38 protein-coding genes are annotated in these 43117 nt (G+C 73.2%); 6 read left to right on the plus strand and 32 right to left on the minus strand.

Going from position 1 to position 43117, the window contains the following annotated elements:
• From QJS33_RS22140 to QJS33_RS22155, 4 genes are all read right to left on the minus strand, one after another.
• The coding region (locus QJS33_RS22140) for an RAMP superfamily CRISPR-associated protein (protein WP_372339697.1) at window positions 1-539 on the minus strand (539 nt) is incomplete at its 3' end.
• Window positions 536-2341, minus strand: coding sequence for a hypothetical protein (locus tag QJS33_RS22145; RefSeq protein WP_306369964.1), 1806 nt, complete (start codon window positions 2339-2341; stop codon window positions 536-538). The genes QJS33_RS22145 and QJS33_RS22140, both read right to left, overlap by 4 nt.
• Window positions 2338-3003, minus strand: a complete 666-nt coding sequence (locus tag QJS33_RS22150; RefSeq protein WP_306369965.1) for a hypothetical protein — start codon at window positions 3001-3003, stop codon at window positions 2338-2340. The genes QJS33_RS22145 and QJS33_RS22150 overlap by 4 nt, the downstream gene beginning before the upstream one ends.
• On the minus strand, window positions 3000-4811 hold the full coding sequence (locus tag QJS33_RS22155; RefSeq protein ID WP_372339698.1) for a hypothetical protein: 1812 nt from the start codon (window positions 4809-4811) through the stop codon (window positions 3000-3002). Before QJS33_RS22155 ends, QJS33_RS22150 begins: the two co-directional genes overlap by 4 nt.
• 258 nt (window positions 4812-5069) lie before the next feature.
• Here QJS33_RS22155 and QJS33_RS22160 point away from each other — a divergent pair, with 258 nt between their 5' ends.
• Window positions 5070-5234 (plus strand): hypothetical protein, encoded by a 165-nt coding sequence (locus QJS33_RS22160; protein ID WP_306369966.1) that lies wholly within the window; start codon window positions 5070-5072, stop codon window positions 5232-5234.
• 249 nt (window positions 5235-5483) lie between these two features.
• Here QJS33_RS22160 and cas6 read toward each other — a convergent pair whose 3' ends face one another.
• Both cas6 and QJS33_RS22170 read right to left on the minus strand, forming a co-directional pair.
• Window positions 5484-6440 carry a CRISPR system precrRNA processing endoribonuclease RAMP protein Cas6 gene (cas6, locus tag QJS33_RS22165; RefSeq protein ID WP_306369967.1) on the minus strand — a complete coding sequence of 319 codons (957 nt, stop codon included), beginning with the start codon at window positions 6438-6440 and terminating at the stop codon, window positions 5484-5486.
• A 74-nt stretch (window positions 6441-6514) separates the two neighbouring features.
• Entirely contained in the window at window positions 6515-7045 is a 531-nt protein-coding gene (locus QJS33_RS22170) for a DUF1697 domain-containing protein (RefSeq protein WP_306369968.1), read from the minus strand.
• Between the two features lie 83 nt (window positions 7046-7128).
• Here QJS33_RS22170 and QJS33_RS22175 point away from each other — a divergent pair, with 83 nt between their 5' ends.
• Window positions 7129-8136: a hypothetical protein gene (locus QJS33_RS22175; protein ID WP_306369969.1), complete on the plus strand. Its 1008-nt coding sequence runs from the start codon at window positions 7129-7131 to the stop codon at window positions 8134-8136.
• Between the two features lie 72 nt (window positions 8137-8208).
• On the opposite strand, the gene QJS33_RS22180 is transcribed toward QJS33_RS22175, so the two are convergent.
• Together QJS33_RS22180 and QJS33_RS22185 are read right to left on the minus strand one after the other, a co-directional pair.
• Window positions 8209-9969, minus strand: coding sequence for a cation acetate symporter (locus QJS33_RS22180; protein ID WP_306369970.1), 1761 nt, complete (start codon window positions 9967-9969; stop codon window positions 8209-8211).
• The gene (locus QJS33_RS22185; protein WP_306369971.1) at window positions 9966-10304 is read right to left on the minus strand and encodes a DUF485 domain-containing protein; all 339 of its coding nucleotides are present in this window, start codon (window positions 10302-10304) and stop codon (window positions 9966-9968) included. Before QJS33_RS22185 ends, QJS33_RS22180 begins: the two co-directional genes overlap by 4 nt.
• Window positions 10305-10923: 619 nt before the next feature.
• Here QJS33_RS22185 and QJS33_RS22190 point away from each other — a divergent pair.
• Window positions 10924-11178 carry a hypothetical protein gene (locus tag QJS33_RS22190; RefSeq protein WP_306369972.1) on the plus strand — a complete coding sequence of 85 codons (255 nt, stop codon included), beginning with the start codon at window positions 10924-10926 and terminating at the stop codon, window positions 11176-11178.
• Between the two features lie 165 nt (window positions 11179-11343).
• Here the strand turns inward: QJS33_RS22190 and QJS33_RS22195 are convergent, their stop codons facing one another.
• The 8 genes from QJS33_RS22195 to QJS33_RS22230 all read right to left on the minus strand — a co-directional run bounded on the left by QJS33_RS22195 (window position 11344) and on the right by QJS33_RS22230 (window position 20373).
• Window positions 11344-12435 carry a GNAT family N-acetyltransferase gene (locus QJS33_RS22195; protein ID WP_306369973.1) on the minus strand — a complete coding sequence of 364 codons (1092 nt, stop codon included), beginning with the start codon at window positions 12433-12435 and terminating at the stop codon, window positions 11344-11346.
• Between the two features lie 156 nt (window positions 12436-12591).
• Window positions 12592-13797: an imidazolonepropionase gene (gene hutI, locus QJS33_RS22200; RefSeq protein ID WP_306369974.1), complete on the minus strand. Its 1206-nt coding sequence runs from the start codon at window positions 13795-13797 to the stop codon at window positions 12592-12594.
• Complete coding sequence (locus QJS33_RS22205) at window positions 13794-15146, minus strand: formimidoylglutamate deiminase (RefSeq protein WP_306369975.1); 1353 nt, start codon at window positions 15144-15146, stop codon at window positions 13794-13796. The genes hutI and QJS33_RS22205 overlap by 4 nt, the downstream gene beginning before the upstream one ends.
• On the minus strand, window positions 15143-16348 hold the full coding sequence (locus tag QJS33_RS22210) for an allantoate amidohydrolase (protein WP_372339699.1): 1206 nt from the start codon (window positions 16346-16348) through the stop codon (window positions 15143-15145). The genes QJS33_RS22205 and QJS33_RS22210 overlap by 4 nt, the downstream gene beginning before the upstream one ends.
• A 52-nt stretch (window positions 16349-16400) precedes the next feature.
• Window positions 16401-18059, minus strand: coding sequence for a urocanate hydratase (gene hutU, locus QJS33_RS22215; protein WP_306369977.1), 1659 nt, complete (start codon window positions 18057-18059; stop codon window positions 16401-16403).
• 23 nt (window positions 18060-18082) lie between these two features.
• Window positions 18083-19630, minus strand: coding sequence for a histidine ammonia-lyase (gene hutH, locus QJS33_RS22220; RefSeq protein ID WP_306369978.1), 1548 nt, complete (start codon window positions 19628-19630; stop codon window positions 18083-18085).
• Window positions 19631-19720: 90 nt separating this feature from the next.
• Window positions 19721-20122, minus strand: a complete 402-nt coding sequence (locus tag QJS33_RS22225) for a type II toxin-antitoxin system VapC family toxin (RefSeq protein WP_306369979.1) — start codon at window positions 20120-20122, stop codon at window positions 19721-19723.
• On the minus strand, window positions 20119-20373 hold the full coding sequence (locus QJS33_RS22230; protein ID WP_306369980.1) for a hypothetical protein: 255 nt from the start codon (window positions 20371-20373) through the stop codon (window positions 20119-20121). The genes QJS33_RS22225 and QJS33_RS22230 overlap by 4 nt, the downstream gene beginning before the upstream one ends.
• A 94-nt stretch (window positions 20374-20467) precedes the next feature.
• Here QJS33_RS22230 and QJS33_RS22235 point away from each other — a divergent pair, with 94 nt between their 5' ends.
• Window positions 20468-21226, plus strand: coding sequence for an IclR family transcriptional regulator (locus QJS33_RS22235; protein WP_306369981.1), 759 nt, complete (start codon window positions 20468-20470; stop codon window positions 21224-21226).
• Here QJS33_RS22235 and QJS33_RS22240 read toward each other — a convergent pair.
• Window positions 21223-21906: a hypothetical protein gene (locus QJS33_RS22240; RefSeq protein WP_306369982.1), complete on the minus strand. Its 684-nt coding sequence runs from the start codon at window positions 21904-21906 to the stop codon at window positions 21223-21225. The genes QJS33_RS22235 and QJS33_RS22240 overlap by 4 nt on opposite strands.
• Before the next feature lie 146 nt (window positions 21907-22052).
• On the opposite strand from QJS33_RS22240, the gene QJS33_RS22245 reads away from it, so the two are divergent.
• Entirely contained in the window at window positions 22053-22325 is a 273-nt protein-coding gene (locus QJS33_RS22245; protein ID WP_306369983.1) for a hypothetical protein, read from the plus strand.
• A gap of 271 nt (window positions 22326-22596) precedes the next feature.
• Here the strand turns inward: QJS33_RS22245 and QJS33_RS22250 are convergent, their stop codons facing one another.
• The 9 genes from QJS33_RS22250 to uvrC all read right to left on the minus strand — a co-directional run bounded on the left by QJS33_RS22250 (window position 22597) and on the right by uvrC (window position 32885).
• Window positions 22597-22968: an RNA polymerase-binding protein RbpA gene (locus tag QJS33_RS22250; RefSeq protein ID WP_073381179.1), complete on the minus strand. Its 372-nt coding sequence runs from the start codon at window positions 22966-22968 to the stop codon at window positions 22597-22599.
• A gap of 81 nt (window positions 22969-23049) precedes the next feature.
• Entirely contained in the window at window positions 23050-23286 is a 237-nt protein-coding gene (gene secG / locus QJS33_RS22255; protein WP_306369984.1) for a preprotein translocase subunit SecG, read from the minus strand.
• Between the two features lie 540 nt (window positions 23287-23826).
• Complete coding sequence (tpiA, locus tag QJS33_RS22260; RefSeq protein ID WP_306369985.1) at window positions 23827-24606, minus strand: triose-phosphate isomerase; 780 nt, start codon at window positions 24604-24606, stop codon at window positions 23827-23829.
• Window positions 24607-24642: 36 nt separating this feature from the next.
• Window positions 24643-25827: a phosphoglycerate kinase gene (gene pgk / locus QJS33_RS22265; RefSeq protein ID WP_306369986.1), complete on the minus strand. Its 1185-nt coding sequence runs from the start codon at window positions 25825-25827 to the stop codon at window positions 24643-24645.
• Between the two features lie 145 nt (window positions 25828-25972).
• Window positions 25973-26977 carry a type I glyceraldehyde-3-phosphate dehydrogenase gene (gene gap / locus QJS33_RS22270; RefSeq protein ID WP_306369987.1) on the minus strand — a complete coding sequence of 335 codons (1005 nt, stop codon included), beginning with the start codon at window positions 26975-26977 and terminating at the stop codon, window positions 25973-25975.
• A 330-nt stretch (window positions 26978-27307) separates the two neighbouring features.
• A complete protein-coding gene (gene whiA, locus QJS33_RS22275; protein WP_220560016.1) occupies window positions 27308-28288 on the minus strand; it encodes a DNA-binding protein WhiA in 981 nt (326 codons plus the stop codon).
• Between the two features lie 496 nt (window positions 28289-28784).
• Window positions 28785-29759 carry a uridine diphosphate-N-acetylglucosamine-binding protein YvcK gene (yvcK, locus tag QJS33_RS22280; RefSeq protein WP_306369988.1) on the minus strand — a complete coding sequence of 325 codons (975 nt, stop codon included), beginning with the start codon at window positions 29757-29759 and terminating at the stop codon, window positions 28785-28787.
• A 214-nt stretch (window positions 29760-29973) separates the two neighbouring features.
• Window positions 29974-30858 (minus strand): RNase adapter RapZ, encoded by an 885-nt coding sequence (gene rapZ / locus QJS33_RS22285; protein ID WP_306369989.1) that lies wholly within the window; start codon window positions 30856-30858, stop codon window positions 29974-29976.
• On the minus strand, window positions 30855-32885 hold the full coding sequence (gene uvrC, locus QJS33_RS22290) for an excinuclease ABC subunit UvrC (RefSeq protein ID WP_306369990.1): 2031 nt from the start codon (window positions 32883-32885) through the stop codon (window positions 30855-30857). The genes rapZ and uvrC overlap by 4 nt, the downstream gene beginning before the upstream one ends.
• A gap of 183 nt (window positions 32886-33068) precedes the next feature.
• On the opposite strand from uvrC, the gene QJS33_RS22295 reads away from it, so the two are divergent.
• Window positions 33069-34208 (plus strand): mechanosensitive ion channel family protein, encoded by a 1140-nt coding sequence (locus tag QJS33_RS22295; protein WP_306369991.1) that lies wholly within the window; start codon window positions 33069-33071, stop codon window positions 34206-34208.
• 73 nt (window positions 34209-34281) lie between these two features.
• Here the strand turns inward: QJS33_RS22295 and QJS33_RS22300 are convergent, their stop codons facing one another.
• The 6 genes from QJS33_RS22300 to QJS33_RS22325 form a co-directional block, all read right to left on the minus strand.
• Window positions 34282-34680, minus strand: coding sequence for a Rieske (2Fe-2S) protein (locus QJS33_RS22300; RefSeq protein WP_306369998.1), 399 nt, complete (start codon window positions 34678-34680; stop codon window positions 34282-34284).
• A 237-nt stretch (window positions 34681-34917) separates the two neighbouring features.
• Window positions 34918-37752, minus strand: a complete 2835-nt coding sequence (uvrA, locus tag QJS33_RS22305) for an excinuclease ABC subunit UvrA (protein ID WP_306369992.1) — start codon at window positions 37750-37752, stop codon at window positions 34918-34920.
• 358 nt (window positions 37753-38110) lie between these two features.
• The gene (locus QJS33_RS22310; RefSeq protein ID WP_306369993.1) at window positions 38111-39139 is read right to left on the minus strand and encodes a TerC family protein; all 1029 of its coding nucleotides are present in this window, start codon (window positions 39137-39139) and stop codon (window positions 38111-38113) included.
• Window positions 39140-39518: 379 nt separating this feature from the next.
• Window positions 39519-40601, minus strand: a complete 1083-nt coding sequence (locus tag QJS33_RS22315; protein ID WP_306369994.1) for a glycosyltransferase family 4 protein — start codon at window positions 40599-40601, stop codon at window positions 39519-39521.
• Window positions 40598-42220, minus strand: a complete 1623-nt coding sequence (murJ, locus tag QJS33_RS22320; RefSeq protein ID WP_306369995.1) for a murein biosynthesis integral membrane protein MurJ — start codon at window positions 42218-42220, stop codon at window positions 40598-40600. Before murJ ends, QJS33_RS22315 begins: the two co-directional genes overlap by 4 nt.
• Window positions 42221-42230: 10 nt before the next feature.
• The gene (locus QJS33_RS22325) at window positions 42231-42965 is read right to left on the minus strand and encodes a hypothetical protein (protein WP_306369996.1); all 735 of its coding nucleotides are present in this window, start codon (window positions 42963-42965) and stop codon (window positions 42231-42233) included.
• Window positions 42966-43117 lie beyond the last annotated feature (152 nt).

Genomic DNA, 43117 nt, shown 5'->3' on the forward strand with positions numbered 1-43117 from the left:
CCGCCCACCCGGGCGCCCGCCCCGCCGACCCCCTCGGCGGCCAGCGCCAGCAGCGTCAGCAACCGGGCCTCGTCGGCGGGCGCGGGCACCCGCAGCCGCAGGTGGACGACGAACACCGTGCCCGCCGGGAGCACCTCCCACTGCCACAGCAGACCGGGCCGGACCGTCCCGGCGGCGGGGTCCACCCGGGTGCCGGTACGCACCGCGATCCCCCAACCCTCCGGCAGGTACGCGAAAGCGTCGTCGACCTCCAGCGCGCTGGCCCGGGGCGCCGTCCCGTCGCCCTCGGCGGCCCCGAACAGCTCGCCGACCCGGCCGGGATCGCCCACCCGCCCGGCCAGGGCGTGCCGCAGCAGCCCGGCCAGGGTGGTGGCGCGCAGCCGGGGCGCGCCGGTGCGCGGCTCCCGGTCCAGGTGCAGGTCCACGTCACTCTGGGCGGCGTGGCGGGGCACCGCCTGGGCGGCGCCGACGTGGGTGTCGGAGAGCAGGCACCAACGACCGGTGACCTCCCACAGCACCCCGGGTCCGACGGTGCTCACCGGCGACCTCCCTGGACGTGCGCCGTGTCGCGGGCGCGCAGCACCCGAGCGGTCTCGGTCAGCCAGGAGGACACCAGCGCCAGGCACAGCCGGGCGGCGTTCCGGCTCTCCCAGTCGCGGGCGCGCGGCGAGAGTCCGGCCGGGTCGTCGCGCGGCGGCAACCCGTCGGGCAGGGACAGGTCCACCGCGGCGATGGCGGCCGCGTAGGCGGGGCTGTGCGCGGGCCGGGGGCGGTTGGCGTCCCACCAGCCGGCCGCGGCCGCTCCCCCGCCGATCCCGGAGAGCCACCCGCGCACCGGGATCGGCGGGCTGCCGGGCGGCACCACCCGGGCCCGGGCCAACGCCCGCAGGGCCCGGTCGTGCAGGGTCTTGGGGGAGCCGCCTCCGGAACGCTCCCCGGTCAGGACCCCGGACAGCTCGTCCAGGGCGGTGTCCGCGCCGTGGTGCGGGTGGGTGATCGTCTCCCGCAGCCGCCCGATCAGACTGGGGGTGAGGGGTTCCAGGCGGCGGGCGGACCGGCGGGCCAGCATCCGGGCGTGGTCGCGGACCGGTCCGGCGGCGGCGTTCCACAGCAGTTCGTCGTACAGGACGGCCAACCCCGGATCGCCCCACTCCAGGGGGCCCTGCGCGGGGACGACGCCGCCGTCGGGCAGGGCGACGGTCCCGTCGGGCCGCCCCACCAGGGGCACCGCCTCGGGCGCGGGCGGCAGCAGGCCCCGCGGGGGCGGGTCCAGCAGCACGAACTGGCCGTGGCCGTCGGTCACACGGTCGCCCAACGGGTCGGCCTCGATCGCCCGGACCAGGGACTCGGGCAGGGCGCGGTCCAGCCGCAGCCGCACCACCGCGCCGGGGGCGGCCGCCCGCCGCTGGGCCATCGGCCCGTGGTAGCCGCGGTGGTAGGCACCGACCACGGTCGACTCCACATGGGAGGCGATCACCCGCACGTCGGCCCCCGGCAGGTGCCGGGCCAGGAGTGCGCGGGCCTCCCCGGCCAGAGCGCCGGGGGCGTACTGGCCGTGCGCGCCCACCACCAGTGCCGGGGACAGCAGCAGCAGGTCGAAGGGTTCCCCGGCCGCCCAGGAGCGCCGTCCCGCCGGGACGGCCCGGTCCGGGGAGAGCGGGGTATCGGGGTCCACCGGGGTCACGCGCACCCCGCCGTGCGCGCGGGTGCCGCCCGAGCCCAGGGTGAGCGTGCCCCGCGCGGCGTCCAGCACCCCGATGACGCGCTCCGCGAGCTCCGCCAGGCCGGCGGGGTCCCGGGCCAGCAGCTGCCAGCGCGCCTCGAAGACCTGGCCGGAGTCCAGGGCCGTGGTGAAGAACGGCACCCCCCGGTCGGGGTCGCCGGTGCGCGCCCGCCCCAGGTAGCGCTCGGTGGTGGTGCGCACCCGCGCCCGCAGTGACCGGTCCAGGGTGATGGGGTCGCGCACCGCCCGGTAGGGCACGGTCGGGTCGGGGTCGGCGAACACGTCCGCCATCGTGTCGCTGTTCTTGCCCAGGGTGTACAGGTAGGCGGGCGGCGGGTAGGCCGCCCGGGCCCGCTCCGGGCCCGGCAGGTCCGGGTCGGCCCCCGGTTCCAACCGCGGGTGGGCGGCGGCGAACCGGATACCGCCGCCGTCGGCGACCCACGCGCGTTCCTCCCCCTCCAGCCCGGCCCGGCGCAGCGCCGCGGCGAACATCCCGCGCTGGGCGCGCCCGCCGATGACGTGTTCGGAGTCGATCCGCAGCGGGTCGAAGGAGGTGCGCACCACCAGGGTGTCCGCCAGGACGTAGCGCAGCGGCAGGTAGCCGCTCGCCCCGCTCACCGCGGTTCCCGCACGGGCGGGGCGGCCAGCCGCAGGGTGAGGGCGTCCGGGTCCTCCTCCGGGGTCCCGGCCAGGCGCACGTCGACCCGGCCCCGGCCCCGGGTGCCCTTGAGGCCGATCCCGGTGGTCGCCAAACAGGCGCGGGCCAGCAGCCGCCAGTGGTCCGGTCCCGGCTCCTGGGCCCAGGTCAGCGCCGAGGTCAGGACCAGGCCGGGCAGCAGCACCCGGTGGGTGCGCAGCCGCCCCGGTTCGGCGGCCCCGTGCGGGCCGGTCTCGATCCCGGTCTCCAGCACGGTGTGGGCGTCGGTCACCGCGCGGCGCAGCACCACCCGCGCCGACTCCGACCGGCCCGCCAGCGCGCGGGCGACCGCGGTGCGCACCGCGTCCCCGGCGACGGCGTGCCCCACCCGCAGCATGCGGTCGCGGCCGTGCGAGCGCCCCCGGCCGAACACCTCGCCCACCGCGCCCTCCAGGCCCGGGGACACCGCCAGGGCGCTCCGGGCCCCCGCGCGCAGCCGCGCCGCAAGCCGGTGGCGGGGCAGGTAGGGCAGCCCGTGGTCGTCGGTGACCACGTCGGTGTCGGCGCCGGTGCCGTCGGCGCTGGCCCCCACGAACAGCGCGGGTGAGGCCAGCCGCACGACGATGCGTTCGGGTGCGTTCACCGGGGATCACCCCCGGGGCCGCCGCGGGCCGCCGAGAGGCGGGGGTCCAGGGCCCGGGACAGCCCCGGGTCCAGGTACAGGTCCATCATCTCCACGGCGTCGAGCAGGGCCGCGGACTCCCAGTCCCGGGGCAGGTCCACCGGACCGCCGGTCACCCGGGCGCGCCGGGTGATCTCCGGGACCGGGTCGGCACCCGACTCCAGCAGCGGTACCAGCGACGAGATCAGCCAGCCCCGCCGCCGGGAGTCGCCCTCGGCGGTCAGGCTCCCCGGGGCGTCCGGGTCCAGGTACCGCTCCAGGAAGCGGGTGAACCCGCTGCCGGTCAGCGGCAGGCCGGTACGCGGCACCGGGCCCCGACGGGCCGCCTCCCAGCGGGCGAGCACCCGGTCCACCCCGTCCACCCGGGTCGTCCACGCCACCATGTGCTCGTCGGGGGCACCGCCCTCCATCGCCGCCACCCGGTGCCGCTTGGCGGTACGGCACATCGCCTCGCACAGCTCGTGCCCCAGCGACAGGGGCGCGCCCACCGGCTGCACGGCGACGCCCACGCCCACCGTCGGCACGAACGTGGTGTGGCGGTGACCGCCGTGCCCGACCACGGTGCGCCCGCCACCGGGCCGGTCGCCGTGCGCGGCGACCAGCGTGCGGTGCAGCGCCGTGCGGGGATCGGCCGGGTCTCCGATCCCCTCCGGGTCCGCGTCCAGCCAATCCAGGGCGTACCGGACCAGGGGCAGGGCCAGCCGCGCGTCGCACAGGACGGTCAGGTCGTCCCCGGCCACCACGATCGGCCGCACCGGCAACCGGACGGGGCCCGACGGCTCGTGGTCCAGGGCGATCGAACGCGCCCCGCCCGGGATGACCGGCTCCCGGCCCGGGTCCGCGCGCACCGTCGCCGCCACCGCGCGCACCAGCACCCGTGCCAGGGCACCGGTGAGGTCCGCGATGCGCTGTGACAGCCGCCGCTGCGCCAGGGCCCCGGAACCGGGCACGCGCCGGTCGCCCGCCCGCTCGCGGTACTCGCCCAGGATCGCGCCCAACCCGTTGACGTCCAGGTGCACCACAGCGATCCGGCTGACCCCGCCCGGTTCCCGGCCCAGCCGGTCCACCTCCATCGGCAGAGCCAGCCGCGGCGCCCCGGTGGCGGTGACCGCGCCGGCGGCCCAGGCGGCGCTGTGCGCGCGGTGCCAGCGGCGGCCGATCCCCCTGGCGCGCGCCACGTCGGCGCTCACCCGTTCGGGGACCCCGGGCCGGTCGTCCTGGGCACGGCTGGGGTCGAGCACCTCGGCCGGGCCGCCGCCCACCGCGCACACAGCGGTGATCCCGTACCCGTGCGCCGGGTCGTGCAGGGTGGACATGTGCCCGCGAGCCCGCCGCAACCGGTCCGGCAGCAGGGCCAGGGCCTCGTCCACGTCGTGTGCCCGGGCCGGTTCCCCCTCCGGGGCGGAGGGCCCGTAGGGCACGTGCGCCACCACCGGGATGAGGTCGCCGGCGCGTTCACGCAGCACCCGGGTGTAGCGGGCGGTGAAGAGCCGGGCCGCCGCCGCGTCGGGCAGCACCACGGTGAGCGCCCCGCCCGCGTCGCGCAGCACCGTGCAGTCGTCGGGGACCAGGTCGGCGATCCCCCGCACCGGGTCGGAGGTGTCGGTGAGTTCGGCGACCAGGGCGGCCCGGCCCACCGCGTCCAGGATGCGCCGCCCGCTGTAGACATAGGCCTGGATGCCGCGCAGGTCCACGCCGACCAGCACGCCGCGCGCCGGGGGCGCGGACACGCCGACGGCGGACCGGTGCTGCTCGGAGACGGAGGTCACCGTGTCGAGACTCCTCGTCGCGTGGCCGGGCGGGGGCAGGGCGTGGGCCGGGCGGGACCCGCCCATCACTCTCGGACGGCGGGGCCCCGTCGACGGCCGACAGCCCACAACCCTTACCAGTCGAACGGTGGCGGAGCATCCCCGGACGAGGGGTTGGCCCGAACCGGCCACCCCCGGGAACGGGCCCGGACGGCCGCCGCCCGTGTCTGTCCGAGAGGGTTTCCATGCACGGACCGCCCACGGCATGGAGGTTCCCCGGTGTCACCGCACACACCCGAGACGATCGCCCCGCACGAACCCGCTCCGACCGGCCCGGCCGCCCCGCCGGGACCCGCCCCGCTCACCCCGCAGGACCTGGTCCCGCACCTGCGCGATCTGGCGCGCTCCCTGCGCGAGCGGGCCGCGGACCACCGTTCCTCCTGACCCGGACGGGCACCACCGCCCACGGTCCGCCCCCGGAACGCCCCGACCGGAGCCGTTCCGCACCGGTTCCCCGGCCCCACCCCGCCGGGACCCGCACGGCGACGAGATCCACCGCCCCCGCGCCCTTCGACCCCGCGTGCAGGCGGCCTCGCCGGTCCGGTCACCCCTCTCCTCCCGCGCCCCGACCCTTGCGCGTGCGCATGCGCGAGAACCGACGACGGCTCCGGCACGGATCTCCCAGGCCACCGCTCAGTCGAAGAGCAGGCCCTTGAACTCCTCCAGTTCGGCCACCGCCGCCCCTGCCTCCAGCGGCCCCGGCTCGGTCCGGGCGGGCAACCGCCGGGGGGCGCGGCGGATCCGCTGGGCCACCGTCCCGGTGGCCTGGGCGTCCCGGGTCACGGTGTCCACCAGCACCGAGCCGAAACCCTGCGCCGTGTACTTGCCCACGCCGGTCAGCTCCACCAGTTCGAGCAGGGCGGTGAAGACCTCGGCGTGCCGCCGGTCCCCGCCGGTCAGCTCCAGGCGCAGCCCGCCCTGCCAGCCCAGGACGGTGCGGCCCTCGGCCTGGTGGTGTTCGGCCAGCCGAACCTCCTCGCCGGGCACCGGGAGGCGGCGTACCAGGTCCAGTCCCTCGAACGCCGACTCCAGCCAGGCCCCCGACAGCGCGGGCGGCGCGAACCTGGCGACCGCGCCCATCGCCCCGCTGCCGCCGACGATCCCGCCGCCGGAGCGGTGCACGGCACCGAAGATCCGGCGCGGCGCCGGCCACACGTGCGGGATGCGCTCACCGGAGGTGTCCCGGGTGGCGGTCACCACGGGGGTGCGGCTGCGCAGCTCGGCCGAACGGACCGGCGCCGGTCCCCGTGGACCGGCCAGCATCTCCCCGTAGCAGCGATCGAAGGTGCGGGTCACCGAGAGCGGTTCGAGCAGGTGGTCACCGATCCGCTGGACCCGGCCCACCGCCTCCTCGGGGTCCGAGGGCGGCGGCACCTCGTCGTCCAGCCAGGTCAGAGTCCAGTGGTACAACCGGTCGCCCAGCGGGGCGGGCCAGCCGTTCATCGCCCACCGCTTGGCCAGCGCGTGTTCCTCCGGGGGGTGGGGCCACCAGCGGTTGAGCAGGCCGTGGCAGTCCTCGGGGCGGATCGGGCGCGCCGTGTCGGCCTGGTCTCGCAGGATCACGGTCCATCGTCTCGGCACCGACACCACCGCCCCTTCGAGGCTCGCGCCGTGGATTTCTCTCGGACAGATGTTTTCTCTCGGACAAGTGTTCCGGCAAGGCGTCAGCGACGGGTCATCTCCGCGATCCTCACCACCGTCCGCCAGTTGCGCCCGGTGACGGAGCCGTCCGTGTACCGGGCCACCACCTCGGGCAGCCGGGCGAAGCGCAGGCCCTCCTCGTGAGCGGTGTACGCCTCGGTCGCGGTCACCGCGAGGCGCTCACGCGGGTACTCCGCCGTGTCCAGAGCGGACAGCGCCTCGGTGTCGAGCGTCCCGGAGCAGAACAGGACGAGGAAACGGGAGGGGTCGCCGACCTCCAGCGGGTTGGCCGCCACCGCGGCGTCGAACGCCTCGGCGGTGCGCACCACCACCGGAACCTCCAGCCCGAACCGTTCGCCCAGCCCCGCCCCCACCGCCGCGGCCACCGCGTCCGGCCCCTCGTCCCCCGAGGTGACCACCGCGTTCCCGCTCTGTAGGTGGGTGGCGACGTCCCGGTACCCCAGGTCGCCGAGCAGACCCCGCAGGTCGGCCATGGCGATCCGGTTGTGCGCACCGACGTTGATCCCGCGCAGCAACACCACATAGACACCCATGGGGTCATTGTGCCGACCGGTACCGGCGGCCCAGCCCGTACCCTGGTGAACGCCGCGCTGTTGCACCGAATCCCGGAGACGCCGTGACCCGCCTGAGCCACACGTTCGACCTCGCCCCCGCCGACCGGGAGACCGTGGACCGGATCGTCGCGGGCCTGTACGAGGTGGCCGGAGCCTGCCGGTTCGACGGACGCGGCTGGCTGCTGCCGCCCGACGAGGAGGACCTCGCCCCGCTCATCGCACGAGCGGGCGAGCTCGGGCTCATCGACGTGCGCGAACGCGCCGAGCGGCTGGCCCGGCGGGAGGCCGCCGCCACGGAGCTGCGCGAGGGCTCACCCGGCCCCGAACGCCGGGAGGCGCTCAAGGCCCTGGCGTCCCGACCGGGGCTACAGCTCCAGACCGGCCGCCACCTCCAGGAGCGCGCCCACTACCTGGTCGCCGAACTCTCCCCCGAGGGGATCCCCATCGAACCCGGCGACGACGAGGCCAAGGGGTGGAGCAGCACCGGCGTCACCGTCACCTCCTGGGACTCGTGGGGCCGGGCCGCCGTGGAGTACGCCATGCCCGACACCGTCGGCACCGGCGACGCCCCGGTGACCTGGGGCGCGGTGTCCCACGACGGGGCGGCCGGCACCCTGGACTGGACCCTGGACATCCGGCTGCCCGGGCGCGGGGCCCGGCTGCGCTCGGCCTCGGCCTCCCTGCACCTGGACCTGGACGCCTGGTACGCCGCCCTGGAGGACGGCCCGGTGCCGCCGGTGCACCTGACCGCCACCCACGCCATGGCCCGGGTGGAGGGGTGGGTCAACGCGACGTCCACCCCACTGGGGCGCTGGTCGGTGGAGGCCGTCCTGGACGTGCGCGGCAGGGGGCTGTACAAACCGTTCGTGGCAGCGGCCCTGTGGGCGACGCGTACCTCCTTCCGCAGGCGGGACGCCCGGATCCGACGGGAGGGCGCCGACGAGCCGACCGTGGCCGACCAGCTGGAGCAGGCGGCCCGGAGCTGGGACGCCGTGGTGCGCTCCGCGCCGGAGATCCCCGCCCTGCTGACCGAACTGGCCCGGATCCTGGCGCGGGCGCACCGCCCCTGACCCCTCCCCGGCCGCGCGCCCGCCGCCCACCACCGGCCCCCGAAGAGCGGTCGTGGGCACCGCCCCCCGCGGTCACTCCTGGTCGGCACCCCAGCCGGTGAGGGAGCGCACCCGCAGCTCGGTGAACCGGGCACTGTTGCGCTCGGGCGAGAGCAGGCTGCCCGCCACCGCGCAGGCGAACCCGACGGGCACCGCGATCAGCGCCGGGTTCTCCATGGGGAAGAACCCGATGTCGATCCAGGACGGCAGCACCGACAGGTTCGCCCCGGTGACCGGGTCGGTCTTGCCCGACATCACCGGCGAGAACAGCATGAGCAGCAGTGTGGACGCCAGCCCGCCGTAGATGCCCCACTCCACGCCCTTGGTGTTGAACCGGCGCCAGAACATGGTGAGCACGATGACCGGCAGGTTGGCCGCCGCCGCGATGGCGAAGGCCAGGCCCACCAGGAACGCCACGTTCTGCTCCTGGGCCTGCACGGCCAGCGCGATGGCCACCGCGCCGATCAGGCACGCGGAGAACCGGGCCACCGCCACCTCCTGCGACTCGCGCGGGCGCCCCCACATGAGGATGTGCCCGAACAGGTCGTGGGCGATGGAGGAGGACGAGGCCAGGGTGAGGCTGGCGATGACCGCCAGGATGGTCGCCAGCGCCACCGCGGAGATCAGCGCGAGCAGCACCGCGGCGCCGACCGGCCCGGCGGTGAGCCGCCCCAGCTCCTCGGCGAGCATCGGCACCGCGCTGTTGCCGGAGGGGTCCAGCGCCAGGATGCGCTCGGAGCCCACCAGGGCGGCCGCCCCGAACCCCAGGGCGAGGGTCATCAGGTAGAAGGCCCCGACCATGAGGATGGCGCGGTTGACCGAGGAGCGCGCCGAACGCCCGTCGGGCACGGTGTAGAAGCGGATGAGGATGTGCGGCAGGGCGACCGTGCCCAGCACCAGGGCCAGGCCCAGGCTGATCAGGTCGAGCTTGTTGAACAGGGTGGTCGCCGGCTCCCCCGGCACCTCCACGCCGAAGCCCAGTCCCGGCTCCAGGAACGCCGACCCGTGGCCGCTGGCGTCGGCGGCGGCGCCCAGCAGGGCGCGCGGGTCGAACGAGAACATGGCCAGGACCAGCACGGTGAGCAGCCCGGTGGCGCCCAGCAGCACGACCGCCTTGATGATCTGCAACCAGGTGGCCGCCTTCATCCCGCCGTACATGACGTAGACGATCATCAGCACCCCGACCAGCACGATCGCGCCGGTGCGGGCCTGGGCGGCGTCCACCCCCAGGAAGGTGCCGCCGTCGTGCAGCCCGAGCAGGACCGACACCAGCGCGCCGGCGCCGACCATCTGGGCCACCAGGTAGAACACGCACACGGTGACGGTGGAGACCGTGCAGGCCAGCCGCACCCGCATCCGGCGCATCCGGAACGCGGGCAGGTCGGCCATGGTGAACCGGCCGGTGTTGCGCATCAGCTGAGCCATCGGCAGTACCAGCAGCCAGGCCACCAGGAAGCCGATGGAGTACAGGAACCCGTCGTAGCCCTGGAGGGCGATCATCCCGGCGATGCCCAGGAACGAGGCGGCGGACAGGTAGTCGCCGGTGAGCGCCAGCCCGTTCTGAGTGCTGGAGAAGCCGCGCCCGCCCGCGTAGTAGTCGACGGCGCCCTTGGTGGTGCGCCGGGCCCGGATGGTGATGGCCAGGGTGATCAGGACGAACAGGGCGCACAGCCCGACGGTCCAGACATGCGCGACACCGAACCGGCCGTCCAGTGCGGTGGGCGCGGCGAGGACGTGATCGGTGCCGCCCCCCGTGACGGCACCGATCACCCCGGTGGCGACGGCCGCGGTCATGGGCGCACCGCCGTGCCGTTCGGCCCGTCCGGCCCGGTCCGGTGCGGTCGGGCGCCCCCGGCGGCCCGGTCCCGGATCTGCTCGGCCAGCGGGTCGATCGTGCGCTCCGAGAAACGGCCGAACGCCCAGGCCAGCACGAAGGTGAGCAGGAACTGCCCTATTCCCATGACCAGGGCGACATTGACGGATTCGACGATCTGGACGCTCATGAAATCGCGCGCGTAGGCCGACAGCAGCAGATAGGACATGTAACTGCCGAGGAAGGCGGCGACCAGCAGGCCCGCCTGGATCGCGAATCTCCTTCGTAGTTTGATGAAGCTCGGATCGACGGACATGCGTTCGCAGGTATGGGCGATATCGGCCTGCGCGCGTCGCCGCGCCGCCGCCGACCTGCCCGGGGGCGCGTGGAGTTCCCCTCCGGAGTCCGGTACGCGCCTTCTGTAGACGCCCTCCATGTAATCGACCACGGCCCTCCCCCTGAATTCACCTTCTCCCGGACACCGCTCCCCCGCGGCCCCGTCACCGTTCGGCGCGCCGTCCGCGGCGGGCGTGTGCGAACCCCCGCGCCGCGGACGCCCCCTATTCCCGAGCGGTACGGGCAACACCCTAGCCACGGGTCCGGGCCCGTGTTCATCAAATGCACAAATCGGCCGACGGAAATCACCGTCCACCGTTCCGGGAACGGACGAAGAAGAAGTGACGACCACAGGGAACACCAAATCACCGCACATCGCGCGACCCGGATCACCGTCGCACGGAAGCGGGGAGGGGCCTGTTCAACGCGGGCGTACCGGAGTCGTCGGGCCGCAACGGCCCCCGGTCTTCGCTAGGCTTCGGGGCGACCCCGAACCCCTGCACGGCGAACCCGGTGAAGATCCGGCCGTTTCGTTCGTACAGGTGTATGATCAGGGGGTCCTGCACTGTTCAACGCGATACCGAAGGGAAATCCCCGCCGTGGTCACCGAGGTCTTCACGCGCAAGTACTGCGATCCCCACGCCGTCCGCGAGGAGAAGGTCGAGGCGACTGAGGTCATCCAGTTCGCCTGGGACGGCACCGTCCGCGAGGTCGACGCCTGCGCCGACTGCTTCAAGGAGCACGAGGCCCGCTTCGAGCCGCTGGTCGACTACTCGCGCCCGGTCAAGAAGCGCCGCGCCACCAAGAAGCCCGCCGAGACCGCGAGCGCCGAGGCCGACGAGAGCGGCGAGTAACACCCGCGCCCGGTCCGGCACCGCCCGCGGCCGCCCGCGCACCCGAGCACTCCTCCACGGACGAGCGCTCCCGTGCCCCAGGAGACGACCTCGACGCGTCGAGCACGAACGGGGGCCGGCGGCACCCCGGTGCCGCCGGCCCCCGTTCCGCGTGTCCGGCGGACGTCAGCCGCGGCCCATCAGGCGGGCCAGGCGGCCCTCGCGCTCACCACCGGAGGGACCGGACTGAAGGGCCTCGGCGACCGGGAGACGGGCGTGCACGTACGAACCCCCCTGCATCCGCACCGAGGCGCCGAAGCGGTTCATGATCCGCAGCATCGCGGTGTTGGACAGAGTGGTCTCCGCGCGCACCTCCGCCAGCCCCCAGTCGGCGGCGATGACGGTCAGCGCACGGGTCAGCGCGGTGCCCACACCGCGGCCCTGCCAGGCGTCCTCCACCAGGAACGCGATCTCCCCGACGCCCGGGTCCAGGGTGTACATGAGGTGGCCCAGGGCCACCGGCTCCTCCTCGCCCTGCAACCGCACCGCCAGCGTCAGCCCGCGGTCGGGGTCGCAGAACACACGGAGCATCTGCGGGGTCGGCTCGGTCATCCCCGCCAGGTAGCGCCCGCGCACCGTCTCGGGGGTGCAGCGGCGGTGCAGGTCCACCACGGCGGGCGCGTCCGTCTCGCGCACCTGGCGCAACGACAGCGGGACCCCCTCGTCGGTGCGGACGATCCGGTCGGTGGGCACCGGACCGGTCGAGGGCATCACCGAGCGCACCAGGGCGTCGGCGCGGCTGGACTCGGTCCAGGTGAAGGGGCGGGAGGCACGCCGCACCAGCACCCCGCGCAGCGGGCCGACCGGCACCAGCATGGAGGTGCCCGGCTCCAGTTCGTCGGAGCCCTCGGCCCGGGTCAGGTTGGTCCAGCGGGCCTCGTCGGCCATCAGCAGCTCGGCCAGGGCGTCGGGCAGCCGGTTGGGGTGGGCGCGCAGCCGTGCGGTGAGCAGCAGCGCCCGAGTCACGTCGTCGCCGACCTCGCGCCGGTGGGCGGGGACCGCCGTCACCGTCCCGGTCGGGCAGTGCTCCTGGAGCGCGCGCAGCGCCGCCCCGTGGTCTCCGGGGATGTCCACCACGAACTCGTCCACCACGCCCGAGACGTCGGTGTGGATGGACAGTCCCACGATGTCGCCACCGCGGCCCGCGAGGGCGTCGACGAGTCCGGCCAGACCTCCGGGCCGGTCCTCGACCGCGGTTCTGATGCGCCACAGGCCCACTGCGTCCCCCTGAAGAGAAGATGCACCCGCCGCCGCGGGACGACGCTGTCGCCGCGGCGGCGGGACGCGCACCGACGTGATTCCAGATTCGGGGGTGGAGGTTTCCGACAGGTTAGGCGCCGGTTGAGTTCTCCGTCCGGTTTCCGGGAAGGCGGTTCAGGGGCGGCCGTGGGCCAGGACACCGTCCTTCCACACCGCGGCGACCTGGGGGACACCCGGCCGGTAGGCCAGGTAGAGGTGGTTGGGCGCGTCCAGCAGCACCAGGTCGGCGCGGGCGCCCGGGGACAGCCGGCCCACGTCGGTGCGGCGCAGCGCCGCCGCCCCGCCCGCGGTGGCCGCCCACACCGCCTCGTCGGGGGTCATCCCCATGTCGCGCACCGCGACGGCGATGCAGAACGCCAGGCTGGAGGTGAAGCACGACCCCGGATTGCAGTCGCTGGCCAGGGCCACGACCGCGCCCGCGTCGATGAGCGCACGCGCGTCCGGGTAGCTCTGCCGGGTGGCGAAGTCCACCCCCGGCAGCAGGGTCGCCACGGTCGGCTCGGCCCGCCCGCCCGCCTGCGCCAGCGCGTCCACGTCCGCGGCCGAAAGGTAGGTGCAGTGGTCCACCGACGCCGCGCCCATCTCCACCGCCAGCCGGACCCCCGGGCCCTCGCCCAGCTGGTTGCCGTGAACGCGGGGCAGCAGCCCGCGCTCCATCCCGGCGGCCAGGACCCGGCGCGAGGCCTCCTCCTCGAAGGCGCCGCGCTCGCAGAACACGTCGATCCACCGCGCGTACGGGGCGCACGCGTCCAGCATCGGGCCGGTGACCAGGTCCACGTACCCCTGCGGGTCGTCGGCGTACTCGGGGGCCACCACGTGCGCCCCCAGGAAGGTGACCTCGTCGGTCACCCGCCCCGCCACCTCCAGGGACCGCGCCTCGTCGGCGACGGTCAGCCCGTACCCGGACTTGACCTCCAGGGTGGTCGTGCCCTGGGCGCGCGCCTCGGCGACGAAGCCGCGCGCCCGTCCCAGCAGCTCGGCGTCCGAGGCCGCCCGGGTGGCCGCCACGGTGGTGCGGATGCCCCCGGCGGAGTAGGGGGTCCCGCTCATCCGGGCGGCGAACTCGCGGCTGCGGTCACCCGCGAACACGATGTGGGAGTGGGAGTCCACGAACCCGGGGATGACGCACCGCCCGGCGGCGTCCACCCGCGCGTCGGCGGCCGGGGCGCGACCGCGCGGACCGGCCCACGCCACCGTCCCGCCCTCGATGACCAGGGCGGCGTCCTCGACGGCGCCGACCACCCCCTCCCCCAGTTCCGGGTCGTTGGTGACCAGTGTGGCGATGTCGTCGATGAGGATGCTCTCGGGCACGTCGGTCACGTGAGGATCTCCTTGGTCACCGTGTCGAGGTCGCGGGCGAGGTCGGGCATGCGGGTGTGGACGCCGTCGCGGACGGTCCAACGACCGTCGGCCATCACGTGGCGCACGTCGCAGGCGTCGGCGCCGAACACCACCGCGTCCACCCCGCGCGCCGGGTCGGCCCCGGCCAGCCGCACCCCCTCCAGGGGCACGTTGACCAGGTCGGCGCGGGCCCCCGCGGCCAGCGTTCCCGCGTCGGCCCAGCCCAGGGTGTCGTGGGCGGTGGCGGCGCGCAGCAGGTCGCCCGAACCCAGGGTCCCCCGCCGGTGGGTGCGCAGCCGCTCGTGCAGCTCCACGGCGCGCGCCTCCTCGAACATGTCGATCCGGGCGTGCTGGTCACTGCCCAGGCTCAGCCTGCGGGCGTCCAGGTCGCCGGTGCGGGGCAGGCCGTCGGCCAGGTCGCGTTCGGTGGTGGGGCACAGGCACACCACCGAGCGGGTGCCGCGGATCGCGGCGACGTCGCCGTCGGTGAGGTGGGTGGCGTGCACCAGGCTGGTGCGCTCCCCCAGCAGTCCGGCCTCGCCCAGCACCGCGGTGGGGGTGCGGCCGTGGGCGGCCAGGCAGGCCGCGTTCTCGGCGGGCTGCTCCGACAGGTGGACGTGCAGCGGGCCGCCGATCCCCGCGGCGGCTGCCGCCACCTCGGGCAGCGCCCGCACCGGGACCGCACGCACCGAGTGGGCGGCCGTGCCCAGCAGCGCGTGGTCGGGCAGCGGCCCGAACGAGCGGACCCGCTCGGCCCACCCGGCGGCGTCGCCGTCGCCGAACCGCACCTGGGGTCCGGCCAGCGGCCGGTACGACCCGTCCGGCTCCAGCCCGCCCGCCAGGTAGCAGACGTCGAGCAGGGTCAGCCGCACCCCGGCGTCGGCGGCGGCCGCCACCAGCACCCGCCCCATCTCGTTGGGGTCGGTGTAGCGGCCCCCGCCCGGGGCGTGGTGCAGGTAGTGGAACTCGCCCACGCACGTCACCCCGGCCAGGGCCATCTCCGCGTAGACCGCCCGGGCCAGGCGCAGGTAGGTGTCCGGGTCGAGCCGGTCGGCCACCCGGTACATCACCTCGCGCCAGGTCCAGAACGAGCCGCCGTCGGCGTGGGTGCGCCCGCGCAGCGCCCGGTGGAAGGCGTGCGAGTGCGCGTCGGCCAGCCCCGGCAGGGTCACCCCGGGCAGCACCTCGGCGTCCGCGCAGGGCCCGGTCCCGGCCGTGACCGCGGTGAACCGGCCGTCGGCGACCTCCAACAGCACCCCCGGTTCGGGGGTGCCGTCGGCGGAACCGGTCCAGGCCCATTCGCACCACAGGCGGGTCGGCGCGCTCATCGGACCGCCTCCCCGGTGAGCAGGTCGGCCAGGACGTCGGCCAGTGCGAGGACCCCGGCGTGGCAGTCGTCCGGGCGCGCCCACTCGTGCGGGGAGTGCGACACCCCGGTGGGGTTGCGCACGTACAGCATCGCGGTGGGCACGTGCGCGGCCAGCACCCCGGCATCGTGCCCGGCACCGGTGGGCAGTACCGGCACCGCCGGGCCGTCCCCGGCGACCACCGCTCCGAGCCGGTCGCGCAGGCCCTCGGTGAAGGCCACCAGCGGGGTGCGGGACTCGGCGGTCACCGCCACCTGCACGCCGTGGTCGAGGGCGGTGCGCTCGGCGGCCCCGCGCACCCCGGCCACGACCGCCTCCAGTGCGGCGTCGTCGGCGGCCCGGGCGTCCAGCCAGGCGTTGACCAGCGACGGGATCGCGTTGGTGCCGTTGGGGGTGACCCGGGCCTTGGCGACGGTGGCGCGGGCACCGTGTGCGGCCGCCATCTCGCGGGCGGCGAGAATGGTGTGCGCGAACGGCAGCATCGGGTCGCTGCGGTCCGCCAACCGGGTGGTCCCCGCGTGGTCGGCCCGGCCGGTGAAGTCCAACCGCCACCGGCCGTGCGGCCAGATGGAGGAGCCCACCCCCACCGCGTGCGGGGTGTCCTCCAGTGCCCGGCCCTGCTCCACGTGCAGCTCCACGAACACGTCGAGCAGCCCCAGGGTCTCGGGGTCGGCGCCGGTGCCCGCCGGGTCCAGCCCGGCCCGTTCCATCGCCGCCGCCCAGGTCGTCCCGTCGGCGTCGGCCAGGCCCAGGGCCCGCTCCGGGGAGATCTCCCCGGTGCTCAGCCGGCTGCCCAGGCAGGGGACGCCGAACCGGCCGCCCTCCTCCTCGACGAACACCACCAGGGCCAGCGGCCGCGCCGGGCGCACCCCGCGCCGGCGCAGCTCGTCCACCGCCGCCAGCGCGCTCACCACCCCCAGCGGGCCGTCGAAGGCCCCGCCCGAGGGCACCGAGTCCAGGTGCGACCCGGTGGCGACGGCGCCCGGCCCCGGGGTGCCCCACCAGGCCCACAGGTTGCCGTTGCGGTCGGTCCGCACGTCCAACCCGCGGGCCTTCGCCTCCTGGACGAACCAGGCCCGGGCGTCGGTGTCGGCGCCCGCCCAGCTGAACCGGCGGTACCCGCCGTCCGGATCCCGGCCCACCGGGGCCAGATCCGCCCACATCCGATCGAACGCCCCCGCGTCGGGGGCGGTGCCGTGCTGCGCCACCGGGCCTCTACTCCCCCTCGCGCATCGGAACGCGGATGCCGTGGACCCGGGCGACCCGCTCGGCCTCCTCGTAGCCGGCGTCCACGTGGCGGATGACGCCCATGGCCGGGTCGTTGGTGAGCACCCGCTCCAGCTTGGCGGCGGCCAGTTCGGTGCCGTCGGCGACACTGACCTGACCGGCGTGCAGGGACCGGCCCATGCCCACCCCGCCGCCGTGGTGGATGGACACCCAAGAGGCACCCGAGGCGGTGTTGACCAGGGCGTTCAGCAGCGGCCAGTCGGCGATGGCGTCCGACCCGTCCTTCATGCCCTCGGTCTCCCGGTAGGGGGAGGCCACCGAGCCGGTGTCCAGGTGGTCGCGGCCGATCGCCAGCGGGGCGGAGATCTCCCCGGCCGCCACCAGCTCGTTGAACCGCTGCCCGGCGGCGGCCCGCTCACCCTGGCCCAGCCAGCAGATGCGGGCCGGGAGCCCCTGGAACGCCACCCGCTCGCCGGCCATGCGGATCCACCGGCCCAGGTGCTCGTTGTCGGGGAACAGGTCCAGGATCGCGCGGTCGGTACGGGCGATGTCGGCGGGGTCGCCCGACAGCGCCGCCCACCGGAACGGGCCCTTGCCCTCGCAGAACAGCGGCCGGATGTAGGCGGGTACGAACCCGGGGAAGTCGAACGCCCGGGTGAACCCGCCCTGGCGGGCCTCGTCGCGGATGGAGTTGCCGTAGTCGAACACCTCCGCGCCGGCGTCCAGGAACCCGACCATCGCCTCCACGTGCGCGGCCATGGACTCGCGGGCCCGCACCGTGAACTCCTCGGGCTTGGCGGCGGCCAACCCCTTCCAGTCCTCGAACGCCACCCCGGCCGGCAGGTAGGCCAGCGGGTCGTGGGCGGAGGTCTGGTCGGTGACGATGTCGATGGGCGCCCCGCGCGAGAGCAGCTCCGGGAACACCTCGGCGGCGTTGCCCAGCACGCCGATGGACAGCGGGCGGCGCTGGTCGCGGGCCGCCGCCGCCAGCTCCAGGGCGTGGTCCAGGCCGTCGGCGCGCACGTCCAGGTAGCGGTGCTCGATGCGGCGGTCGATGCGGCTGGAGTCGCACTCCACCACGATCGCCACACCGTCGTTCATGGTCACCGCGAGCGGCTGGGCGCCGCCCATGCCGCCCAGTCCGGCGGTCAGGGTGACGGTCCCCGCCAGGGTCCCGCCGAAGCGCTTGGCGGCGACCGCCGCGAACGTCTCGTAGGTGCCCTGGAGGATGCCCTGGGTGCCGATGTAGATCCACGAACCGGCGGTCATCTGCCCGTACATGGTCAGCCCCTGGGCCTCCAGGCGACGGAACTCGGGCCAGTTCGCCCAGTCGCCCACCAGGTTGGAGTTGGCGATGAGGACGCGGGGCGCCCACTCGTGGGTGCGCATGATGCCGACCGGGCGGCCGGACTGCACCAGCAGGGTCTCGTCGCCCTCCAGGTCGCGCAGGGACGCGCTGATGCGGTCGAAACTGCGCCAGTCGCGGGCGGCCTTGCCGGTGCCGCCGTAGACCACCAGTTCCTCGGGGTGCTCGGCGACCTCGGGGTCGAGGTTGTTGTGGAACATGCGCAGGGCGGCCTCCTGCTGCCAGCCCTTGGCCGACAGGGTGGTGCCGCGGGCGGCGCGGACGGTGCGCGGAGTGCTCATGGTGCGGTGTCCTCCAGGGGGTCTCAGTGCAGCGGGGTGACGGACTCGGCGGCTTCGAGGACCGAGCCGTCGGTGATGAGTCCGGCGACCCGGGCGATCTCGGGCGCCAGGTAGCGGTCGGGGCCGGGGCCCGAGACGTGCTCGCGCACGGTGCGCACGACGGCACCGGTGGCCGGCCCCGGCTCCAGCGGCGAGCGCAGGTCCAGGGCGCGGGCGGCGGTCAGCAGCTCCACGGCCAGCACGTTGGTCAGGCCGTCGACGGCACGGCGCAGCTTGCGGGCGGCCGACCAGCCCATGGACACGTGGTCCTCCTGCATCGCCGAACTCGGGATGGAGTCGACGCTGGCGGGCACCGCCAGGCGCTTGAGCTCGGAGACGATGGCGGCCTGGGTGTACTGGGCGATCATGTGGCCGGAGTCGACGCCGGGGTCGTCGGCCAGGAACGCGGGCAGCCCGTGCGAGCGGGCCACGTCGAGCATGCGGTCGGTGCGGCGCTCGGCGATGGACGCCACGTCGGCGACGGCGATGGCCAGGAAGTCGAGCACGTACGCCACCGGGGCGCCGTGGAAGTTGCCGTTGGACTCCACCCGGCCGTCGTCCAGCACCACCGGGTTGTCGATGACGCTGTCCAGCTCCCGGCCGGCGACGGTGAGCGCGTGGGCCAGGGTGTCCCGGGCGGCGCCGGCCACCTGGGGGGCGCAGCGCAGCGAGTAGGCGTCCTGGACCCGGTTGCAGTCGGGGCCGCGGTGGGAGGCGACGATCGGGGAGTCGGCGAGCAGGGCGCGCAGGTTGGCGGCGGAGGCGGCCTGCCCGGGGTGGGGGCGCAGCCGCTGGAGGTCGGCGGCGAACACCCGGTCGGTGCCCAGCAGCGCCTCCACGCTCATCGCGGCGGTGATGTCGGCGACCTTGAGCAGCCGCTCCAGGTCCATGCAGGCCAGGGCCAGCATGCCGAGCATGCCGTCGGTGCCGTTGATGAGCGCCAGGCCCTCCTTGGCGCCCAGCTCCACCGGGGTGATCCCGGCCTCGTGCAGTGCGGTGAACGCGGGCTTGAGCTCCCCGGCGGCGTCGCGCACCTCGCCCTCGCCCATCAGGGCCAGCGCGACGTGCGACAGCGGGGCCAGGTCGCCGGAGCAGCCCAGGCTGCCGTACTCGTGCACGACGGGGGTGATCCGGGCGTTGAGCAGGGCCACCAGGGTCTCCACGGTGGCGACCTCCACCCCGGTGTTGCCCGAGGCCAGGGTGCGCAGGCGCAGCAGCATCAGCGCGCGCACCACCTCGCGCTCCACCTCGGGGCCGGCGCCCGCGGCGTGCGAGCGGATGAGCGAGCGCTGCAACCGGGCCCGCAGGTCGGGGGCGATGTGGCGGGTGGCCAGCGCACCGAACCCGGTGCTGACCCCGTACGCGGGGACCTCCCCGCGGGCCAGGGTCTCGACCCGCTCGCGGCCGTGCCGGACGGCCTTGCGGGTCTCCTCGGTGAGGGTGATGCGGGCGCCGTGGCGTGCGACGGCCAGGATCTCGGCCGGGGTGAGCGGGGCGCCGCCGACGGTGACGGGAGCAACTGCTGTGGACATGCCACCATTCGACACCCCGGGCCGCCCCGGCCACAGGCCCGACACGGTCATTGTGTCCGAGATACCAGACAACCGCCCCGCGTGGCCCGGTCAGCGGATCACTCTCACCTCGCAGCGCAGGCCCGGTGCCGCCGCGAGTCGGGCGTCTGCGGTGACCAGGGCACAGTCCAGAGCCTCGGCGACCGCTACGTAGGCGGCGTCATAGGCGCTGACGTTGTTGCGCAGCTCCCAGACGCGCTCGGCGATCGTCCCGACGACCTCGACGTAGCCGGTGGTCTGCATCCCGTACAGCTTGAGCGCGGCCTCCGCGTCGGCCAAGGGGACCTTGCGCCCCAGAACGAGCCCTCGCAGCGAGCTCAGGAACTCCACCGGCTGGTGGCTCGGCGCGTACCACTCCGGATCACTGCCGAGGACTCTCTGGGGGACCCCGGAACCGTGCCCGGACACCCCGAGGTAAAGGTCGACGAGGGCCGAGGTGTCGACAACGATCACGCCACTTCACTTCCGGACTCGGGAACGCCGTCCCCTCGGGCCTCACGCACCGCGGCGACGATCTCCTCCACGGTCAGTCCGGCTCCGGGCAACGGAGTCTGCTCGACGATCGCACGGTTGCGCGCGAAACGGGCCTCTTTCTCCAAAAGAGCGAGCAGGTACGCCTGAAGCGACTTGCCCGACCTCTTGGCCTCTGCGGCCAGCGCCTCTCTGACCTCGTCGGGGACGTCCTTGATCTGGATAGCGCTCATGAAGCCACCATAACCTCAATTTAGCTAATTTGAGGTTCTTTTAGCGCCACTACGGCGCCGATATACATGCAGCGTTCCGTGGGAGAGTAGGGGTATGAGCATCGTGCCGGCGGCGACCCGGGCCCTGCGGCTGCTCCGGTTCCTGGCGACGCGGTCGGGACCGGTGTCGGCGACGGCGATCGCCGCGGAGCTGGGCATCCCGCGGTCCAGCGTCTACCAGCTGCTGGAGGCGATGGCCGAGGAGGGGTTCGTGACCCACCTGCCGGAGGAGCGGCGGTGGGGGCTGGGCGTGGCCGCCTTCGAGATCGGCTCGGCCTACCTGCGCCACGACGGCATGGAACGGCTGGCCCGGCCACTGCTGGCGCGCCTCACCGAGGCCACCGGCGCCACCTCGCACCTGGGGGTGCTGCACGGCGCCGACACGCTCTACCTGCTCAAGGAGCAGCCGCCGCACGCGCCGTCGCTGATCACCGGCGTGGGCGTGCGCCTGCCCGCGCACCTGACCGCGTCCGGGCGGGCCATGCTGGCACTGCTGCCGCGCGCCCAGGTACGCGCCCTGTACCCCGGGGCGGCGGCGTTCACCGACCGTACCGGGCGCGGTCCGGGCGACCCCGCCGAGCTGCGCCGGGTGCTGGCCGAGGAGGCTCGGCAGGGCTGGTCCATGGAGGACGGCCAGGTGACGGAGGGGTTCGTGTCGGTGGCCGCCGCGGCGCTGGACCACAACGGGCGCCCCGCGGCGGCGATCAGCCTGACCGTGCCCCGCGCCCGCCCGGTCACCCCGCAGGCGCTGGCCGGGAGGGTGCGCGACGCGGCGGCCGAGCTGACGCGCAGACTCGGCGGCCGCAGCGGCTAGCCCGCCTTGGGGCGCACCCGCTGGACGATCCCGGGGAAGGGCGCCGTGTTCTCGATCATGCGCAGGATCTTCTCCTTGAGGTCCTCGGGCACCTGAACGTAGAACTGGGTGGCCGCCTCCGGGTCCTCGTCCAGGCCCAGGGCGGCGGCGTCCTCGGCCCAGGAGGGCAGCTCGGGGTCGGTGCGGGGGGTGTCCAGCGCGAACTCGATGAAGTAGGTGGTCCGGTGGGCCACCACGGTCTCCTCGCGGATGCGCCGGATCTCCGGCCAGGCGATGAAGGTGCCCTCGCCCGGGAACCACCACTTGCGTTCCTGGAGCACCGTGACTCCGTCGCTGTCGGCGCTGATCCCCTGCCGGGTGATCCGCTGGGGCAGTCCGCGCAGGACGAACACGTTGCTCACCGGGCCGATGAACATCATCGTCAGGGAGGCCGCGACCCACAGGGACACCGACCCGACCGTCGTCTCGTCGTTGAGCACGTGCAGGAACGTGGAGCCCAGGACCACGAGGAAACCGGCGGTCAGGGTGGCCGAGAAGTAGGCCACGGCGATCCACATCCGGGCGTTGGGCCCGCGCAGGCTGACGTACCTGCGCAGGTGGGAGACTCCGGCGGGCGGATGGGTCAGGTCCGATGGGACGCCCCGTGTCACTGGGACGTCCGAGGGGTCGGGGGAAGCCATGGGTCCATTGTCCCCCTCCGCCACCGCGCTCGGTGCGTCCGACATGCCCGCTTCGGCCGCCATATGGGCGGTTCGACACCGAACGGTACGGAACGATGCGGTGAAACCTCGGGTGGGGCGGGGGGCGGGCGGTTAGAGTCCGACCCATGAATCCCAACACGAGACCGGGCGTGAGCGAGTACGACACCGAGTTGAGGGCCGGTGGCCGGGTCGTCTCCCTGGACGGAATGGTCTACCAGGGGCGCACCGTCCTGATGGAGGGCCCGGAGATGTTCGAGCCCCTGGAGCGCTGGGCCAAGGGGGTGGCCGAGGCACTGGGCGAGCCGGTGACCTGGCGGGCCACGGACCGCAAGGGGGAGCTGGCCGGACGCGGCACCGTCCAGCCGGGCCCGGCGGCTCAGAACCTGCGCGCGCTCTGAGCACCGCATTTGGCGCACTGGAACTTGCGGTCGTCGCCGAGAATCCAGTCGTGATCCCCGCCGGTAGGGCATGCGGACATGGGCACCAACTCCTTGGGAGGGGGCTGCGAGGGGTCTGCGCTGCTCACTGTACGTCCCACACACCACACCAGTCCCGAGAATGAGGAAATTCCCCCTTCGCTCGCCTTTGCCGTGACGTGCACGAACGCCGACAGGGCCCGTCGCGCAGGCGACGGGCCCCGGGCAGGTTCGAGGCGAGGGGGTTCGCGTTCTAGTTGCGGGCGGCGCGCATGTGGGCCTCCACCGCGGCGCGGTCGGCGCGCAGCTTGGCCAGTGCCTCATCGAGGATGAGCTTGCCCTCCTCGGCGCTGCGCCGCTCCTTCACGTACGCCAGATGGGTCTTGTAGGGCTCGGTGCGCGGCGGCGACGGGGGGTTCGCCTTGTCCTTTCCCGCGGGGAACCCGCAGCGGGGGCAGTCCCACTCGTCGGGAACGAGCGCCTCGCTGGCGAAACTGGGCACGACCTCGTGCAGGTTCGCGCAGTAGAACGGGACCCGGATGCGCGGGGCGGCCTCGCCGCGCTCCGCCTCGCCCATGGGACCGGCTCCGACCCGGCTGCCACGGATGGCACTGCCACTACCCACGAAAAACTCCTTCGGCGAACACGCTCACCGGCAACTGTGGCGAGCTTGACTGTGGAGGGTGAGCACCCGCTGGGTCGCGGGTCACATCCCCCGGTTGATCAGCAGGCCGAGGACAACGCCGGCGACGATCCAGACGACGGCGACGATGATGGTCATCCGGTCGAGGTTGCGCTCGACCACCGACGATCCACCGAGCGAGGATGTGACACCGCCGCCGAACATGTCGGACAGGCCGCCGCCCTTGCCCTTGTGCAGCAGCACGAGGAAGACCAGCAGCACGCTGAGAAGCATCACGAAGATGGACAGACCGAGGATCACACGCTCACCCGTAGCTCGACCCCGCAGCGGGGGGATGGACACCTCGATCCCTCGCTTCCCTCCCGTCCCGTCGGTGCCGTCGCGGCACCGGCCCGGTTCAGGGGGAGGAGGAGATCGGGGACGATTTCGGATTTTACCGTGCCCTGAGTGGCACGGGTGGGGAAACGGCAAGGGACGCAGGAACCCCACAGCGAAGTGTAGCCCGACCTGGAGACCCGTCGGGCGCCCCGCCTGTCACCGTTGCGCAACGGAGTGCGACCGCCGCGCCCGCCCCGGGCCTCCGTTCCGCCCGGTCGTCACGCGCCACCGGCCCGGTCGTCACGCGCCACCGGCCCGCCCGTCACCCACCACCGCCCGCCCGTCACCCACCACCGCCCTCAACGGACGGCCTTCGGCCGCGGACCTGCCCGCTCACGGACGGGACTGCGGCCGCAGGCCTTCCCGCTCACGGGCGACCTGCGGCCACGGACTCCTCCTCGAAGGCGCTCACCCCGGACCTCCCGATCCCCGTGTGCGCCCTCGCGGACGGGGCGGGAGGGGTCAGCCGTTCTCCGCGAAGCGGATGATCTTGACGAACTCCTCGGCCTTCAGGCAGGCGCCGCCCACCAGGGCGCCGTCCACGTCCTTCTCGGCCATGATGCCGGGGGCGTTGTCGCCCTTGACCGAGCCGCCGTAGAGCACGCGCACCTTGTCGGCCAGGTCGGCCGAGTACAGCTCGGCCAGGCGGCCGCGGATCGCCGAGCACACCTCCTGGGCGTCGGCCGGGGTGGCGACCTCGCCGGTGCCGATGGCCCACACCGGCTCGTAGGCGATCACCAGGCGCTCGGCCTGCTCGGCCGGGATCTCCTTGAGGGCACCGTCGAGCTGGGACAGCACGTGCTCGACCTGGCGGCCGGCCTTGCGCACGTCCAGCCCCTCGCCCACGCACAGCAGCGGCACGATGTCGTTCTTGAACGCGGCCTTGATCTTGGCGTTGACCAGCGAGTCGTCCTCGTTGTGGTACTCGCGGCGCTCGGAGTGGCCCACCAGGACGTAGGCGCAGTCCAGCTTGGCCAGCATGGAGCCGGAGATCTCACCGGTGTAGGCGCCCTTGTCGTGGGCGGAGATGTCCTGGGCCCCGTACCCGATGCGCAGCTTGTCGCCGTCCACCAGCGTCTGCACGCTGCGGATGTCGGTGAACGGCGGCAGGACGACGACCTCGGCGGCCTCGTAGTCCTTGTCCTCCAGGGAGAAGGCCAGCTTCTGGACGAGCGCGATGGCCTCCAGGTGGTTGTTGTTCATCTTCCAGTTGCCCGCGATGAGCGGCAGCCGCTGGGTCATACGGATCACTTCCTCGGAGAGTCTCGGGGGTAGGTGTCAGCGCAGGGCGTCGATGCCGGGCAGGTCCTTGCCCTCCAGGTACTCCAGACTGGCACCGCCGCCGGTGGAGATGTGGCCGAAGGCCGCCTCGTCGAAGCCGAGGGCGCGCACGGCCGCGGCCGAGTCGCCGCCGCCGACCACGGTGAAGGCGTCGGAGTCGATGAGGGCCTGGGCCAGGGCGCGGGTGCCCCCGGCGTAGGGCTCCATCTCGAACACGCCCATGGGGCCGTTCCAGAACACGGTCCTGGCGTCGGCGAGCTTCTCCGCGAACAGGGCGCGGCTCTCGGGACCGATGTCCAGGCCCATCCGGTCGGCCGGGATGGCGTCCACGGCCACGTCGGCGTGCGCGGCGTCGGCGGCGAACTTCTCGGCGGCCACCACGTCCACCGGCAGGACGATCTCCACGCCCTCGCGCTCGGCCCGCTCCAGGTAGCCCCGGACGGTGTCGAGCTGGTCGGTCTCCAGCAGGCTGGTGCCGACCTCGTTGCCCTGGGCCTTGAGGAAGGTGAACACCATGCCGCCGCCGATGAGGATGCGGTCGGCGGTGCCCAGCAGGTTGTCGATGACACCGAGCTTGTCGGAGACCTTGGAGCCGCCCAGGACCACGGCGTAGGGGCGCTGCGGGTCGGTGGTGAGCTTCTTGAGGACCTCGACCTCGGTCAGCACCAGGCCGCCGACGGCGTGCGGAAGCCTGCCGGGCAGGTCGTAGACACTGGCGTGCCTGCGGTGCACCGCACCGAACGCGTCGCCCACGTACAGGTCGGCGAGCTGCGCGAACCGGTCCGCCAGCTCGCCGCGCTCGGCGTCGTCCTCGCTGGTCTCGCCGGGCTCGAAGCGCACGTTCTCCAGCAGCGCCACCCGGCCGTCGGCCAGCCCGGCGCAGACGGCGCGGGCGGACTCGCCGGCGGTGTCGGCGGCGAAGGCCACCTCGGTGCCGAGCAGCTCGCCCAGGCGGGCCGCCACCGGGCGCAGGGAGTAGCGGGGGTCGGGGGCGCCCTTGGGGCGGCCCAGGTGGGCTGCGACGATGACGCGGGCACCGCGCTCGCGGAGCGCGTTGATGGTCGGCAGGGCCGCACGGATGCGCCCGTCGTCGGTGATCCGCTCGCCGTCCAGGGGCACGTTCAGGTCGGCCCGGACGAACACGCGCTTGCCGGAGACGTCGAGGTCGTCGATCGTCCGCATGCTGGTCTCCTCGTGACGAATATCGGTCTTGCCGCCCCTGGTCGCAGGGGCCGGAAAGGGGGTGCTCACAACGGCACCCCTCCGCGCGCAGTGCGGGCGGAGGGGTGCCGTGTCACGCGCCGGAGGCCGCGGGGGCCGGGGCGCCCTACAGGCTGGAGCCGACCAGCTTGGCCAGGTCCACCAGGCGGTTGGAGTAGCCCCACTCGTTGTCGTACCAGCCGACGATCTTGACCTGCTTGCCGAAGGCCATGGTCAGGCTGGAGTCGAAGGTGCAGGAGGGCGAGGTGCCGACGATGTCGGAGGAGACGATCGCGTCCTCGGTGTAGACCAGCACGTCCTTGAGCGGACCCTCGGCGGCGGCCTTGAACGCGGCGTTGACCTCTTCCTTGGTGACCTCGCGGCCCAGGGTGACGACGAGGTCGGTGACGGAGCCGTCCGGCACCGGAACGCGCATGGCCATGCCGTCCAGCTTGCCCTTGAGCTCGGGGATGACCAGGGCGGTGGCCTTGGCGGCACCGGTCGTGGTCGGGATGATGTTCTGCGCGGCGGCGCGGGCGCGACGCAGGTCCGAGTGCGGGAAGTCCAGGATGACCTGGTCGTTGGTGTACGCGTGCACCGTGGTCATCAGGCCCTGCTCGATACCGAAGGCGTCGAGCAGCACCTTCGCCATCGGCGCCACACAGTTGGTGGTGCAGGAGGCGTTGGAGATGACGTCGTGGTCGGCCGGGTCGTACTTGTCGTCGTTGACGCCCATGACGACGGTGATGTCCTCGCCCTTGGCCGGGGCGGAGATGATGACCTTCTTGGCGCCGGCGGCCAGGTGCTTCTTGGCGTCCTCGGCCTTGGTGAAGCGGCCGGTCGACTCGATGACGACGTCGACGTTCAGCTCGCCCCAGGGCAGCAGGGCCGGGTCGCGCTCGGCGAGGACCTTGATGTTCTTGTCGCCGACGCGGATGAAGTCCTCGCCCACCTCGACGTCGCCCGCGAGGGTGCCGAGCACGGTGTCGTACTTGAGCAGGTGCGCGAGCGTCTTGGTGTCGGTGAGGTCGTTGACCGCGACGATTTCGATGTCGCTGCCGCCCGCGGCGACCGCACGCCAGAAATTGCGGCCGATCCGACCGAAGCCGTTGACGCCTACACGGATGGTCACGGAACCAATCCCCTCATATATCGCACTTCATTTACACCCGGCATTGCCGACCGGTTCGCGCCCGGACCGCGGTGTACACCGCACGAACGGCTGTGAACAGGTGTTACGCCGCATCGGGTGTTCACAAAGAGCCTAGCGGAGGACGTGCGGGGGTCTGTTGCCGACCCATGCCGACCGCGCTCCGAACGGCTCGTGGATTCGCGACCATCCTGGCACCGCAAAGCGAAGAGGTCTATACCATTTGCTGAAGTTATCGGCGAGTTCTCGCAGTTAACAAAGCCGAACATCGGTGTTACGCGCGCACCGCGGGCCGAACCGCGCAGACCCAGGTCAGGGCACCAGCATGTCCGGAGTGAGGTTCGCCTCGGTCCCCTCGATGCCCAGGTCGGCCGCCCGCTTGTCCGCCATGGCCAGCAGCCTGCGGATACGCCCGGCGATGGCGTCCTTGGTCAGCGGCGGCACCGACAGCTGGCCCAGCTCCTCCAGGGACGCCTGCTTGTGCGCCAGGCGCAGCTTGCCCGCCGCCACCAGGTGCTCGGGGGCGTCCTCGCCCAGGATCTCCAGCGCCCGCTCCACCCGCGCACCGGCGGCCACCGCCGCCCGGGCGCTGCGCCGCAGGTTCGCGTCGTCGAAGTTCGCCAGCCGGTTCGCGGTCGCCCGCACCTCCCGGCGCATCCGGCGCTCCTCCCAGGCCAGAACACTCTGGTGGGCACCCAGCAGGGTCAGCAGCGCGCCGATGGAGTCGCCGTCGCGCACCACCACACGGTCCACCCCGCGCACCTCGCGCGCCTTGGCGTGCACCTTCAGCCGCCGCGCCGCGCCCACCAGCGCCAACGCCGCCTCCGGCCCCGGGCAGGTCACCTCCAGCGACATCGACCGGCCGGGCTCGGTGAGCGAACCGTGCGCGATGAACGCGCCCCGCCACGCCGACTCCGCGTCGCAGGCCCCGCCCGCCACCACGTGCCGGGGCAGGCCGCGCACCGGCCGGCCGTTGTTGTCGACCAGCCCCGTCTGCCGAGCCAGCGACTCGCCCTCCTTGATCACCCGCACCACGTACCGGTTGCCCTTGCGCAGGCCGCTCGGGGAGAGCACGACCACCTCGGACTCGTGTCCGAACACCTCGGAGATGTCCTTGCGCAGGCGGCGTGCGGCGGCACCGGTGTCCAACTCGGCCTCGATCACGATCCGGCCGCCCACCAGGTGCAGTCCGCCCGTGAACCGCAGGATGGTGGACACCTCCGCCTTACGGCAGCATGGCTTCAGAATGGCCAGACGGCTCAGTTCATCCTTCACCACGCCGGTCATCGCCATCGCTGCGATCCTCCCCTTGAAACGAACCTGACCGGTGTCGCGCGCCCGAACACCGGCGACGCCGCCGCGGCCCCGCCACGAGCGACTTTCTTCGAGGCAGACTACGTTACGGGACGCTCGGTGCCGACCCTCGGACGGCGTGTTGCCCCCATGCCCGCACCCTCGGCCCCCCGGGCGCGGGGGTTCGTGCCGGTGTGCGGTCAATTGCCCTCGACCTGCGATGACGGCGGCTCCGGCAGGTGGTCGCGCAGCACCACCGCCTGATCGTGCTCCTCATCGCGCGCCGAGTACGACGGCGTCACCGGACCCCCGGCGGGCCGCCGCCGGGATCGGCTCCGGCGCCTGGGGCCGATCGGCCGGTTCCGCCCGGTAACGGCGGGCGAACCCCGCCGACCCGGGCACGCGGCTCCGAAACAGGGACCCGTCGCAGACCCGTTCCACGGTGATGTCGCAGCCCACGGCGCCGGTGTTCCCCCGGCACGGTCAGGGGGACCCGTCAGGCGTTCAGGATGCGCTCGAAGGCCCGCGCCAGCAGCGCCGGGTCGTGCCGGGGACTGCCGTCGCCCATCGCCAGGTCGGCCAGCTCCAACCGCCCGCCCAGGTCGCGCACGGCCGCGGCCAGCGGCTCGACCTCCTCCACCGTGCCCCGGTCGGCCAGCACCACGTCCACACCCAGCTTGGGTGCGTGCTCGCGCAGCACCTCCAGATAGGTCTCGGGCCGGAAGTCGTCGGTCTCCCCCCGCTGCGGGGACAGGTTGAGCGCCACCACACGCTTGGCCCGCGTGGTGACCAGGGCGTGCGCCAGATCCGGCACCAACAGGTGCGGCAGCACACTGGTGAACCACGACCCCGGGCCGAACACCACCCAGTCCGCCTCCCGCACCGCCTTGACGGCCTGCGGTTCCGCCGGGGGCTCCTCCGGGATCAGCGAGACGGACCGCACCCGGCCGCCGGTGCTCGCACAGGCCACCTGGCCGCGGATCGTCGTCACCTCGTCGGGGCGCCCGGCGTCGGCGCCCACCACCTCGGCGGAGATGTCCAGCGGCACCGACGACATCGGCAGCACCCGGCCGTGCGCGCCCAGCAACTGCCCCACCCAGTCCAGCCCGGCCACGGAATCGCCCAGCAGCTCCCACAGCGCCACGATCAGCAGGTTGCCCACGGCGTGACCGTGCAGCTCCCCCTCGGAACGGAACCGGTGCTGGATCACCTTGCTCCAGGTGTGGCCCCACTCGTCGTCACCGCACAGCGCGGCCAGCGCCATCCGCAGGTCGCCCGGGGGCAGCACCCCCAGCTCGCGGCGCAACCGCCCGCTGGAACCGCCGTCGTCGGCGACCGTCACCACCGCGGTCACATCGGTGGTCACCCGCCGCAGAGCCGACAGGGACGAGTGCAGGCCGTGCCCGCCGCCCAACGCGACCACCCGGGGCGGACGTGTTCCGTCCCCGTCCGGTGCAGTGCTGTTCGCCATGGTCGTGGCCTGCCCCTCGTACCCGTGTCGGCGACGGGCCGTACCGCCGAGGACGGCGGACGCGCCCGACGCCCCCGAACCGCCGGAGCCCCCGCCCCAGGGGGTATCGGCACCGACGGTGACCGAGTCAATGTAAGGGAAGACGGCCCACTTGGCGATTCGGTTCACCCGACCGCCCCGAGCCACCGCGGCCGGGCCTCACCCGGCCCCCTGTTCACTCCCGTCCCACGTCCCGGTGCACCACGTGGACCTCCACGCCCTGGGCGCGCAACCGCTCCGCGAACTGCTCGGCCATGGCCACGCTGCGGTGCTTGCCGCCCGTGCAGCCCACCGCCAGGGTCATGTAGTGCTTGCCCTCGCGCTGGTAGCCCTCGATGGTGAGCTTGAGAACCTCGCTGTAGGCCTCCAGCATCTCCTTGGCCCCGTCCTGGGACAGCACGTAGTCGCGCACCGGCTCGTCACGGCCGTTCATCGGCCGCAGCTCCGGGATCCAGTGGGGGTTGGGCAGGAACCGGCAGTCCAGCACCAGGTCGGCGTCCACCGGCAGTCCGTGCTTGAACCCGAAGGAGACCACGTTGGCACGCGGGCGCGCCTCGTCGCTCTCCCCGAAGAACCCGATCACCCGCGCCTTGAGCTGGTGGACGTTGAGCTGGGAGGTGTCGATGACCAGGTCGGCCTCGCCGCGGATGGCGCGCAGGGTCTCGCGCTCACGGGCGATGCCGTCGGTCAGCCGGCCGTCGCCCTGCAACGGGTGGGGTCTGCGCACGCTCTCGAACCGGCGCACCAGCGCATCGTCACCCGCCTCCAGGTACAGCACCCGCGCCGTGATGTCACGCTTGCGCAGCTCCTCCACCGTGGACAGCAGGTCCTCGGTGAACGCCAGCGACCGCACGTCCACGACCACCGCCACCCGCGGCACCGCGCCGTGGGTGCGCCCCGCCAGCTCGATCATCGTCGGCAGCAGGCCCGGCGGCAGGTTGTCCACCACGAACCAGTCCAGGTCCTCCAGAGCCCTGGCCGCCGTGCTCCGGCCCGCACCGGACATCCCGGTGACGACGACCACCTCGGGCGGCAGCTCCCCGCCCAGTTCGACCGTCATGTGTCTCCTCCCCCGTCAGTGCTGTTCGGTACCGGTGCCCCGTCGGTCTCCCGTCCCGCGGAACTCCCGGAAAGGTGCGCGTGCACGGTCTCGGCCAGCTTGGGACCGATGCCCGGCACCGCGGCGATCTCCTCGGCCGTCGCCCCCGCCAACCGCTTGACCGAGCCGAACGCCTTGATCAGAGCGGTACGGCGGGCCGGCCCCAGGCCGGGCAACTCGTCCAGGGCGCTCCCGGTGAGCGCCTTGGCCCGCTTCTGGCGGTGGTAGGCGATGGCGAACCGGTGCGCCTCGTCGCGCACCCGCTGCAACAGGTACAGGCCCTCGCTGGTGCGCGGCAGGATGACCGGGTCCTCGTCGTCGGGCAACCACACCTCCTCCAAGCGCTTGGCCAGACCGCAGACGGCGACGTCGTCGATGCCCAGTTCGTCCAGGGCGCGGCGCGCGGCCTGCGCCTGGGGGCGCGCCCCGTCCACCACCACCAGGTTAGGGGGGTAGGCGAACTTCCCGGGTTTCGGCTCGTCGTCGATCACGTGACCGTCCTGTGCCGCAGAGCCCCCGGTCTCCCCCATCCGGGCGACCTCGCCGCTGCGGGCGCTCTCCTCCAGGTAGCGCCGGAACCGGCGCCCGACCACCTCGTACATCGCCGCGACGTCGTGCTGCTCGGTGCCGCCCTCGCCGCTGCCGCGCACCGAGAAACGCCGGTACTCGGACTTGCGGGCCAGCCCGTCCTCGAACACCACCATGGACGCGACCACGTGCTCGCCCTGGAGGTTGGAGATGTCGAAGCACTCGATGCGCAGCGGCGCCTCCTGAAGGTCCAGGGCCTCCTGCAACTCGTTGAGGGCGCGGCCGCGGGTGCTCAGGTCCCCGGCCCGGTGGGTCTTGTGCCGGGCCAGCGCCTCCGCGGCGTTCTTCTCCACGGTCTCCATCAGCGCCCGCTTGTCCCCGCGCCGGGGCACCCGAAGGTCCACGTTGGCGCCCCGGTGCCCGGCCAGCCACCCGGCCACCACCTCCGGGTCGGCCGGCTCATGGGAGACCAGTACCTCGCGGGGGACCGCGGTGCCGGTCCCCTCGCTCTCCTCGGCGCCCTCGGTGGAGCCGTACAGCTGGCCCAGGAACGTCGCCATCAGGTCCGCCGGCCCGGCCTCGTCCACCTTGTCCACCACGTAGCCGCGCCGGCCGCGGATACGGCCGCCGCGCACGTGGAAGATCTGCACGGCCGCCTCCAACTGGTCGTCGGCCAGGGCGATCACATCACAGTCGGTGGAGTCGGGCAGCACCACCGCCTGCTTCTCCAGGGCGGCGCGCAGGGCCTCGATGTCGTCACGCAGCCGGGCCGCCCGCTCGTACTCCATCCCCTTGGCCGCGTCCTTCATCTCACCCTCCAGGCGGCGGATGAAGCGACCGGTGTCCCCGGCCAGGAAGGAACAGAAGTCGTCGGCCAGGGCGCGGTGGTCCTCCGGGGAGATCTTGCCGGTGCACGGCGCCGCACACTTGCCGATGTAACCCAGCAGGCAGGGGCGGCCGCTGGTGCGGGCCCCCCGGAACACCCCCGCCGAGCAGGTCCGCACCGGGAACACCCGCAACAGCAGGTCCACGGTCTCGCGGATCGCCCAGGCGTGCGAGTACGGGCCGAAGTAGCGCACCCCCTTGCGCTTGGCACCGCGCATCACCTGCACGCGCGGGAACTCCTCGTCGAGGGTCACCGCCAGGTAGGGATAGCTCTTGTCGTCGCGGTACTTGACGTTGAACCGCGGGTCGTACTCCTTGATCCAGGAGTACTCCAGCTGGAGCGCCTCCACCTCGGTGCCCACGATCGTCCAGTCCACGTCGGCGGCGGTGGAGACCATCTGCTGGGTGCGCGGGTGCAGCCCGGCGAAATCCCGGAAGTACGACGACAACCGCGAGCGCAGGTTCTTGGCCTTGCCGACGTAGATGACCCGGCCCGACCCGTCCCGGAAGCGGTAGACCCCCGGGGAGGTCGGGATGGAGCCGGGTGCGGGACGCAGGTGAGGTGTCGCAGGCATACCCCCATTCTGGTGTGCGGCGGGGACATCCGGCCACTCGCGCCCCGCCCCGACCGGGGGCGAGAGCCGCGTCACGAGGACCACCACCGGGTCGCCCGAACGTCACGATCGGGTATCCGCATGCTCTAGGTTGGGCGGGTACACCGACCCTTTCCGACATGAACGACAAGGGGGCCTCGCGTCGTGGACCTCGACGAATATTGGGCCTGGATCGCCCTCGGCATCGCCGTGGCCATCTCCGTGGCACTGGTGTTCGCCGCGCGCTGGGTGCTCAAGCACAAGCTCGCCAAGATGTGGAGCATCGCGAACTTCCTGGTGGTCAGGACCCGCTACTCCGGGTACGCCGCCGGCGCTGTGGTGGGCGCCAACCTCGGCATGCCCAGCGTCGCCGACGTGGGCTGGTCCACCTACGGCACGCTCCGGCACGGCATGGTGATCCTGATGATCGCCTCGCTGACCGCCCTGGGCATCAGCCTCGCCTACGCCGTCACCGACACCATCCTGGCCCGCCTGTCCCACACCAACGGCGACGCCGACCGCAAGGCGCGCCGCCTACAGACACAGGTGCGGCTGCTGCGCCGGGTCGTCACCTCGATCATCGTGGTCCTGGCGATCTCCGCGATCCTGTTCACCTTCCCGCAGGTACAGGCGCTGGGCGCCGGGCTGCTGGCCTCCGCGGGCATCATCGGCATCGTCGCCGGTGTGGCCGCACAGTCCACCCTGGGCAACCTGTTCGCCGGGCTGCAACTGGCGTTCAGCGACGCCCTGCGCATCGGCGACGTCGTCGTGGTCGAGGGCGAGTGGGGCCGGGTCGAGGAGCTGACCCTGGTCAACGTCACCATCAAGATCTGGGACGAACGCCGACTGGTGGTGCCGGTCGCGAACTTCACCACGACCAGCTTCGAGAACTGGACCAAGTCGGGCACGGCGATCACCGCCAAGGTGATGATGCCGCTGGACTGGGAGGTGCCGATCGCGGAGCTGCGCGAGGAGGCGGGCCGCCTCATCACCTCCAGCGAGCACTGGGACGGACGCAGCTGGTCCTGCCAGGTGGTGGACATCACCGAGAACGGCGAAGTGATGGTGCGCGTCGTGGCGACCGCCGCCAACACCGGCGACCAGTGGGACATCGCCTGCCAGATCCGCGAGCACCTCATCGGCTGGCTGGTCGAGCACTACCCGCAGTCGCTGCCGCGCAACCGCACCGAGGTCGTGACCGTCGAGGACGAGGAGATCACCCGCGCCGCGGCCCTGTCCGCGGCCGCCCGGCGCGCGAGGCGCAACGGCTCCGGCGACCGGGAGGACACCGCCGAGGACGCCTGAGCCCTCTCACACGCGCACAGAACGCCCGGGACCGTCGCGGTCCCGGGCGTTCTGTGCGTCGGCGCCGCCGCGCTCAGTCCAGGATGATGTCGGTGCCGTCGATGGTGACCGTGAACTCCTCCAGCGCCGCCTGCGCCGGACCCACCACGACCTCACCGGTGGCGTAGTCGAACTCGCTGCCGTGGCACAGGCAGCGGATGACCCCGTCCTCCACCTGCTGGACGGTGCAGCCGCCGTGGGTGCAGGAGGCGGCGAAGGCACGGTAGTCGCCGGCCTCGGGCTGGGTGACGACCAGCTTGCTGTGGCTGAAGACGGCGCCGCCGCCCTCGGGGACGTCGGTGGTCTGCCCGACCACCTGGCCCCGCCGGACGTCCTGCGGACTGGGGGGCTCCCCGCCGCAGGCGCTCACCGCGGTGACGGCGCCGACGGCGGCGACCGCCCCGGCCGTCCCGAACAGGCGCCGCCTGCTCACCCCGCATCCGCACGTCTTCTCGACCGCCACGACGAACCGCTCCTCACCTGCGCGTCCAAACCTACGACGCACTGTAGTAGGCGGTGCGGAGTGCTTCGCTCCGGGTCCCGGACAAGCGCCGACCGGCCGCTGCCGCCGGGCCGCCGCCGCTGTGCCGGGCGCCCCGGGCCGGGAACGGCGGCGGCCCGCCCCCGGAGGAAGGGTCCGGGGACGGGCCGGGCATCCGCGGGGCGCGGCTCAGAGCAGCTTGGCGAGGAACCGCCCGGTGTAGGACTCGGCGACCGCCGCGACCTCCTCCGGGGTGCCCTGGGCGATCATGGTGCCGCCGCCGGAGCCGCCCTCGGGGCCCATGTCGATGACGTGGTCGGCGGTCTTGATGACGTCCAGGTTGTGCTCGATGACGATCACCGTGTTGCCGGAGTCGGTGAGCCGGTCGAGCACCCCCAGCAGCTTGCGGATGTCCTCGAAGTGCAGGCCCGTGGTGGGCTCGTCCAGCACGTACACGGTGCGTCCGGTGGAACGGCGCTGCAACTCGGCGGCGAGTTTGACCCGCTGGGCCTCACCGCCCGACAGCGTGGTGGCGGGCTGGCCCAGGCGCACGTACCCCAGTCCCACGTCGGTGAGGGTCTGTAGGTGGCGGCGGATCGCGTTGACCGGCTCGAAGAACTCCAGCGCCTCCGAGATCGGCATGTCCAGGATCTCGGCGATGTTCCTGCCCTTGTACTTGACCTGGAGCGTCTCCCGGTTGTACCGGGCGCCGTGGCACACCTCGCAGGGCACGTACACGTCCGGCAGGAACTGCATCTCGATCTTGAGCGTGCCGTCACCGGAGCAGGCCTCGCAGCGCCCGCCCTTGACGTTGAACGAGAACCGGCCCGGCTGGTAGCCGCGCGTCTTGGCGTCGGTGGTCTGCGCGAACAGCTTGCGGATGTGGTCGAACACACCCGAGTAGGTGGCCGGGTTGGACCTCGGGGTGCGCCCGATGGGGCTCTGGTCCACGTGCACGACCTTGTCGACCTTGTTCAGGCCGTTGATCCGCAGGTGCCGGCCCGGGACGTCGCGCGCCCCGTTGAGCTCCTTGGCCAGCGCCTTGTACAGGATCTCGTTGACCAGCGTGGACTTGCCCGAGCCCGACACGCCGGTGACGGCGGTGAACACCCCCAGCGGGAAGGTCACGTCGATGTCGCGCAGGTTGTTCTCGCGGGCGCCCTTGACGACCAGCTCGTGTCCCCTGGTCAGCGGACGGCGCACCGCCGGCAGGTCGATGGAGCGGCGTCCGGACAGGTAGTCGCCGGTGAGCGACTCCTCACTGGTGAGCAGCTCGTCGACGATGCCCGACACCACGACGTGGCCGCCGTGCTCGCCCGCGCCGGGACCGATGTCCACCACCCAGTCGGCGGCGCGGATGGTGTCCTCGTCGTGTTCCACGACGATGAGCGTGTTACCGATGTCACGCAGCCGCTGGAGCGTCTCCAGCAGGCGGGCGTTGTCGCGCTGGTGCAGGCCGATGGAGGGCTCGTCCAGCACGTAGAGCACGCCCACCAGGCCCGAACCGATCTGGGTGGCCAGCCGGATGCGCTGGGCCTCACCGCCGGAGAGCGAACCGGCGGATCGGGCCAGGCTGAGGTAGTCCAGACCCACGTCCAGCAGGAAGCCCAGCCGGGCGTTGATCTCCTTGAGGACCTGGGCCGCGATGACCATGTCGCGGTCCGACAGCCGCAGGTCGGCCAGGAAGCGGGCGCTGTCGGCCAGCGACATCGACGCCACCTCGGCGATGGACCGCCCGCCCACGGTCACCGCGAGCACCACCGGCTTGAGCCGGGTCCCCTCGCAGGCCGGGCAGGGCACACTGCGCATGTAGCCCTCAAGGCGTTCGCGGCCGTAGTCGCTCTCGGTCTCGGTGTAGCGGCGCTTGACCCAGGGGATGACGCCCTCGAAGTCGGTGTAGTAGGACCGCTCGCGGTTGTACTTGGTGCGGTAGCTGACGTGGACCTGGGTGTCGTGCCCCTCCAGGATCGCCTTGCGGGCGCGTTTGGGCAGCTTCTCCCAGGGGGTGTCCAGGTCGAAGCCGACCGCCTCGCCCAGGGCGGTGAGCAGCCGCTCCCAGTACCCGCCGTTGGGACCGCCCGACCAGGGGGCCAGGGCGCCCTCGGCCAGGGTCTTGGCCGGGTCGGGGACGATCAGCTCCGGGTCGACCTCCATGCGGGTGCCCAGGCCCGAGCACTCCGGGCAGGCTCCGTAGGGGGCGTTGAAGGAGAAGGAGCGCGGCTCCAACTGCTCGAAGGACAGGTCGTCGTAGGGGCAGTACAGGTGCTCGGAGAACACCTTCTCGCGCTCGGGGTCGTCCTCGGCCAGGTCGACGAAGTCCAGCACGATGGTCCCGCCGGCCAGCTTGAGCGCGGTCTCCACCGAGTCGGTCAGCCGCCCGCGGGAGGACTCCTTGACGGAGAGCCGGTCCACGATCACCGAGATGTCGTGCTTGTCGTAGCGGCCCAGCTCGGGCGCCTCGTCCAGGCGCACCGGCCGGCCGTCCACGACCGCGCGGGTGTACCCCTTGGACTGTAGGTCCTTGAACAGCTCCAGGTACTCGCCCTTGCGGCCGCGCACCACCGGGGCCAGCACCTGGAAACGGGTGCCCTCGGTCATCTCCAGCACCCGGTCGACGATCTGCTGCGGGCTCTGCCGGGCGATCTCCCGACGGCACCGGGGACAGTGCGGGACGCCGATGCGCGCCCACAGCAGCCGCAGGTAGTCGTACACCTCGGTGATGGTGCCGACGGTGGAGCGGGGGTTGCGGCTGGTGGACTTCTGGTCGATGGACACCGCCGGGGACAGCCCCTCGATGAAGTCCACGTCGGGCTTGTCCATCTGGCCCAGGAACTGGCGGGCGTACGCCGACAGCGATTCGACGTAGCGGCGCTGCCCCTCGGCGAAGATCGTGTCGAAGGCCAGCGAGGACTTGCCCGAACCGGACAGGCCGGTGAACACGATCATGGCGTCGCGGGGCAGGTCCAGCGACACGTCCTTGAGGTTGTGCTCCCGGGCGCCCCGGACCACCAGTTGTTCGACCATCGAGTTGAGACATCCTTCGGCTGTGGCACACAGGGCACCGGTCGGGCGTCGGCCTGCCGTGCGTGGTTCGTGTGTTCGGCGATCGGGTCCCCCGGACGACCGCCCCGGCCCCGGATCCGGGCCGCTGAAGGGGGTGGGGAGGGTATGGGTCTCCCCGCCCGTCAAGACTAACGACCCCCGCCGACAGAATCTTCCGCAACGGAGAAGCGCCGCGCCCCGGTGTTCCGGCGCCGATACGAGGTCCACTATAGACGAACTGGTGTTCGATATCCGGGTTTTCGCACAACCCGGGGGAAAGAAGAACCGGGGGCGGCCCCGGTGTGCGGGACCGCCCCCGGACGGGAGCGCGGGACGACCTTCAGGACCGGTCGGTCGCGGAGTCCCTCTCGCCCTCCTCCTCGACGGCGCGAGGGGTGCTGCGCTTGTCGGCCGCGGACTTGACCAGGCTGCCGGCGATCGTGACCACCATGACGCCGATGATCACCGTCAGGGACAGGGAGGTGCTGATCTCCGGGACGTGCACACCGTTCTCGTGCAGCGCGTGCAGGATCATCTTGATGCCGATGAACACCATGATCGCCGACAGGCCCCAGCTGATGTAGGACAGGCGGTCCATCAGACCGGCCAGCAGGAAGTACAGCTGGCGCAGGCCCAGCAGGGCGAACGCGTTGGCGGTGAAGACGATGTAGGCGTCCTGGGTGAGACCGAAGATCGCCGGGATCGAGTCGACCGCGAAGACCAGGTCGATGACGCCGATGGCCAGGATGACCAGCAGCATCGGGGTGATGTGGCGCTTGCCGTCGAGCTTCACCGTCAGGTGCGCGCCGTGGTAGCCGTCGGTGACCGGCCAGAACCGCTTGACCAGGCGCACGACCGGCGTCTGGGTGAAGTCCTTCTCCTCTTCGTCGCCCTTCACGTGGTCCCGGACGATCTTGTACCCGGTGTAGATGAGGAAGGCGCCGAACAGGTAGAAGACCTCGCTCCAGGCGTTGATGACCTGGGCGCCGAGGATGATGAAGACACCGCGCATGATCAGCGCGATGACGATGCCGATCAGCAGCACTTCGTGCTGGTACTTCTTGGGCACCGCGAAGGAGCCCATCAGCAGGTAGAACACGAAGAGGTTGTCGATGCTCAGGCTCTTCTCGGTGACGAACCCGGCGAAGTACTCCGCGCCCGCGGTCGCGCCGCCGTAGTACCACAGGCCGAAGCCGAAGAGGATGGCGATGCCGATGTAGAAGGCCGCCCACCAGGCGGCCTGCTTGACCCCGAACTCCTGGGGGCCCTTCTTCTTGCTCCACGGGTGGTCGACGATGGCCAGGTCGACGACCAGGATGGCGACCATGGCGCCGATCGTGGCGACCCAGACCCACAGGGGTACGTTCACTGTCGTTTGCTCCTCCGGTCAGTGCGCGCGAGCTGTTTGCACGCACGTCGAACCGCCGGAGGTCTCTCCCGCTCGCACCTGGGACGGTGCGAACCGACGGTACCGGGAGCACGTCCTTGTACTCCGTGATGACGACGCCGCCGCGACAGGGATACTCCCCTCACATGCCAAGTCAGGATACCGGCCGCACGATGTGACGACGCACGCCCGGGCGGTGACCACGATGCCACATCCGTCCTCTCCGCAGAAGCGGCACGGAGGACGAGGTGGCACGACCCCCGGGACACATCTTCCTTTCCCGGAGGACATCCGACGGACACATCGGGGATCCGGTCATATAAGGTGCGCGACGTCCGGGACATTCCCCCCACGCTCCCCGTCACCGTCCCAGCACCGACTTGTACACCGCGCACGCCGCCGCCACCGCGTCCTCCTCGCCGGGCAGCGACCGCGCCGCCGCCGTGGACCTCCCCCGCAGGTCCGCGGCGAGTGCGGGGTCGTCCAGCACCCGCCCCACCGCCGCCGCGAACGCCTGCGGGTCGCCCGGCGGCACCATGAGCACCGTCCCCGCGTACAGGTCCGGGATACCGCCCACCCGGGTCGACACCACCGGCAGCCCCGCCCGCAGCGCCTCCATGATCACCAGTGACGGCCCCTCCCACTGACTGGTCAGGCAGAACACGTCGGCGGCAGCCAACAGGTCGGCCACGTCCGTGCGGTGCCCCAACATGCGCACGTCGGCCGCCAGCTCCGCGGCGGTGTCGTGCAGAGTCCCCCACAGCGGCCCGTCCCCCGCGATCGCGATGACCGGCTCCGGGCGCCGGTCGGCGATCCGCGGGGCCGCCTCCAACAGCATGTCCAGGCCCTTCTGCTCGGCCAGCCGGGCGATGGTCAGCAGCAGAGGCCGTTCCGGCAGCACCGCCAGGTCCGACCGGGTCGCCTCCCGGCCCTTCACCGGCGGTCCGGTGTCGGGTGCCGCCACCACCGCAGGACGGACGTCGCGCGCGCCCGCCCGCTCCAGCCGCCGCACCAGGTCCCCCGACACCCCCAGCAGCACGTCGGCGCGCAGCGCCACGATCCTCTCCAGCACCGGGTAGGCGGCCGCCATCGGGCCGTCCACCGGAGGCGGCGCGTTGTGCGCCGTCACCACCAACGGATGCGTCCCCGCCAGCGCGCACAGCGCACCGGCCCGCATCCCGTGGGCGTGCACCACGTCGGCCCCCCTGAGCACCGAGCGCAACCGCAGCACCGTCGCCGGGTCCGCGACCGAGGGAGCCGCCCCGATCCGCACCGGCGCGAACCGCATCCCGGCGTCGGTGAACCCGAACTCCCGCTCGGCCGCGGCAGGACCGACCACCGCCACCCGGTACCCCCGCCGCACCAGCCCCTCGCCCAGGGACCGCACATGCCTGCCCGCTCCACCGGTACTGGTCCCCAGCACCAACGCGATCCTGCCGTTCACCGGCTCCCCCTCCTGCGTTCGAACACGCTCCGGACCCGATCCAGGGCCGCCCGGGCCGCCGACCGGTCCAGCACGGCCGCCACCAGGGCGAACACCACCACCGCCAGCACACCCGACACCAGGGCCGCCCCCACCGAGGACCACACCCCGCCGCCCGCCAGCGCCACGGCCACCGGACGGCCCGCCGCCCAGCCCGACACACCGCCCACCGCCACCGCCGCGACCGACCGGCCCGCCCCGGCCAGCGCCGCCGCACCGTGCACCCGGCCCACGGCCACCGCGCAGGCCAGCGCCGCACAGGTCAGCCCCAGCGTCGTCGACCAGCCCAGGGCGGCGACCGCCCACCCGGCGGGCACCAGCGCCACCGACACCACCGAGCACACCATCACCAGCAGCCAGCCCAGGGTCTGGGCGGCCGCCGCGGGCCTGCCGTGGTGGGAGGCGTACAACGCCCGGCTGAACAGCGCCACCAACCCGAACCCCACCACACCCGGCGCGTAGGCCACCAGTGCCCGCTCCAACGCCACCGGGTCGTGTCGGGAGAACACCTCGGCCACCGGCGGCGCCGCGGCCGCCAGCGCGGTGCCCACCGCAGCGGTCAGCACCGCACAGGCCCGCGCGGGACCCGCCACCAGCTCCGCGTACGCTTCCCGGTCACGGTCGGCGTGCGCCACCGCCAACGCGGTGAAGGCACTGGTGGCGATGGGCACCGCGATCACCCCGTAGGGCAGCGTGAACAGCGCCCACGCATAGGAGTACAGCACCGATCCGCCCGCCCCGCCACCGCGGTTGGCCAACGCCACCGACAGCAGCAGACACGCCTGCATCGCCACCAGCGGCACCAGGGACGCCGCCGCCAGCGACCGCACCCGCCGCCCCACACCGGGCGGGAAGACCAACCGCGGACGCCAGCGCGACCCCAGCCGCACCGCCGGACCCAGCACCGTCAGGAACAGGGCGACCACCCCGGCCGTCGTCCCCAGCGACAGCACCAGCTCCGCCCCCGGGGCAAGCCCGGCCGGGTCGTCCCGGTGGGCCCCGCCCAACGGCACGAACAACAGGTAGGAACAGATGACCACCACGCTCGACACCAACGGCGCCGCCGCCGGGGACAGGAACCGCCGGTGCGACTGCAACACCCCGTAGAGCACCGCCGCCAGCCCGTAGAACACCACCTGTGGGGCGAACACCAGCAGCATCCGCACCGACAGCGCCGCCATCACCCGCGGGTCGCAGCCCGCGCCCGCACCCAGCATCAGCGCCATCGTGTAGGGGGCGGACAACGCGATCAACCCGGCCAGCGGCACCGACAGCAGCAGCACCCAGGTGAGCAGTGCCGACGCCGTGTGCTCCACCTGCTCCCGCTCGCCCCGCCCGGCCGCGGCCGCCAGCACGGGGACGACCACCGCGGTCAGCGCCCCGCCGATGACGATCTCGAACAGCACCGCGGGCAGCTGGTTGGCGGTGATGTAGGCGGTGCCCAGACAGGTGTCGCCCACCGTCTGGGAGAACACCACCGTGCGCCCGAACCCCGCCACCCGGGCGCCGACGGTGACCGCGGCGATGAGCAGCGCGGCCCGGCCGACCCCGTGCGTCACCCCGGCGGCGATGCGGGACACCCCGGGCCCCTCACGCGCACCGCCCCCACCGGTCCAGGGCGCGCAGCGGCGGCACCCGGTCGATGACCTTGGAGAAACTCGTGACCTCGCCGGCCAGGGTCAGGGCCACCATCCCGCCCAGCAGCGCCAGCCGCACCGGGCGGGGGGCGCGGGCCGCGGCGGCGACGCCCAGGGCCGCCCCCAGGGCGTTGGCGCCGGCGTCGCCGAGCATGGACCGCTCGGCCAGGTCGTCGGGGAGCAGGACCGCGCAGGCACCGATGGTGGGCGCCAGGACCGGGGCCGCCGGGGAGGCCAGCCCGGGCAGGGCGGCCAACAGGCCGAGTTTGACGGCGCGGCCCGGACGCAGGTCGAACAGGTTCACCAGGTTGGCGCCCGCGGCGATGAGCGCCCCGTCCACCAGGGTGTCCAACGGGCCGCGGCGCAGCAGTGCGGCGGCGGCCAGGCCGGTGGCCCCGATGCCCGCCATCTTCACCGCCCCGGTGGTCACCCGCCCCCGGGCCAGGGCGCCCAGGTGGCCGCGCAGCCCGCGGTCGTCGGCGGATCCGGCCAGGTCGTCGTAGGCGCCGAACCCGGCCGCCCCGGCGGCGGCCAGCGCCGTCGCCGCCCGCACCCGGGGGTCCAGGCCGGGGGTGAGCAGGCTCGCCGCGCACACCCCCGAGGCCAGCGCCGGCCCCTCCTGAAGGGTCACCCGCCGCCCCCGGAAGTTGGTCCGCCACCACGCCGCCGCCCGCCCCGGATCCGCCACCGGCGCCTCGGCGACCGGGCCGGGGGCCGAAAGTGCGGGCCGGGGCGCCCCCGCGCCCACGGGGACGGCGACCGCCAGCTCGGACGAGCGTCGTGTAGGGAAAGTGTGAGGCTCGCCGGTGTCTTTGCGTCTATAACTTACATACTACACCG

It is taken from the genome of Nocardiopsis sp. CC223A, assembly GCF_030766825.1.
Lineage (GTDB): Bacteria > Actinomycetota > Actinomycetes > Streptosporangiales > Streptosporangiaceae > Nocardiopsis.

Excerpts from the sequence above, each read along its gene's own strand:
- QJS33_RS22170 (WP_306369968.1), bottom strand. The coding sequence starts at position 7,045 with ATGGGTGTCTATGTGGTGTTGCTGCGCGGGATCAACGTCGGTGCGCAC.
- QJS33_RS22180 (WP_306369970.1), bottom strand. The coding sequence starts at position 9,969 with ATGACCGCGGCCGTCGCCACCGGGGTGATCGGTGCCGTCACGGGGGGC.
- QJS33_RS22185 (WP_306369971.1), bottom strand. The coding sequence starts at position 10,304 with ATGTCCGTCGATCCGAGCTTCATCAAACTACGAAGGAGATTCGCGATC.
- QJS33_RS22205 (WP_306369975.1), bottom strand. The coding sequence starts at position 15,146 with ATGAGCGCGCCGACCCGCCTGTGGTGCGAATGGGCCTGGACCGGTTCC.
- QJS33_RS22210 (WP_372339699.1), bottom strand. The coding sequence starts at position 16,348 with ATGTGGGCGGATCTGGCCCCGGTGGGCCGGGATCCGGACGGCGGGTAC.
- hutU (WP_306369977.1), bottom strand. The coding sequence starts at position 18,059 with ATGAGCACTCCGCGCACCGTCCGCGCCGCCCGCGGCACCACCCTGTCG.
- hutH (WP_306369978.1), bottom strand. The coding sequence starts at position 19,630 with ATGTCCACAGCAGTTGCTCCCGTCACCGTCGGCGGCGCCCCGCTCACC.
- QJS33_RS22230 (WP_306369980.1), bottom strand. The coding sequence starts at position 20,373 with ATGAGCGCTATCCAGATCAAGGACGTCCCCGACGAGGTCAGAGAGGCG.
- QJS33_RS22235 (WP_306369981.1), top strand. The coding sequence starts at position 20,468 with ATGAGCATCGTGCCGGCGGCGACCCGGGCCCTGCGGCTGCTCCGGTTC.
- QJS33_RS22240 (WP_306369982.1), bottom strand. The coding sequence starts at position 21,906 with ATGGCTTCCCCCGACCCCTCGGACGTCCCAGTGACACGGGGCGTCCCA.
- QJS33_RS22245 (WP_306369983.1), top strand. The coding sequence starts at position 22,053 with ATGAATCCCAACACGAGACCGGGCGTGAGCGAGTACGACACCGAGTTG.
- tpiA (WP_306369985.1), bottom strand. The coding sequence starts at position 24,606 with ATGACCCAGCGGCTGCCGCTCATCGCGGGCAACTGGAAGATGAACAAC.
- pgk (WP_306369986.1), bottom strand. The coding sequence starts at position 25,827 with ATGCGGACGATCGACGACCTCGACGTCTCCGGCAAGCGCGTGTTCGTC.
- whiA (WP_220560016.1), bottom strand. The coding sequence starts at position 28,288 with ATGGCGATGACCGGCGTGGTGAAGGATGAACTGAGCCGTCTGGCCATT.
- yvcK (WP_306369988.1), bottom strand. The coding sequence starts at position 29,759 with ATGGCGAACAGCACTGCACCGGACGGGGACGGAACACGTCCGCCCCGG.
- rapZ (WP_306369989.1), bottom strand. The coding sequence starts at position 30,858 with ATGACGGTCGAACTGGGCGGGGAGCTGCCGCCCGAGGTGGTCGTCGTC.
- uvrC (WP_306369990.1), bottom strand. The coding sequence starts at position 32,885 with ATGCCTGCGACACCTCACCTGCGTCCCGCACCCGGCTCCATCCCGACC.
- uvrA (WP_306369992.1), bottom strand. The coding sequence starts at position 37,752 with ATGGTCGAACAACTGGTGGTCCGGGGCGCCCGGGAGCACAACCTCAAG.